Origin of the sequence: Saccharopolyspora sp. NPDC050389 (assembly GCF_040655595.1) — a bacterium.
Classification (GTDB): Bacteria; Actinomycetota; Actinomycetes; order Mycobacteriales; family Pseudonocardiaceae; genus Saccharopolyspora.
This window is the reverse complement of the sequence record NZ_JBFAKG010000068.1, coordinates 1-56206: the sequence shown is the minus strand read 5'-3', so window position 1 is coordinate 56206 and position 56206 is coordinate 1. Positions and strand designations below refer to the sequence as shown.

Sequence of the window (56206 nt, the reverse complement as noted above, 5' to 3'; positions counted from 1 at the left end):
GAGATCACCGAGCGCAGCGCCGTCTCCCCGAGCCGGCGCATCGCGCGCGGCGAAAGCCGCAGGCTGCCATCGGGTGCCCGCTGCAGCAGGCCCTGCTGCCGCAACTGCTGCTCGATCTCCGACAGCCGCTGCGCGTCGACGACCGCCTGCGGGCCGAGCTGCCGCTCCAGCGCCTCCAGGTCGATGTCCTCCAGGCTCGCGCCCGGATACGCCTGCCCGAGCTGCTCCGCCAGCCGGTCCAGCTCGCCGAGCTCGGCCATCGCCGCCGTCGCCTCGGCCAGGCCCATCGGCTGGTCGCCGCGGAACCGCGCCCGGCCCTCCCAGTCCTCGCCGGGCCGCAGTCCCTGCAGCTGCTGGTCAAGCCGCTGCAACGCCTGCGCGATGCGCGGATCGCCGAATGCCTGCTGCGACAACGACATCAGCTCGGCGCGCTGCTGCTCGCTCATGGAGTTCAGCAACCGCTGCGCGGCGGCCGAGCGGGCCGCCAGCGCGTCGATCAGCTCGTCGACGTTGCGCGGGTTCTCCGGGAAGAACTCGCCGTGCTCGGCCATGAACTGCTCGAACTTCTGCTGGATGTCGGCGTCGCCGCGGGCGTGCGCGGCCAGCAGCGCGGACAGGTCGTCGAGCATCTGCCGCACCCGCTCGACGTCCTCGGGCGTGACGTGCTGCATCGCCTGCTTCATGCCCTCGAAGCGCTGTTCGAGGAACTCCGTGCCCAGCATCTGCCGGATTTCCTCGAAGGTCTCCCGCGCATCCGGCGAACGCCAGTCGTAGTTCGCGAGCTCCGCGACCTGACCGGCGACATCCGGCGGCAGCGCGTCGAGCTGCAGCTCGCGGAACCGCGCGTCCTCACCGGTGTCGGCCGCGAGCGACAGCCGCTCCTGTTGCAGCGCGCGGTCCAGCAGCCGGCGAACCTCGGAGATCGTTCCGTCCAACCGGTGCCGCCGCTGCATTTCGCTGCGCCGCTGCCACAGCCGCCGGGTGAGCTCGTCGAGCCCGGCGGTGTCGCGGGTTCCGGTGCGCAGCAGCTCCTCCAGCGCGGAGCGCGGCGACGCGCCTTCCATGACGTCGCGGCCGATCTGGTCCAGCGCCGCGCGCAGATCCACCGGCGGCGCCAGGGGATCCGCCCCGCCGTGCCACGCGTCGTACCGGAACCGGCGGCTCATCAGCTGTACACCGACCGGTCGTCCTCGGCGTCCTTGCCGAGCCGCTTCGCCAGGTACAGCGACTCCAGCGCCAGCTCGACGGCGCTGGCGATCCGCCCCGGCGGGTCGCCGGCCCGCACGCCGAGCCGCTCCGCGACCTGGTGCAGCACCGGCAGTTCCGGCAGCGCGGTGAGCACGTCGTGCCCGGCGACGCGCTCGCCGGTGGCCACCGGGTGGCCGTCGACGACGGCCTGGGCCAGCGACTGCAGGTCCAGGCCGGCGAACAGCCCGCGGGCGGTGTCGGCCACCGAGCGGCGCAGCAGGTAGCCGAGCAGCTCGTCCTCGCGGCCCTCCTCGCCGGCCTCGAACTCGATCTTGCCGCGCAGCACCGCGGGCACCGCCGCCAGGTCGATCGGCCGTGCCACCGCCGGGTGCTCACCGGTCACCGCGGAGCGGTGCAGCGCGGCGGCCGAGACCGTCTCGGCGGCGGCGATGGCGAACCGGGCCGACACCCCGGAGCGCTGGTCGACGGCGTTGGATTCGCGCAGGTGGCCGACGAAGCGCGCGAGCACCTCCAGCAGGTGGTCGCCGACCTCGGCGGGCAGGTCCGCCTCCTGGCGCACCAGCGAAACCTCGTCGTCGACGTCCAGCGGGTAGTGGGTGCGGATCTCCGCGCCGAAGCGGTCCTTCAACGGCGTGATGATCCGGCCGCGGTTGGTGTAGTCCTCGGGGTTCGCGGTGGCGACCAGCAGCACGTCCAGCGGCAGCCGCAGGCTGTAGCCGCGGATCTGGATGTCCCGCTCCTCCATCACGTTCAGCAGCGCCACCTGGATCCGCTCGGCCAGGTCGGGCAGCTCGTTGACGGTGACGATGCCGCGGTGCGCGCGGGGCACGAGTCCGAAGTGGATCGTCTCCGGGTCGCCCAGCGAACGGCCCTCGGCGACCTTCATCGGATCCACGTCGCCGACGAGGTCGCCGACCGAGGTGTCCGGGGTGGCCAGCTTCTCCACGTACCGCTCGCTGCGGTGCCGCCAGGCCACCGGCAGGTCGTCGCCGAGTTCGGCGGCGCGGCGGCGGGAGGCCGGGGTGATCGGCTGCAGCGGGTGCTCGCCGAGCTCCGAGCCCGCGATGACCGGCGTCCACTCGTCCAGCAGTTCGGTGAGGCTGCGCAGCAGCCGCGTCTTGCCCTGCCCGCGTTCCCCGAGCAGCACGACGTCGTGCCCGGCGATCAGGGCGCGTTCCAGCTGCGGCAGCACGGTCTGGTCGAAACCGACGATGCCGGGCCACAGCGAGCGGCCGGAGCGCAGCGCGGTCAGCAGGTTGGCGCGCAGCTCGGCCTTGACGCTGCGCGGGGCGTGGCCGCTGGACCGCAGCTCCCCCGCCGTGCGGGGCAGCCCTTCGGGTGGAGTCGGGGTCGTCACTCCTTCGACGCTACCGGCACGAACCGACACGCGCTGCCATAGCAGAAAGGATTTCGCATGTCGCCGCGCGAGAGTAGAAACACCAGGTAACCCGCGACGGCACGCGCAGGAGGATCAAGTGGCCCTGGAGATCGAGGTGGACCCCGGCGAGGCCGGTTTCGACGCCGCCCGGCTGAACCGAATCGACCAGCACTTCGCCAGGTACGTGGAGGCCGGCAAGCTGCCGGGCTGGCTGGCGCTGGTGTCCCGGCAGGGCAAGATCGCGCACCTGTCTACGCACGGCATGCGCGACGTCGCCGCCGGCGCCCCGGTGCAGACCGACACCCTGTTCCGGATCTACTCCATGACCAAACCGGTCACCTCGGTGGCGATCATGATGCTGCACGAGGAGGGCGCCTTCGAGCTCACCGACCCGGTCAGCGACTTCATCCCGTCATTCGCCGACCTGCGCGTGTACAGCGGCGGCACCGCCCGCGCCCCGCAGACCCGGCCGGCGGGCGAGGACATGCGGATCTGGCACCTGCTGACCCACACCTCCGGCCTCACCTACGCCTTCCACTACCTGAACCCGGTGGACGAGCTCTACCGCCGCGCCGGCTTCGAGTTCGGTATGGCCGACGACCTCGACCTGGCGGGCTGCTGCGACGAGTGGGCGAGCATGCCGCTGCTGTTCGACCCCGGCGCGGCCTGGAACTACTCGGTGGCCACCGACGTGCTGGGCCGGATCGTGGAGGTGGCGTCCGGGCAGACGCTGGACGAGTTCTTCCGCACCCGCATCTTCGAGCCGCTGGGCATGACCGACACCGGCTTCGCGGTGGACCGCGCCGACGCCGACCGGCTCGCCACCCTCTACGCCGCCGACCCGCAGGGCAAGGCCCGGCCGCACCCGAAGCAGGCGGAGCTGGGCGCGGCGGCGTTCGAGCTGCCCAAGGCCCTCTCCGGCGGCGGTGGGCTGTTCTCCTCGGCGCACGACTACCACCGGTTCACGCAGATGCTGCTGCGCGAGGGCGAACTCGACGGGGCCCGCCTGCTCGGCAGCCGCACGGTGCAGTACATGACCCGCAACCACCTGCCCGGCGGCGCGGATCTGGAAACCCTGGCGCTCGGCTCGTTCTCGGAGGTGGCCAACGCGGGCAAGGGCTTCGGGCTGGGCTTCGCGGTGATCGACGACCCGATGGCGGCGAAGGTGATCAGCTCCCCGGGCGAGTTCTCCTGGGGCGGCCTGGCCAGCACCGCGTTCTGGGTGGACCCGGTGGAGGACCTGACGGTGCTGTTCATGACCCAGCTGATGCCGTCGGGCACCCACCCGATCCGCTCCCAGCTGCACCAGCTGGTCTACCAGGCCCTGGTGGACTAGGGACAGCTTCCAAACTCATCCTGCACAGCGGTGCGGGTAGCGGAACCTCAGACGCCGCCTGGCTGTGGGATCCCCGATTTGTGTATGACCAGCGGCATCGGGGCTGTCCTCACCAGGCGACGTCTGAGAACCCGCGGCGGTGCCGGTTGCGAGAGTGGGCCTATACCGGACGAAATCCGGCTCACGACGCGAGCACGCGGGATTCGCCGACCGCCAGGTCCCACAGCTGCTCCGGGTCGCGGCCGGCGTCGCGCCAGGCCTTGCGGATCCGGGTCAGCGGCTCCGTGACCGGCTCGCGGGTCAGCACGAACGTGCCCCAGTGCATGGTCGCCGCGTACGTCGCGCCCAGGTCGGCCACCGCCTGCACGGCCTCCTCCGGGTCCATGTGCACCGGCTTCATGAACCACCGCGGGTCGTACGCGCCGATCGGCACCATCGCCACGTCGATGCCCGGGTAGCGCTGCGCGATCTCGGCGAAGTGCGGCCCGTAGCCGCTGTCCCCGGCGTGGAAGATCCGGTGCTCCGGGCCCGTGATCACCCAGCTGCCCCACAGGCTGCGGCAGGTGTCGCGCGGGCCGCGGCGACTCCAGTGCCGCGCGGGCGCGAAGTCGAACGTCAGCCCGGCGACCTCCACCGACTGCCACCAGTCCAGCTCGACGACGTCGGTGAAGCCGCGGCGCCGGAACCAGCGGCCCAGCCCCGCGGGCACCAGCACCGGAGTGGCGCGCGGCAGCCGCAGCACGGTGGGCGCGTCCAGGTGGTCGTAGTGGTTGTGGCTGATCACGACCGCGTCGATGGGCGGCAGCTCGCCGAAGGCGACGCCCGGCGGCGTCAGCCGTCGCGGCACGCCGGGAATCCGCGACGACCAGACCGGGTCGGTGAGCACCGTGGCACCGGCCGTCCGCACCACGTACGTCGAGTGGCCGACCCAGGTGACCGAGGTGTCCTGCGCCGTCACTGACGGCAATCCGGTGCGCAGCACCGGGATCCGGTCGGCGTCCTCCACCCTGCCGCGGAACCCGCCGGTCCACATCAGCCGCATCACGTCGCGGAAGCTGGGCAGCGGCTCGTGCAGGCGGTCCGCGTAGGAGGACTGGATCATCGGCTGCTGGTACTCGGGTCGCACCCGACCAGATTGCCCTGCCCTGCCGCGGGTCCGCACCCGCGGCGTCAGAACGCGGGCCAGGGGATGGCCGGCCATTCCCCGGACGGCGCGGGGAACACACCGTCGGCCAGCAGCCGCTCGATGCGCGCGTTGACCGCCTGGACTTCCTTCGGCGTGACGTGTTCGGCCAGCTCAGCGGCCAGCTCGCCCTCCATCAGGGCACGCAGCTCGCCCAGCCGGTCGACGACGTCGCCCGGCAACGGCTGCCCGATCCAGCCCCACAGCACGGTGCGCAGCTTGTCGTCGGTGTTGAGGCTCACGCCGTGATCGACGCCCAGCACCCGGCCGTCCGGGGAGTGCAGGATGTGCCCGCCCTTGCGGTCGGCGTTGTTGATCACGATGTCGAGCACCGCCAGCAGCCGCAGCCGCTCGTGGTCGGCGTGCGCCAGCACGACCGGATCGCCGCGGTGGTCCTGGGCGCGCAGCACCGCCAGCCAACCGTCCGGAACCTCGCCCGGGGCGACGATGTCGACCAGCTGCGAGTCCTCCTCGGTGTCCACCCACAGCTGCACCATGCCCGGCCCGAACGGGCCGTCGCGCAGCAACGTCGGCGGGATCAGCCCCCAGCCGGTGGCCTCGGACAGCAGGTAGGACGCGACCTCGCGGCCGGCCAGCGTGCCGTCCGGGAAGTCCCATAACGGCCGCTCGCCGCGCACCGGCTTGTAGACGCACTCGGCGGAAACGCCGTCGGACTCGATCCCGCAGAACAGCGTCGCGTTGGACGCCTCCACCAGCCGGCCTTGCACGTCCAGCCGACCATGCCGGAGCAGCTCCGCGACCGCGGGATCCCCGGCGCGCACGTCGGTCAGACCTCTTCCGAGCGGCGGTAGCCGTTCTGCCGCGGGCAGATGTGCCCGGCGGGATCCAGCGGTTCCGCGCACAGCGGGCACGGCTTGCGGCCCGCGTTGATGACGCGCTCGGCGCGCTCGGCGAACGCCCGCGCGTGCGCGGGGCTGAGGAATACCCGCAGCGCGTCGGGGCCTTCTTCGGTGTCGTCGAGCACCACCGACTCGTCGATCTCCTCCTCGGTGACCGCGAGCAGCTCGACGACCACCGCCTCGGTTTCGGCGTCCCAGCCCAGCCCCATGGTGCCGACCCGGAACTCCTCGTCGACCGGCACCGCCAACGGATCGGTGTCGACCAGGTCGTCGGGGATCTGGCTGGGCAGATCGGTGTTGAACCGGCGCTGCACTTCCTCCAGCAGCGCGCCAATGCGTTCGGCCAGCACCGACACCTGCTGCTTCTCGAGCTGCACGCTCACGGTGCGGACGTCCTCGGACGCCTGAAGGTAGAAGGTGCGATCGCCGGGTTCCCCGACCGTTCCGGCGACGAATCGGTCGGGTTGACGGAAGACGTGGATGACACGAGCCATGACTCCTCCGACCCTAGGCCACCGCGCGCCAGGCGTGCGCGGCTGGCCCCCGTTTCCTTCATCACCGTTTGGAACCGGCCCGGCTGCCACCGGGCCATCCGCCGGTTTACTCGCTGAACGGGCCTCTCGACCACCGGTTTCACCGTTGTTCGCCGATGGCGAACTACGGCGCGCCGCGTCCGGTGCCGATACCCTCACGGACGGTGGTCAAGATCGCGGGATGGAGCACGCCATGAGCATGCGCGAACTACGTCGCCCGCACAGGCTGCGCAGCGGGGACACCGTGGCGCTCGTCGCGCCCGCCGGGCCGGTGCCCGAGGACCTGCTCGAAACCGGGCTGGAGCAGCTGCGTTCCTGGGGCCTGAACACCAGGGTCGGCAAGCACGTCCGAGATCGCCACCCGCGCCTGAACTACCTCGCGGGCGCCGACGCCGACCGCGCCGCCGACCTGCAGGAGGCGTGGTGCGATCCGGACGTCACGGCGGTGTTCTGCGTGCGTGGCGGCTACGGCAGCATGCGGCTCCTCGACCACCTGGACTGGACCGAGATGGCCGCGGCCGGGCCGAAGGTGTTCACCGGCTCCAGCGACATCACGGCCCTGCACGACGCGTTCGCCACCCAGCTCGGCCTGGTCACGGTGTTCGGGCCGATGGCGGCGACCAAGGCGTTCACCGAAGACGCGGCCGCGCGGGAACACCTGCGCCGCACCCTGTTCCAGCCCGAATCGGTCACCATCCTGACGCGCTCCACCGCGGACGCGCTCGTGCCCGGGCGGGCGCGGGGCATCACCTACGGCGGCAACCTGAGCATCGTCGCGGGTTCCTTCGGCGCACCGGACGCACCGACGCCGCCGGAGCGAGGCATCGCCATGCTCGAAGACGTCACCGAGGACCCGTACCAGCTGGACCGGTTCGTCACGCAGCTGCTGCGCGCCGGCTGGTTCGACCACGCCGCCGGGATCGCGCTCGGTTCGTGGACGGAGTGCGGGCCGCTGGAGGAGGTTCGCGCCGTGATGTCGGACCTCCTGGGCGGCCTGGGCGTGCCGGTCCTGTGGGAGCTGGGCTTCGGCCACTGCACGGCCCAGCGCACCATCCCGCTCGGGGTGGCCGCCGAACTCGACACCGACGCGCAGCGCCTCTCGATCCTGCAGCCGGCACTGCTCTAGTTGACGGGCACTCGTCTTTGAAGCGGCGCAGCCGCTTAGCCCACCCTCGCAACTAGCGCCGCCGCGGGTTCTCAGACGTCGTCTGGCGAGGACAGCCCCGAAGCCGCGTATTGGTCGGGGATCCCACAGCCAGGCGGCGTCTGTAACTCCCGCAGGGGGGCCGCAACTTGCACCGCCACGCAAAACGAGTCTGGAAACAGCCTCTCTAGTTGGCCTTCTTCCGGGCGTAGTGCTGGCGGGCCTTCGCCCGGTTCCCGCACCGCGCCATCGAGCACCACTGCCGGTTTCCCGCCGGGGAAACGTCGAGGAAGCGGATCCCGCAGAGGTGGAAGGCGCAGACCGCGACGCGCGGGAACGGTTCGGTGGCGAGGAGGTCGATCGCGTCGACCGCGACCGCCGCCAACGCGGCCCGCACCGGGTCCTCCGGCGGCGGGCGCCGGGCCTCCACCGACCCGTCCGGGTGCACGCGCAGCTGCGCCGTGGCGCGGTTCTCCGCGCGGGCCGCTTCGTTGATCAGGTCCACATCGGACTCCGCGATGCCGAGTTCCCGGATCCGGCCCTGCAGCGCCCGATCGATCGCCTCGCGCAACTCGCGCGCGAACGCGACGTGCGCGTCCGCGGGCTCGCCGTCGGCGCGGAGCCCCGCTTCGCGCAGCCATTCGGCCAACCGATCCGGCGTCACCAGCAGCTCGCGGCCTCCGCGGTAGCGGTCGCGCAGCGTGTTGACCAGATCGAGGCAGGGACGACCGCCGTCCCAGATCCAATCACCCATTCTCGCCCTCTCCACCGGCCTTCGATGTGGCATCGCCTTCGCTGTGGCATTCTAGTTGCTAACCCTCTAAGACGGTTAGAAATGGAGTTCGCCGGATGCCGACCGAAGAAGTCGCCCTGATCAACGACTTGCGCGTGCACTACACGCGGGCGGGCAGCGGCCCGGGCCTGGTGCTGCTGCACGGCTGGCCGCAGACCAGCCACTGCTGGCGGAAGCTGATCCCGGAGCTGGCCCGCACCCACACCGTGATCGCACCGGACCTGCGCGGCTACGGCCGGACCGACAAGCCCCAAGACGGCTACGACAAGCGCACGATGGCGGCTGACATCGCCGCCCTGGTCGAGTCACTGGGCTTCGAGACGGTCAGCGTCGTCGGACACGACCGCGGCGCGCGGGTGGCACACCGCTGGGGCCTGGACCGCCCGGCGCAGATCGACCGGCTGGCGGTACTGGACATCGTGCCGACCCGCGAGATGTGGCGGCGGCTGAACACCGAGTCCGGCATGGCCTACTGGCACTGGCTGTTCCACATGCAGCCGGGCCTGCCGGAACGGCTGGCCGGCGCCGACGTCGCGGGCTACCTCGGGCACTTCTTCGAGCACTGGACGGTCAACCGGCACGGCCTGGACGCGGCGGCGATCGACGAGTACGTGCGCGCCTACTCCGCGCCCGACGCGCTGCGCGCCGGTTTCGACGACTACCGGGCGTCGTTTCCGCACGACAACGAGCACGACGATGCCGACGCGGCGGCGGGCCGGAAGCTGGCCATGCCGGTGCTGGCGCTGTGGGGCTCGGCCGGCCTGCCCTCCCGGCTGCCGATGCGCGACATCTGGCTCGACTACGCCGAGGACCTCACCAGCGCCGAGATCCCGGACTGCGGCCACTTCCTGCCCGAGGAACGCCCGGAAGCGGTGCTGACGCACCTGCGGGAGTTCCTGAAGGCGGCTTGATACCTTCGGGCCCATGCGCGTCCGCCCCATCTCCCCCGACCTGCTGGCCGCGGAGGTGGTGGAGCACATCGACGCGCTGCGGGGGCGCTGGGCGCGGGTGGCGGTGGACGGCGCACCCGCCGCCGACACCGGCGATTTCGCCGACGTTCTAGTGGAACCGCTGCGGGCGCTGGGGCGCGAGGTGGTCCGGGTGCGCACCGCGGACTACCTGCGCCCGGCCTCGCTGCGGCTGGAACACGGCCACCACGACCCGGACTCGTTCTACGAGAGCTGGTTCGACCTGAAAGCCCTGACCCGCGAAGTGCTGACCCCGTTGTCCGCGGGCGGAAACGGCCAAGTGCTACCGGCCTTCTGGGACGCCGAGGCGGACCGCTCGCCCCGCCTCCCCCGCATCACCCTCCCGCCCCGGGGAGTGGCCATTGTGGACGGACCACTGCTGCTCGGCGCGGGCCTGGACTTCGACTTCGCGATCCACCTCTGGCTCCCGGAAGCCGCCCTGCAGCGGCGAACCCGGGAACCGGACCGCTGGACGCTGCCGGCATTCCGGCGCTACGCCGAAGAAGTCGCCCCGGAGCGCCTCGCGGACCACGTGATCCGCGTCGACCGACCAGGCCGCCCCGCCGTCATCGACAGCCTGGACTGAAGCCGACCAAAACACGAAGGCGCGTATCACAAAATGTGTCACACTCGGTGGCATGGGCACGCTGAACGTTCGCACCGATGAAGCCATGGAGACCGCGCTGAAGGCGTTAACCGGCGATTCGCGGAGCCGGTCCGAGGCGGTCCGCTACGCACTCCTGCGCACTTACAAAGAGATCCTGCTTGAGCAGGCAGAGCAGGATGCCGAGCGACTCAAGGAAGATCCGGACGACCAGGCCGAAATGCTGGCCATACAGCGGTTCATGGGAGTCGCCGAGTGATCTTCCGGGGAGCCGTGTACGAGATCAGAGCACTCCCCGGAACGCGCGGACACGGGCAACAAGGCAAGCGGTACGCCGTAATCATCCAATCCGACCGCTTCTCGACCAGCACAGTCGCGGTCGCTCTCACTTCCACCCGGGCAGGCGCAGCTGCCTACCGGCCCGAGATCGAGCTGAACGGCACCAAGAGCCGGATTCTTACCGACCAGATCTACTCGGTGTCGCCGGATCGGCTGGGCGACTTCAAAGGCTCGCTCGACGCCAACGAGCTCGCGGAGCTGGACCGGGCCTTACTGCTGCGATTCGGCCTGATCTGACTCCTACGCCACGCGGCGTTCCACGGACGGGACGGCGGCCAGGAGCGTTTTCGTGTAGTCGTGGCGGGGGTCGAGCAGGACCTGTTCCACCGGGCCGACCTCCACCAGGTCTCCCCGGTACATCACCGCCACCCGGTCCGCGATGTTCCAGGCCAGGCCGAGGTCGTGGGTTATCACCAACGTCGACAGGCCGCGTTCGACCCGCAGGCGCAGCAGCAGCGCCAGGATCTCGCCGCGCACCGTCGCGTCCAGCGACGCCACCGGCTCGTCGGCGATCAGCACCCGCGGTTCCAGCACCAGCGCGCCGGCGATCACCACGCGCTGCCGCTGGCCGCCCGAGAGCTCCTGCGGCAGGCGGCCGAAGAACTTCTCCGCCGGCCGCAGCTCCGCCGCCTCCAGCGCCGCCGCGACCCGGCCCCGCTCGTCGTCGGCGATGCCGTGGATCCGCAGACCTTCCGCCACCGCTTCGTAAACCGTGTGCCGGGGGTTGAGCGCACCGGTCGGGTCCTGCAGCACCAGCTGCACCTGCTTGCGGTACTCGCGCAGCCCCGCGCTGCCGGTCGGCAGCGGCACGCCGTCGAAGCGCACCGCTCCGCCGGTCGGCCGCTGCAGCCCCAGCATCGTCCGGGCCAGCGTCGTCTTGCCGGAGCCGGACTGGCCGACCAGCGCGACGATCTCGTTCTCGCCCACCTCCAGGTCCACCCCGCGCACCGCGCGCACGGCCTGCCCGGAGCGGCTGGTGAAGTCGACCGACACCGCCTCCGCCGACAGCAGCGCAGGCCCGCTCGGCGTCCCTTCGGTAAGCCGGAACCGCGGGTCGCCGACGGTCGGGAAGGCGCTGGCCAGCGCCTGGGTGTGGGCGTGCTGCGGCTCGGTCATGACCTGCCGCGACGGGCCGTGCTCGACGACCTGCCCCTGGTACATCACCGCCAGGCGCTCGCAGCTGGCCGACAGCACCGACAGGTCGTGGCTGATCATCAGCAGCGCGATACCGCGCTCGGCGACCAGCCGGCCCATCAGATCCAGGATCTGGGCCTGCACCACCACGTCCAGCGCGGTGGTCGGCTCATCGGCGATCACCAGCCGCGGCTCGCAGGCCAGCGCCATCGCGATCATCACCCGCTGCTTCTGCCCGCCGGAGAGCTCGTGCGGATAGGCGCCGGCCCGGTCCGCGGGCAGCTCCACCTGCGCGAGCAGCTCCGCGACCCGCTTGCGCAGGTCGCCGTTCGCCCGGCCGTGCAGCTTGATCGGCTCGGCGATCTGATCGCCGATGGTGCGCACCGGGTTCAACGCGTGCATGGCGCCCTGGAACACCACCGACGCGCTCGCCCAGCGCACCGCGCGCAGCTGCCCGAACGTCATCTCGCGCACGTCCTGGCCGTCCAGCAGGATCTCGCCGTCGATTTGCGCCGAACTCGGCAGCAGCCGCAGCACGGACATCGCCAGCGTCGTCTTGCCGCAGCCGGATTCCCCGGCCAGGCCCAGGGTTTCGCCCTCGGCGAGGCTCAGGCTCACGCCGCGCACCGCGGGCTCCTCGGCGCCCCGGTAGGTCACCGAAACGTCCCGGAATTGCAGAATCGGACTCACCGCCGCCCCCGCAGCCTCGGATTGAACACGGTTTCCAGCGCCCGCCCGCACAGCGTGAAGCCGAGCACCACCAACACGATTCCCAGGCCCGGCGGCAGCAGGTACCACCACGCGCCGCCGGTGACCGCGCCGGTGTCCATCGCGGACTTCAGCATCGAGCCCCACGACACCATGCTCGGATCGCCCAGGCCCAGGAACGACAGCGTCGACTCGGCGATGATCGCGCTGGCCACCGACAGCGTCGTGTTGGCGAACACCAGCGGCAGCACGGCGGGCAGCACGTGGCGGCCGATGACGTGGCCGTGCCCGGCGCCCAGCGCCCGCGCCCGCTCGATGTAGGGCCGGGCCTCGACCGTCAGCGTCTGCGCGCGCACCATCCGCGCCGTCGGCGGCCACGCCGTCACCCCGATGGCCAGCACGATCGTCCACAGCCCGCGGGCGAGCACCGTCGACAGCGCGATGGCCAGCACCAGCGACGGCAGGACCAGGAAGAAGTCGGTGAAGCGCAGCAGCACTCGGGAGGTCCAGCCGCCGAAGTGCGCGGCGAGCACTCCCACCACGGTGCCGATCAGCACTGACAGCACAGCCGCCGACAAGCCGACGACCAGCGACACTCGCGCGCCCCACCAGGTCAGCAGCAGCACCGAGCGTCCGGACTCGTCGGTGCCGAGCCAGAACTCACCGCTCGGCGCCTGCAGCGGCCGGCCCGGCGCCCGCGTCACGTCCAGCCCGCCGGCGTCGGTGAGCAGCGGCGCGAACAACGCCAGCGCGCCGACCACGACCAGCACCACGAGGCCCGCCAGCCCGGCCCGGTCCGCGCGGAAGACGCGCCACGCCTCGGCCGCCCGGGCCCGGCGGCGGGCCCGGACGATCTGCCCAGCGGTGGCCGTCATGATTCCCGCACCCTCGGATCGAGCACCCGGTAGAGCACATCGGCCAGCACGTTCATCACCACCACGCTCCCCGCAAGCACGATGAAAATGCCTTGCAGCAACGGAAGATCCGGCACCCGCAGCGCCTCGTAGGTGAGCAGCCCGAGCCCCGGCCAGGAGAACACCGTCTCCACGGTGATCGCGCCCCCGACCACGAGGCCCAGCCGCAGGAAGATCAGCGTGACGGTGGGCAGCAGCGCGTTGGGCACCGCGTGCCGGCTCCGCACCAGGTCCTCGCGCAGGCCCTTGGCGCGGGCGGTGGTCAGGTAGTCCTCGCCCATCTCCTCGAGCAGCGACGAGCGCATCACCATCAGGTACTCGGCGTAGATCACCGCCACCATCGTCAGCGCGGGCAGCACCAGGTGGTGGGCGATGTCGAGGACCTGCGGCAGCAGCTCCGGCGGCGTGTCCGGCGAGGAGATCCCGCCGACCGGGAACATGCCCGGGATCGGCCCGAAGCCGACGCCGAAGGCCATCAGCACGATCAACCCGAGCCAGAACGTCGGCACCGACCACAGCGTCAGCGCGATCGACGTCGACGTCTTGTCGAACGCGCCGCCGTGCCGCCACGCCGCGCGCGAGCCCATCCACAGCCCCAGCAGCACGGCGATCACGGTCGCCGTGCCCACCAGCAGCACGGTCGGGCCGATGCGGCCGAGGATCAGCTCGCCCACCGGGCGGCTGTAGGTGTAGGAGGTGCCGAGGTCACCGCGCAGCAGGTTGCCGAGGAAGTCCAGGAACTGCTTCCACAGCGGCTGGTCCAGGCCGAACCGCTCGCGCAGCGCAGCAATCTGCTGCTCGGTGACCGGCGCGCCGTGGGTCATGGTGCGCACCGGGTCGCCAGGCATCACCCGGAACAGGAAGAAACCCAGCACCGCCACCAGGAACAGGCTCACCAGGCCACCGCCCAGCTTGCCGCCCACGTAGCGGGCCACCCGGCGGCCGCCGCCGGTGGGCGGCGCCGGTTCTGCGACTGTCGCGAGCGCTTGGGACACGGTTCACTCCCGGTTGTCGGCGGTCGCCCGGCGGCGGACCACCACCAGCGCGACCACGACGCCGACCAGCACCACGACCCCGCCGAGCACCCAGGCGACGCCGGTGTAGTCGGTGCCCGAGCCGTTCAGCGCCTTGTCGGTGGGCTGGGCGCCGTAGTAGCCCCAGTAGCCCTGCTGCGCCACGATCACGCCATCTGCCTTCGGTTGCAGGGTGAACCCGCTGTAGCGGTCGGCCCGGTAGGCCTCCAGCGAGTTCTGGTACCACAGGATCAGCCCGGCGGCCTGGTCGTAGAACCGGGCCTGCGCCTGCTTGACCAGATCGACGCGCTTGCCCTGGTCGAACTCGCCGAGCTGCCGGTTGTACAGGTCGTCGTACTGCTGGTCGCACAGGAACGTGTCCGGGTTGCCGCCGCCGCTGGGGCTCGGCCGGGACGCGCAGGTCTGCAGCCGCAGCACGTAGTCCGGGTCCGGGTTGGCCGACCAGCCGCTGATCACCATGTCGTAGTCGGCGCTGGTGGTGCGGTCGTTGAGCTGGTTGTCCGACACCGGCTGCAGTTCGACGTTGATGCCCAGATCGGCCAGCCAGCGCTTGACGAACTCGCCGACCTGCGTGTCCTCCGAGCGGGAGCCGTGCAGCACGAGGTTGAGCTCCAGCGGCTCGCCCTGCGGGGTCCGGCGGATGCCGTCGGCGCCGCGGGCGTAACCCGCCTCGTCGAGCTTGCGGTTGGCCGCGGCCGGGTCGAACGAGCGCGACTGCGGCGGCGTCCACTGGTAGTCGGAGAAGATCGGCGGCAGGTACCCGCCGCCCTCCTGGCCGTAGCCGCCGAGCACCCGGTCCACCAGGACCTTCCGGTCGATCGCCTGGTCGATGGCCTGCCGCACCCGCACGTCCTTCAGCGCCGGGTGACCGGTGCCGATCGGCTGGTTCTCGCTGTTGGACGCGCCCGGGTTGAGCGACAGTTCGAAGAACCGCCGCCCCTGGCCCTTGACCTGCTCGATGTCGGCCTCCCCGGCCAGCGCGTCGAACTGCGCCGGGGTGAGCTTCTGGACGACGTCGACGTCGCCCTTGCGCAGCGCCTGCACCGCGGCGTCGCTGTTCTTGAACTGGACGAACTGCAGCCCGGCGACCTTCGGCGCACCGCGCCAGAACTCGGGGTTGGCGGTCAGCGTGACGTCCTGCTCCGCGCGGTAGCCGGTGAGCGTGAACGGCCCGCTGCCGACCACCGGCATCTGGTCGTTGGCGAAGCTCGCGATGTCGGCGACCTTCGACCACACGTGCTCGGGCACGATCGGCGCGTCGATCGCCAGCATCGTGGCCTGCGGCGTCTTGGTGCGGACGACCAGCGTGGCGTCGTCCGGGGCGGTGACGGTCTCGAAGTTCTCCACGAAGTTGCCGTTGGCGGTGCTCGCGGCCGGATCGGTCATCATCCGGTTGAACGTGTAGGCGGCGTCGCGGGCGGTCACCGGCTGCCCGTCGGACCACTTGACGCCGGGCCGGATCCGGAAGGTCCAGCTCAGCCTGTCCGGTGCCGGCTCCCAGCTCTCGGCGAGTTCCGGCATCACCGAGAAGTCGTCCGGGCTGTAGGTGGTCAGCGTCGGGTAGACGCTGCGGAAGATGTCGGTGGAGGCCAACGTGTAACCCAAGAAGGGGTTAAGCGAGTCGATCTGCTGCTGCAGCCCGATCCGCAACGTCGCGCCCTCCTGACGCGCGCCGTCTTCCTGGGCGGTTGCCGGCATCGGCACCAACAAGGCGACCAGCAGCGCAGCCCAGAGCACGGCGAATCGTCTGCCCACGGTGACCCCTCCTTCGTGGTGAGTGAGAAGAAGGAACCACCTTCAGGCGCTGTTCGTCAATGGTTAACCGTCGGTTGTCTCCGACCAGCGTCACGCACAGGTACCGAACCGTTACCCGATCGGCGAGCCGCGCCTCGAATGTCTGGTCGTGGGGCATAGATTGGGCGGCGTGCGGATCTTGCTCTCAGCGGACATGGAAGGCGTCACCGGCGTCACCTGGACCGACGACGTGGTGCCTGGAACCGAGCAGTGGCAGCGCTTCCGGCGCCTGTTCACCGGGGACGTCAACGCGTGCGTCGAAGGGCTTTGCGCGGCCGGCGCCACCGGCGTGCTGGTGAACGAGGCGCATTCGGCGCAGCGAAACCTGCTGCTGGAAGACCTCGACGAGCGGGCGGTGCTGCTGACCGGGCGGCACAAGCCGCTGTCCATGATGCAGGGCATCGAGTCCGATGTGGACGGTGTGGCGTTCGTCGGCTACCACGCGGGCGCGGGCGAGGAAGGCGTCCTTTCCCACACCTACCTGGAGAACTCCATCACCGGGGTGTGGCTCGACGGCGCGCCCGCCGGGGAGGGCGGCCTCAACGCGGCGCTCGCCGCCGAGTACGGCGTGCCGGTCCTGCTGGTCACCGGCGACGACCGCGCCTGCGCCGAAGCCGCCGGTTACGCGCCCGCGGCGAAGACCGTGGCGGTAAAGGAATGCGTCAGCCGCTACGCGGCGATCTGCCGCCCGCCGGCCCGCACCGCGGCCGACATCCGCGCCGCGGCAACCGAAAGCGTGCGCCTGGCCGGGCGGACCGAAGGCGTGGTCCGGCCGCACCGCATCGAGGTGGAGTTCGACGCCGCGCACCTCGCCGCGGCCGCCGAGGTGATCCCGACCGTCGAGCAGCTGGGCGTGCGGCGGGTCGGGTTCGACGCGCCGAACATGACCGAGGCGATGAAGGCGTTCAAGATCGTGACGACCATCGCCGCGCGCGCCGTCCAGGGCATCTACGGCTGATTACAGATCGCCCCAGCGCGCGGCCTGCCACTGCACGGCCGTCGGCCGCTGCCCGGTTCGGGTGAATTCGTCCAGCGCCGCGCGGAGTTCCCGGAACGGCAGCACCGCGTCGCGCGGGAACTTCAGCGTGCTGCCCGCGTCGAACGGCAGCGCCGGCGCGTCCGCCGAAGGCTCCGGGTTGAGCGTGTGCCAGGAGTCGAGGTCGCCGTCCTCGGACTCCTCGGTGAAGTTCAGGACGCCGACCTCGGTCTCCGCGTCGGTGACGATCCGGATCTGCTGGTAGGGCCCCGCCGCGTCGGGGTCCTCGTGCGGGCGGTCCCAGACGTAGAGGTGGCTGGCGCCGGGCCGCTGCGGCCGCAGCACCCGGTCCACCAGCTCGGCCTTGTCGTCCTCGGTCTGCGCGTAGTACCGCTCGCCATCGGCCACCGCGGTCGCGACCGTGATCCCCAGTTCGGTGTTGCGGGCCCCGATCGCTTCGGCGCGCAGGGCTTCCAGGGAGGTCCGCGCCTCCTTCAGCGCCTTGATCGCCGCGCCCTGGTGGAAAACCAGGTCTCCCCAGTACGGGTGACCGAGGACCTTGTTGAGGTCGGCGTAGACCTCGTGCGTCGCCTCGATCAGCTTGTCCACGGCGTCCACCGGGACGTCGGTGAGGCGGGCGAACACGACCGCAGGCGGTTCGAGCGGGCCGGTCTCGTCCTGTGCTGGATTCGACATGCGTTCCCTGCATCCACTTCGATCATGGGCGACCCCCAGGACGCCCTGCCCAGATCTCGTTCCCCCCAAAGGCTACCGCGCGTCATCCGGCGGTCCCGCAGCGCCATCGCACGGTAGGCCGGCGATCAGCTGGCGTGGTCGCGCAGCACGCTGATCGCCGGTTCGTCCCGGACCGAGGCGAGCGACAATAACGCCCGCGCGAGCCCGTCCGGATCGTCGAATCCGAGCTCCTCGACCAGATCGTCAGGCAGGCTGAGCATCGACAGCGCGACGCCGAGCATGCCCGCGTCCAGCAATCCCGCGCCGCGGCGGCTCATCCGGCGCCCCACCGCGGCCTGCAACTGCACCGCGGTGTCCACATTGGCCTCGGTGATGTCTCCGAGCGCCTCCCGCACCTCGGGATTGCGCACCGCTTCCAGGTGCAGCTCGAACAGAGCCAGGAACTGGGATCGCGCGCTCGTCGACATCCGTCGCAGCATCGCCGCGTACAGCGCGGTGATGTCCTCACCGGTGACGTCGGCGGGGACCTGGCTGCGCAGGCCGCGCAGCGCCTCGGTGTGCTGTGCGGCGAGGTAACGCGCAACGGCCAGGAACACCGCGCTGCGCGTCGGGTAGTAGTTCTTGGTCGTGCCCTCTGGAACCTCGGCCTCGCGATCGATGGCGCGGTGCGTCAGCCCGCGGCCTCCATCGCGTGCCAGCACCTCGATGGCGGCGTCGGCGAGCAGTTCCCGGCGGTTGCCTCGTTGCGGCATGCATCCCCTGGCGGTTCGATCTTGCAGGCTGATCAACAGCGTAGCCCGCACACCACACCAGTGGTGGGCAGGGGCACGCCGCGCGCCTTGACCGGCACCCCCACGATTGGTATAGACCTCATGTCCGCGATCACCTCGCCACGGGAGCGCAAGATGTCGGAAACAGGCCCGGTTCACGCCGAGCAAACGCTGGAACACCTGCGAAAGATCGGCGCGCACAACGCCGAGGCCCTGCGGGCCGCCGCCGACCGCCTCTTCGCCGCCATCCGGGCGGACGGCCTGGTGTTCACCGCAGGCGCGGGCCACTCGCTGGCCGGCGTCATGGAGTCGTACTACCGGGCAGGCGGCCTGGCCGCGGTCCGGCCGCTGTACCACCCGGACCTGCTGCCCCTGCACGGCGCGGTGGCCAGCACCAGGACCGAACGCCGCAGCGGCCTGGCCGAGGAGGTGCTCACCGCGGCCGGTTTCCGGGGCGGCGCGGACGCGCTGGTGGTGTTCTCCAACTCCGGGGTGAACCCGTATCCGGTGGAGCTGGCGAAGCTCGCGCGCGCGGCGGGCTCGACGGTCGTCGCGATCACCTCGCCGATGGCCAGCGCCGAGGCCCCGAAGCGCGCGGGCACGACGCTGGCCGAAGAAGCCGAGATCGTGCTGGACACCCTGGTCCCGGGCGGCGACGCGAGCTACCCGGCGGCGGCGCCGGTGACGGCGCCGCTGTCCTCGATGGCGAACGCGTTCCTGTGGAACATGCTGCTGGTGCAGATGTACGACCTGGCCGGCGCGGCAGGCGTCGACCTGCCGGTCTGGCGCAGCTCGAACACGGTCGGCGGCGACGAAGCCAACGCGGCCAACCTGGCGCACTACGGGGCGCGGGTGCCGGGCCTGAACTAGTCCGAGCCGAACTGCTCGGCCAGTTCCGCGATGCGGCGCAGCTGCGCGGCCCGCTCCGCGGCGAGCTGCTGCTCCGGGTCGACGGCCTCGTCGGCCTGGACCAGCAGCGCCAGAGTCTCGCGGACCGCGCCGGCCGGCGGTTGCGCGACGGCCTCGACGAGCTGGTCCACCGCGTCGTCGAGCCGGTCGGGTTCGACGACGGAGTTGGCCAGGCCGAGCCGCAAGGCCTCTTCCGCCTGAATTTCCCGCCCGGTCAGGCAGATTTCCACGGCTTTCGCGTAACCGACTGTTCTGACCAGGGGCAACGTGCCGCCAAGATCCGGCACAAGCCCCAGCCCGGTCTCCGCCATGCGCAGCCGGGCATCGGTGGTGAGCACGCGCAGGTCGCACGCCAGGGCGAGCTGGAAACCAGCGCCGATGGCGTGCCCCTGCACGGCCGCGATGGTTACCCGATCGGGTTCACGCAGCCAGCTGAACCCCTGTTGGAAGCCGGCGATCTCGGCATCGGCCTGTTCGGTGGGGCGCTGGGCCAGCGCGGCCAGCCCGGGCGCCCCGTCGACGTCGGCGAATCCGAAGAGCCGGCGATCCAGGCCGGCCGAGAACGACCGACCCGCGCCGCGCACCACCACGACCCGGACCTCCGCGCCCAGGGATCGTCCGATCTCCCGCAGCGCTTGCCAGGTGTGCGGTGTCTGCGCGTTGAGCTTGTCCGGGCGGTCCAAGGTGATCGTGGCCCGCCGCCCGTGGATCGTGAACCCCACACCGCCACGATCCAACAGGCCGGCGTCCACTATCGAATCCGCCAAGCGGACCTCCATTGCAGATCTGAGCAGATCGCTGGAGTCGTGCTATGTCGTCGATGCCGACGGCCGGTGGCCGTCGAGCTCACTTCTTCTTCGAGCGCGTCGCGCCCCCGCGGCCCCGCAACTGCACGCCTGATTCGCTCAGGACGCGGTGCACGAACCCGTAGGACCGGCCGGTCGATTCGGCCAGAGCGCGGATGCTCGCCCCCTTCTCGTACTTCTTTCTCAGGTCACTGGCAAGCTTGTCTCGCGCGCTACCCGTGATGCGCGCGCCTTTCTTCAGCTCAGCCACGGTGTCCCCGCCTTCCCTCTGAGCAGGTCGGGCCTCGCGACCCCTGTCAGCGCAATGATCGAACAGGAAACGCGGGAACGCCAGGCGATCATGGAAAAAAGATCGGCCAATGGTCGAGATGATCGCGCGGCGATCACCGGAATGCACTAATCCATCCGTAGTAGCGGACGCTGCGAGCGCAACCGCTCCTAGGCCAACTGGACGAGGTCCAAGTAGTCGTCCGACCAGTGATCTTCGGTCCCATCGGGGAGCAGGATGACCCGTTCCGGTTCGAGTGCCTGTACCGCGCCGGGATCGTGCGTGACCAGCACGACGGCGCCGGCGAAGCTGCGCAGCGCGTCGAGCACCTGCTCGCGGCTGGCCGGGTCGAGGTTGTTGGTCGGCTCGTCCAGCAGCAGCACGTTCGCCGCGCTGGAGACCAGGCCCGCGAGCGCGAGCCGGGTCTTCTCGCCGCCGGAGAGGGTGCCGGCGGGCTGCTGCAACTGCTCGCCCTGGAACAGGAACGCGCCGAGCAGGGTGCGCAGCTGCTGCTCGGGGGTGTCCGGCGCGGCGGTGCGGACGTTCTCCCACACCGTCGCGTCGTGGTCCAGCGTCTCGTGCTCCTGCGCGAAATACCCGATGCGCAGCCCGTGACCAGGCACGACACCGCCCGAATCGGGCTTCTCCATGCCGCCGAGCAGCCGCAGCAGGGTGGTCTTGCCCGCGCCGTTGAGACCGAGGATGACGACCTTGGCGCCGCGGTCCACCGCCAGGTCCACGCCGGTGAAGATCTCCAGCGAACCGTAGGACTTGGACAGCCCGTCGGCGGTCAGCGGGGTGCGTCCGCACGCGGCCGGCTCCGGGAAGCGGATCTTGGCGACCTTCTCCTGGGCCTGCGCCGTCTCGGCCTCGGCCAGCAGCTTCTCCGCCCGGCGGGCCATGTTCTGGGCCGCGACCGCCTTGGTCGCCTTGGCCCGCATCTTGTCGGCCTGCGCCATCAAGGTCGACGCCTTCTTCTCGGCGTTGGCACGCTCGCGGCGGCGGCGCTTCTCGTCGGCGGCGCGGGCGTCCTGGTAGCGGTCCCAGTCCATGTTGTACACGTCCGCTTCGCCGCGGATGGCGTCCAGGAACCACACCTTGTTGACCACGGCGGCCAGCAGATCCACGTCGTGGCTGATGACCACCAGGCCGCCGTCGTGGTTCTTGAGGAAGTCACGCAGCCAGTTGATCGAGTCGGCGTCGAGGTGGTTGGTCGGCTCGTCGAGCAGCAGCGTGCTGGCCGAGCCGCCACCGGGCCCGGCCTCCGACGCGGCGAACAGGATCCGCGCGAGCTCGACGCGGCGGCGCTGACCGCCGGAGAGCGTGCGCAACGGCTGGTTGAGCACCCGGTCGGGCAGCCCGAGGTTGCTGCAGATGCGCCCGGCCTCGCTCTCCGCGGCGTAGCCGCCACGCGCGGCGAAGCGCTCCTCCAGTCGGCCGTAGCGGGCGATCGCCTTGTCCCGTGCCCGGTCGTCGACCAGCTCCGCCATCGCGGTCTGGGCCTTCTCCATGTCGCGGATCAGCTGGTCCAGCCCGCGCGCGGAGAGCACCCGGTCCTTGGCCGTCACGGTGAGGTCGCCTTCGCGCGGGTCCTGCGGCAGGTAGCCGAGCTCGCCGCGGCGGACCACGTCACCCGCGTAGGGCTGGCCCTCGCCGGCGAGCACGCGCAGCGTCGTCGTCTTGCCCGCGCCGTTGCGGCCGACCAGGCCGATCCGGTCGCCGGGCTGAATGCGCAGCGTCGCGTCGGAGAGCAGGATGCGGGAGCCGGCGCGCAGTTCCAGGCCGGTGGCAGAAATCAAGGGGAACTCCGAAAGTTGGTGGTCAAGCGGTTCCATGAGCGCGCCCACCGGCGGGACCGGAGGGCGTAGGCACTGCTGATCGGCTCGGTCGCTAAACGACGACCGGGCGAATCAGCGATGGAGTGGCGCGGGGAACGCGAACCACGTAACGCTTGCTAACCACGAACCCAGTGTATCGGGCGTTGTCCACCGATTTGATCGCAGACCTCATCACGTCGGTCACACCTGGCGGTGCGCCTGCTCACAGCACGAACGTGTCGCTCCACAGCTGCGTGGTCCGGCCCGACAGGGCCTCCAGCAGCGCGGCGGCCTGATCGTCGGTCAGCGAGGCGACGAAGTCGATCACCGCTCGGCCGCGCGCCATCCGCTCCAGGCGCTCGGCGTCGACCGGCTCCGCCGCGTCGGGCGCCAGCAGCAGCTCCGGGTCGTCGCTGCGCAGCTGCGCGAATTCGGCGCGGGCCCGGTCGAACAGGTCGCGCAGCCGGTGCGGCAGCCGGGCGGCCTCGCTGCGGTCGATCAGCCAGTTGTCCAGCGCCTCGACGAGCTTGCTCAGCAGCCGGTCCTGGCCGCGCTGGTGCAGCGCGAGGTCGGGGCGCTGCAGCACGAACCGGCGGTGCACGAACTTCAGCACCTGCACCTCGTGCCACTGCTCGACCGCCAGCGCCACGTGACCGGAGCGCGTGTTCGGGTGCTCGTCAACCTGGATGCCCTCCACCAGGCGCTGAGTCCACTCCCCGGAGAAGGCCGCGATGGACCGCTCGGCGAGCTGGGACCGGTCGAAGGGCACCTCCAGCAGCTTGTTGACGAGGTTGGCGACGACCTTCTTGACCGCGCTGACGAACGCCTCGTCGTCGGCGATCCAGCCGTCCTTGGCGTGCAGCCGGCGGCGCAGCCGCTCCAGCGAGCAGCCGGGGCGCATGCCGTCACCTGCGAGGTCGGCGTCGGAGCGGGCGGCGAACTCGGCGACGTGTCCGAGCCATTCGGTCAGCTCGTGCGAGACGCTGGTGTGCTGCAGGATCCCGACGCGGTGGAAGTCCTCCAGGTCGTGGATCGCGTAGGCGATGTCGTCGGCGGTGTCCATGATCGACGCCTCGACGGTCTGCTGCCAGTCCTCGATCCGGCCGCCGAACGCCGCGCGGGCGTCGATCAGGTCGGCGAGTTCGGTGCTGTAGCAGGAGAACTTGGCCGATCCGGTGCCCGGCTGGTCCTCCGGTTCGGACGCGCCGCGCGGCGGCGAGGCCAGGTGCCGGGGATGCGGTTGCGGGCGGGACAGCCGGGTCCACGGGTACTTCAGCAGCGCGGCCCGCACCGCCGCGGTCAGGTCCAGGCCCTCGCCGCCGATGCCGCGCACGTCGATGCGGGTGACGACGCGGTAGGTCTGGGCGTTGCCCTCGAACCCGTCCGGCAGTGAGAACCGCTGCCGCGCCAACCGGTCCAGCACGCTCTCGCCGAGGTGCCCGAACGGCGGGTGCCCGAGGTCGTGGCCGAGACCGGCGGCCTCGACCACGTCCAGGTCGCAACCGCCGAGGCGGTCCAGCCGCGCCACGTTCTCCCGGTTGGCCATCAGCCGCTCGGCGATCGCCCTGGCGACCTGCGCGACCTTCAGGCTGTGGGTGAGCCGGTTGTGCAGGAGCAGCCCGGAGCCGCTGGGGCTGACGACCTGCGTCACGCCGCCGAGGCGGGCGAAGAACGCGGAGCTGGACACCCGGTCGCGGTCCGCTCGGAACGGGCTCGCGGCGAGATCCCCTGGTCCGTTGGTGAGCCCGGAGCGGCCGCTGCGCCGACCGGTCCGGGTTGGCTGCACATCCTGCATGGGCTCACGTTAGCGGCCCTGGCGGCGCGGTTGGTGGCCGACGTGATCTGATGCTTCGGTGGATGTCGTTGTCGTGGGCGGCGGCCCGGCGGGTCGTGCGGCGGCGGCTGCCTGCAGCGATACCGGCCTGCGGGTGACGCTCGTCGATCCCGCTCCGCGCCGCGTCTGGCCGCACACCTACGGGACCTGGCGCGACGAGCTGCCCCCGTCCGTGCCGACCGCGGCGATGGCGTCGGTGATGCCGCGAATGGCGGTGCACGGCACCGAACGACACGAATGGCAGCGACCGTACGCGGTGCTGGACAACACGACGTTGTGGAAGCACCTCTGGCGCCCGGACGTCGTCGAAGTGACCGGGCGCGCGACGGCCGCCGAGCACGGGCCGACGGGCTCGACGGTGGTGCTCAAGGACGGGCGGCGGATCGCGGCGGCTGTCGTGGTCGACGCGACCGGCGCCTCGCGGGCGCTCTCCGGTGGCCGCCCGGCGCATCCCGCAGCCCAGCAGTCCGCGGTGGGCTGGGTGGTCGACGCCGCAGCCGCGGACGCGTTCTGCGAACCGGACGCCGGCGTGTTCATGGATTGGCAGCCGGCGCCGCAAACCCGCGGCGGCTGGCCCACGTTCCTCTACGCGGTCCGTCTCGGCCCGGACCGGGTGCTGCTCGAGGAGACCTCGCTCGCGCGCCGCCCGGCGCTGCCGCTGGCCCTGCTGCGCAGGCGGCTCGCCGGACGGCTCGCCGCCGCCGGGGTGACCGCGCAGGAGCGGATCGACGAGGAGCGGGTTCGGTTCCCCGTCGACGATCCGCTGCCCAGGCCGGGGCGGGTGATCCCCTTCGGCGCGGCGGCGGGCTTCGTGCACCCGGCGACCGGCTTCAGCGTGGCGGGCTCCCTGCAACGCGCGCCGTGGCTGGCGGCGGCGATCAGCGCCGCGCTCCCCTCCGGCCCGACTTCCGCGGCCAGGGCGAGCTGGTCGATCCTGTGGCCGCCGCGGGCGGTGGCCGCGCACGTGCTGCGGCACCGGGCGCTGCACGCCCTGCTGTCTCTTCCCCCGGACCTGGTGCCGGAGTTCTTCGAGGCGTTCTTCCGGCTGGACGAGCCGCACCGGACGGCGTTCCTGGCCGCCGAAGGCAGCGCCGCCGGGACGACGGCCGCGATGTCGGCGCTGTTCCGCAGCGCGCCGTGGCGGATCCGCCGGCGCCTCGTGCTCGGCGGCCTTTCGGTGGGGCACCCGTCCGCCCGGCACGGACTCGGCGGCAGCTGAACCCCCTGCACCGCCTGTAGCGAAACCGCTCCGTTTCGTTGTGTCGATGGCCACAGCGTCGCCGACTGGCCGATGCTTCACGCTGGCAAAACAGGCTAGGTTGGGCCGCGGGGAGAGGCGGTGTCCTCCGCCGGGGATGAGGAACTGAGATGTCGGTGAACAGGTCGTGAACACCGTCGATGGAGCGGCATGAGTCCGGGCAACATCGACTCCGTGCTTGCGCTGGTTGACGAAGTGCGCTTCGCGTTCCAGCCGTTGATCAACATCAAGACCGGTGCCATCGTCGCGATCGAGGCGTTGGCCCGGCCGGCGGGCGCGCACGTCCAGGACCTCTTCCGGGAGGCCGCCCGGCAGCGGCGGCTGACCGAGCTGGACGTTGAACTCGCGACGGCCGCGTTGATCTCGGCGGCGGAGCACGAATCCCTGCTCCCCCTGCATCTGAACATCTTCGGCGGCACCGTCACCCACGACCTCTCCCGGCTCGACCTGCTGCGCGAGAAGCTCCACGAGGTCGGCCGCCGCGAGCAGGAGGTGACGCTGGAGATCGGCCCGCCATTCGCCCGGCTGGACTCCGCCGAGCTGCTCAGCGGGGTGGAGAAGCTGCGCGCCGACGGCTTCCAGGTCGCCCTGGACGGCGTGGGCGAGGGCGATGTGCCGCTGACCCTGATCGCCGACATCGGGCCCGCCGTGGTGAAGCTGGATCGCGGCGTGGTCGCCGGGCTGCCGGACAGCCCCGCCCGGGTCGCCGTGGTGGAGGCGGTCCGCCACCTGTGCGAGTCGACCGAGAGCCAGCTGGTCGCCGAGGGCGTGGAGAACGAGCGCCAGCTGACCGCGCTGCGCCGCAACGGGATCCGCCTGGTGCAGGGGAACCTGCTCGCCCCGGCGGCCCGGCGGCCCCCGACCGCGAGCACCGTGCCCGGCGTGGCGGCGGAGGTGACCGATCCGCACGGCCCGTCGATCAGCACCCTCGCGAGCGGGCCCCGGGTGACGGAATTCCTGTCGCCCGCGACGATGCTGCCGATCGACGCGACCGCCGACAAGGTGCGCGGCGTGCTGGCCGACCACCCGGAGATCAGCGGCGTGGTGCTGGTCGACGAGCAGAACCGGCCGCGGTGGACCATCGACCGCAACCGGTTCCTGCTCGCGGTGACCGGCCCGTACGGGCACGCGCTGCACGCCAAGCGCGCGGCGTCGCGGCTGGCCGACGAGCCGCGGGTGGTCAACACGGCGACGACGGCGATGGAAGCGCTGAGCCTGGTGACCCGCTCGGACCAGTACCGGATGTACGACGACGCGATCGTGGTCGACGAGTCGGGCCGCTGCCTGGGCGCGGTGCGGGCCGGCGACCTGATCCGCGGCATGGCGGAGCTGAAGGTGGAGGAGGCGGCGGCGCTCAACCCGCTGACCCGGCTGCCGGGCAGCGAGGCGATCGCCCGCGACGTGGCGCGCCGGATCGCCGCCGGCGAGATCTTCGCGGTGAGCTGGCTGGACATCGACAGCTTCAAGACGGTCAACGACACGGCCGGGTTCTCCGCCGGCGACGACCTGATCCGCTCGATCGGCCGCAGTCTCACCGACGCGGCGACGGCGCTGCGGTCGGTGCAGGTCGGCCACGTCGGCGGCGACGACTTCTTACTGGTGGCCGACCTCGACGACCTGGTGCAGCTGGCGAGCCTGGTGCTCGACCCGCCGCGCTCGGCGGGCGATCTCGACGTGACCGTGTCGCTGGCCACGCTGGTGTGCACGCCGACCACGGTCCACGGCTACGACGAGGCCTCCAGCAGGCTCGCGCCGCTGAAGCAGCACGCCAAGTCGCTGGCCGGTTCGAGCTGGGTCATGTCGCGACCCGGTTCGGACCGCATCGAGGTGCTCCGCGGCGCGTAACACGCACGGCGGATTGCCGAACCCTCCGTCCTTTTAGGACGGGGTTGGAGTCTGGCCGCTGGCCTTCAGGCCGGACCTTCCGTGAACCGCACTGCCATACCCCCGCCGCAATGTGATCAGTATGAAGGCGAACACGGCGGCGAGGTTCCGTCTGTACCCCAGCCAGGTACAGGCAGAGCGGCTCACGGCGTGGTCGCATACCTGCCGGGCGGTGTGGAACACCGCGCTCGCGCAACGTATTTGGGCATACAAGTCCGCGCAGCGAGCCACCGTGCGCTCCATGGAGCAGTGCTCCGGACTCACCGAGGCACGCAAGGACCACGCCTGGCTTCGAGACCTTCCCGCGCAGTGCGCCCAGCAAGTTCTCCGGCAGCTCGATACCGCCTATGACAACTTCTGGAACCCCACCCAGCCGGCGGGGTTTCCGCAATTCAAGCGCAAGCATCACCGGCAGGGTGTGACGTTCCCCGGTCAGGCGGTGCAGGTCCGCAAGGTATCGCGCCGCATGGCGCACGTGAAGCTCCCCAAGCTGGGGTGGGTACGGTTCCGGCTGTCTCGCCCACTGGGCGGCGCCGTCCGCAACGCCACGGTGTCCCGCGACGGCCTGGGATGGCACATCTCGTTCGGCATCCACCAGCCCGAACCAGCCCAGCGCCCGGTCAACACCGGCGCTGCGGTCGGGCTGGACGTAGGAATCGCCTGCTCGGTGTTCGTCTCAGACGAAGACGCCGAGCGTCAACGCCCCAACACACTGACTCCCGGCGAACGGGAGCGACTGCGGGGCTTGGAGCAACGCAAAGCCCGGCAGATCAAGTACGCCAAAAAACACAACGGAGGAAAGTACTCCAACAGACTCCGCAAGACCATCGCGGCGATAGCTGCGGTGAAGGCTCGGCAGGCCCGCAGGCGCGCGGACTGGAACCACAAGCTCACCACCGACCTGGCCAAAAACCACGGCCTGATCGCGGTCGAGGACTTGAAGGTCCGCAACATGCTCCGCTCCGCCAAAGGCACTTCCGAGCAGCCCGGCCGAGGTGTACGCCAGAAGGCTGGGTTGAACCGAAGTGTCGCCGATCAAGGATGGTTCGAGATCCGCCGCCAGCTTGGGTACAAGACCAAGCGGTGCGGCGGTGAACTGGTCGCGGTTCCGGCATCGGGTTCGTCGCAGACGTGCTCGAAGTGCCATACCCGCGACCCCGAGTCGCGTGAGGGTTGCGGCCGGTTGTTCATGTGTGTGCATTGCGGGCACACCGACCACGCCGACCGCAACGCCGCCGTGATCATCCTTGCTCGAGCATTCAGCACCGCCGGACGGAAACCCACCACCGTGTGGGAGGCGGGAACTGCCGCGAGCGGTCGCGGCAGTTCACAGAGCACGCGCAGTCCACATGGGCAAGGCACCCGCACGGGTAGCCGGTTGCGTGAACCATCATCGAACGTCACCGCAGCATGACATCGAGGAATCACCCGCCTTCAAGCGGGAGAGGACGTCAAAACCCGAACAACGAACCCGACCTGCACTCGCCGTGGATGTACTCGCTGGTCGGGCAGCCCGCGAAGACCTCCGCGGTGGTGCGGGCGCAGCAAACCCCATTCACCAACGCCGCCGACGGCGTGACCGGCAACGACGACCTGGGCACCATGTCGGCCTGGTACGTCTTCAGCGCCCTGGGCCTGTATCCGACGACGCCGGGCACCGGCCAGTTCGTGCTGAACGCGCCGCGGTTCGCCAGCGCCGTCGTGGAACTGCCAGGCGGTGCGCCGCTGAAGATCGAGGCGCCCGGTGCCGACGGTTCGAAGCTGCAGTACATCGACGAGGTGCGGATCTCCGGCACCCCGCAGGAACGGGTGTCGGTGGACCTGGAGCGGGTGCGGTCGGGCGGCACGATCGAGCACCGCCTCGCCGACCAGCCCACCGACTGGGCCACCGGCCCGGACGCCGCGCCCGCTTCCCCTTGCGCGGCACCGTGATCCGGTTCCGCCACAGCGGTCCTCGAGCCGTGGTTTAGCCGACCCGCGCAGGCTGGGTGCGGTGCCGGAAGGGCCGGCGCGGCCTGCGCACTGGAGGTTGGATCAGTGATCGAGTTCCCGCAGGGCGGGTGGACCGAGGACGCTTTCGCCGGGGTGGCGCGAGCTTTCCGGGAGAACTTCGCGATCGGCGCGGAGGTGGGCGCCGGCGTCTGCGTGTACCACCGCGGCCGGCCGGTGGTGGATCTGTGGGGCGGCTACGCCGATGCGGAGCGCACCGATCCATGGCGGCCGGACACCTTGGGCGTGCTGGCATCGCCGACCAAGGCCATGGTCGCCGCCGCGGCGCTGCTGCTGGTCGAGCGCGGGCTGCTGGAGCTCGACGCGCCGATCGCCGAGCACTGGCCCGAATTCGCCGCCGCGGGCAAGGGCGAGATCACCCTCCGCATGGTGCTCGCCCAGCGCTCCGGCGTGGTGTGCCTCGACCACGCCCCCATCACCGCCGACCACCTGCGCGCGCACTCCCCCATCGCCGAGGCGCTCGCAGCGGCGCGGCCGGAGTGGGAGCCGGACACCGCGCACGGCTACCACGCGACCACCTTCGGGCACCTGGTCAGCGAGCTGGTGCGCCGCCGCACCGGCCGCACCGTCGGCCGGTTCTTCGCCGAGGAGATCGCGGCGCAGCTCGGCCTGGACTGCTACATCGGCCTGCCCGACCCGGCGTCCGCGCACCTGGCGACCATGGTGGAGTCCAAGGCCGAGGAGCTGATGGCGGGCGCCGACCCGGGCGACGAGCTGGCCATGCTGATCGCGCTCGGCGATCCTGAATCGCTGACCTTCCGCGCGGTGATCGGCAGCATGTCGCTGGACGCCGCGCCCGACCCGGTGCTGGAGAACCCGTCCTACGACGGGCTGGCCAGCGCGCAGTCGCTGGCTCGCCTGTACGCCTCGTTCATCGGCGAGGTGGACGGCCACCGCCTGATCGGCCCGGCGACGCTCGCCGAAACCCGCCGGGTGCACTCCACCGGCACCTGCCTGGTCACGCTGCTGCCGAGCGCCTGGGGTCTGGGCTTCCAGCTGGCGAACGGCCCGATCTTCCCGGCGTCGGCCGGGCTCGGCACGGCCTTCGGCCTGGCCGGGGCGAACGGCAACTTCACCTTCGCCGACCCGGAGCACGACCTGGCGTTCGCCTACGTGCAGAACGGCGGGGCCCGCGAGATCGGCGACATGGACGACCGCGCCCGCCGCCTCACCGAGGCCACCTACCGGAGCCTCGGCCCCTGCTGAGCTGTCACCAGGTCACCAGGTCACCGGGGCCGGCGGCGTTCTGTCGTACCAGTGGGAGCGGCGGCGCAGCGGCGAGCCCGGGAGGTGGCTCCTGGGCGGCCGGTCGCCGCCCCACCGGCTCGCCCAGTCCACCGCTTCGCCGCGCAGCCACGCCTGCGCCAGCGTGGATTCCGGGAGCCCGGCGGGTTTTCCGGAGGCCACTTCGGACAGTGCGTCGCGCAGTTCGCCGGGCTCCGCGGCCGTGATCACCGCGCGGGCCTGGTGGTCGCGGCGGTTCGTCTGCAACGTCCAGGCGAGGCTCGGCAGGCCCGGTGCCGTCGGCGCGTCGAGTTCGGCGAGGAGGTTGCTCGCGAACTTCGCCAGGCAGTCCTCGTCCTGGCCGGACAACGGGAACAGGTGCGGCCCGGCCGCCGGATCCCGCTGTTGCGCCGGTGTCGTCGGCTCCTCCAGCAGCACGTGGGAGACGGCGCCGCCGAGGCCGAAGGAGTTGATGCCGGCCAGGCGGGGCTCCGCACCGGCGGGCCACGGTACGTCGTCCACCGCGATCGCCACGTTCGTGCCCTCGATCGGCAGCCGCGGATCCGCCTCGGTCAGGCCCGCGATCCGCGGAATCCGGCCGTGCCGCAGCACGAGTGCGGTCTTGACCACGCCCATCAGGCCCGCCGCCGCTTCGAGGTGGCCGATGCTGGCCTTGATCGAACCGACCCACACCTTTCCGCCCGGCCCCGCTCCCGCGTTCCCGCCGGAATCGGCGAGGGCCCGGGCCAGCGCGGCGACCTCGACCGCGTCCCCGCTGGGCGTTCCCGAGCCGTGCGCTTCGAGGTAGCCCAGCTCGCCGACCGAACAACCGGCCGCCGCCGCGGTCCGGGTCAGCAGCCGCACCTGCGATTCGACATCGGTACCGGTCAGCCCGCCGCCGCGGCCGTTGTGCGCGGTGCCGACCGCGCGGATGACCGCGTGCACCGGGTCGCCGTCGGCCAGCGCCTGGTCCAGGCGCTTGAGCAGGACGCAAGCTCCTCCTTCGCCCCGCACGTAGCCGTCTCGGTCGGGGCCGAAGGGCACCGAGTCGCCGGTAGGCGACAGCGCGCCGCCGCGGTAGGCGGTGTTGGCGTAGAAGCCGTTGCTGATCACGCTCGCCGTGCCGACCAGCGCCATCGGGTACTCGTCCCGCTGGAGTCCCTGCACCGCGATGCCGAGGGCGGAAAGGCTCGACGAGCACGCCGAGTCGATCACCATGCTCGGGCCGGTCCAGCCGAACTGGTAGGAGACCCGGTTGGCGCTGAACGCCGTCATGCCGCCCGGGAACGCCGCACCGTCGGCGAGGCCGCTCGCATTGATCCGCTCCCGGTAGTCGGACAGGAACGTGCCGACGAACACCCCGATCGGCGCCCCGTCGAGCCGGTCCGGGTCGAGCCCCGCGTTCTCCACGGCGTGCCAGGCCAGTTCCAGCATCATCCGGTGCTGCGGATCCATCCAGGCCGCCATCCGCGGCGCGATGCCGAAGAAGCGCGCGTCGAAGGTGTCGATGCGCTCCAGCAGCGACGCGGTCGGCGGGTTCGGCAGCTCCACGCCCGGTTCGAGGCCGTGCCAGCGGTCCTCGGGCACCGGGGCGAAGCGCCGCCGGCCCCGGCGGAGCATGTCCCACAGCTCGGCGAGGGTCTCGACGCCTGCCGCGCGCGCGGACATGCCGATGATCGCGATGGGATCGTTGGTCATCGGGAACAACCTCAGCTCTCGTCCGTGAACCTGGTGCGGCCGCTTCGGGCCGCGAGCCGCTCGCCGTGCAGGCCCTGGATCCGGCGACGGGCCTCGGCGCTGCCGATCGTCGCCTCGTGGTCCGGAACCTCCCGCGCCAGCGCGGTTTCCGCCGCTGCGCGGGCCTGCTCGCGCAGCTGCGCCTTGAGCCGCTCGACGGCATCGCGCGGCGCCTGGGCGATCCGCAGTGCGAGCCGCTGCGCCTCGGCTTCGACCTCTTCGTGCGCCGTCACTCGCACGCCGGCCCCGCGCTCGGCGAGCTCCCCGCCGCGGTAGCTCTGGCCCGCGTACAGCAGCTCCGTGCCCAGCGCCTGGCCCAGCTTGGCCGGCAGCAGGTGGGTTGCGCCGAGCACCGGGGTGAACCCGAAGGTCAGGAAGTTCGCCGCGTACCGGGAACGTCCGCTGAGCACGGTGACATCGCAGTAGAGCGCGAGCAGGAAACCGCCGCCCAGCGCGTGGCCCCGCGCGGCGGCGACCACCGGGACCGGGCAGTCGATCACCGCGCTCAGGAACTCCCACATCGCGACGATCCGCTGTTCGCGCGTGCCGAGCATCTGCTCGGCGGACGCGCCCGCGCAGAAGATGTCGGGCAGGCCGGCCAGCACGACGGCCCGCACCGCCGGATCGGCGGCCACCTCCCGCAGCGCGGCGATGACCTCGGTGCGCAGCTCGACGGAGAGCCGGTTGCGCCCGGCCGAGTCGGCCAGCCGGATCGTCGCCACCGGCGCCGCCACGTCGACGACAACAGCAGTGTTCACGGGATCAACCCCTGGTTCCGCAATCCGGCGATCCGCTGGTGGACCTGGGCATCCGCCAGCCGACGGCCGAGGACTTCCACGACGAGTTCTTCCCGCGGCAGCGGGGGAAAGAGTTCCGCGTAGTACGCCTTGAGCGCGGCCAGCGCTTCCGGGTCGGCCGCGCGCAGCCGCCGCAGGACGCGGCGCAGCTCGTCCTCACCGCCGGTGGCGTCGGCCAGCCCGAGCCTGACCGCTTCCGGGCCGGGCACCTCGCGCGCGGTCAACGCCAGTCCGTAGGCGCGGTGCGCGCCGATCCGCCTGGCCACCACCGGCAGGATGGTCGCGGGAAGCAGTCCCAGCAGCACCTCGGTCATCCTGAACTCGGCTCGCGGCCCGGCGATGACCTGGTCGCAGGTCGCCGCCAAGCCGACGCCGCCGCCCATCGCCGCGCCGTCCACGAGCGCGATCGTCACCAGCGGCGACGCGGTGAGCCGGGCGAGCAGTTCGCCGATCGCCTCGATCCGCTGGCGCCAGGCGCTTTCCAGCCCGTCCAGCGCCATTCCGGCGCAGAACGCGTCCCCGGCGGCATCCAGCACGAGCGCCCGTGCGCCCGGGGTGGCCTCGGCTTCGGTCAGCGCGGCGGAAAGCTCCACGAGCAGCGGATCGTCCAGGCGGTTTCCGGTGCTGGGGCTGGAAAGCGTCACGCGCACTACCGGTGGCCGCGAAGTGTCCACGGACACCGCGTTCACCGCCACTCGTAGCTCCGGTGGTAGTTCTCGATGCCGGTCAGCACCAGCACCGGGCCGTGCACCCGCGACGGTTCCGCGAACTCGTCCCATGTGGACAGGTCGGTGCGCAGGTGCTGTCGCGGCAGCAGGCATTCGCGGGCCCACGGCAGCAGCTTCTCGTACTCCGCGAAGGAGATCTCCCGCCGGCTGCGCACCCGGTCCGCGATGCCCACGGACGCCAGCTCCCGGCCGGCACCGGACTGGACGACGCCGCTGAAGAACTCGCTCGCGCAGCCCGAACCGTACGAGTACAGCCCGACCCTGGTGCCCTCCGCCGAGACGTTGTCGATCAGGCTCGCCAACGCCAGGTAAATCGAACCCGAGCACAGGTTGCCCACCGTGCGCGGGTAGATCAGGGACGGGCCGATGCGGCGGGCGAAGTCCGCTTCGATCGCCTTCGGCGGGCCCGGTGCGGCCTCGCGCATCAGCTTGCGGTGCGCCGCCTTCACCATGCCGGGGAACGGCGTGTGCATCACCAGGTGGTCGAAGGTGGTGGCGAAGCCGGTGCCCGGCGCCAGCCGGCGGTAGTCGGCGTAGCTGCCCGAGAGGCACTCCAGGTAGCTCAGCAGCGAGAGGTCGGCGTCGACGTAGTCGAAGTCCGGCGCGGGCCGTGCGGTGTCCATCGTCTCGAAGCTGTGCAGCCCGTTGCGGCCGGCGTCCAGCGCCAGCACCCGCGGATCGGCCGACAGCAGCACCGCGACGGCGCCGTTGCCCATCGTCGGTTCGGCGTACTTCGCGCGCTCGTCCATCGGGCTGATGTCGGTGGCCACGACCAGCGCCCGGGCCCGCGGATTCGCCTGCCCTGCGAGGTATCCGGCCGCTAGCTGCAGCATTCCCGTCGCGCCGTAGCAGGCCTGCTTGACCTCCATGATCCGGCAGCGCCGGGACAGGCCGAGGTAGCGGTGCGCGTAGGAGGCGATCGACTTGCTGAAGTCCACACCGGACTCGGTGGAGGTGACGAGCAGCTCGATGTCCTCCGCCGCGTCGCCGAGTGCGTCCACCAGCGGCTTGGCCGCGTTGACCGCGTTGGTGACCGGGTCTTCCCACGGCAGCAGTACCGAGCGGTGTTCGAGCCCGAGGTTGCCGATCCGGTCGGTGTCCAGGCCGCGGCCTTCGAACAACGCCCGCACCGGGAGTCGCGCGAACCCGCAGTAGGCGTTGAGGCCGTCGATGCCGACGCCCGCCATCAGCTGCTCCCTCCGCTCAGGTGCTCGATCAGGGCCCCGATGTCCGGGATGTGCGCGAAGTTCGAGATCGGTTCCGCCCGCTCCAGCCGGTGCAGCAGCAGGCTGATGATCTCCACCCGGTCCACCGAATCCGCGCCGAGGTCGCGGAGGCTCTTGTCCCGGGTGATCTCGGCGGCGGGCAGGTCGGGCAGGATCTCGACGATCGCCGCCCGCACGGCCTGCTCGACTTGGTTCATGCTTCCTCCACGAGAAGGCTGATCGCGGACACCGCGAGCAGCCGGCCGGACCCGGCGTCCCTGACCGCGACGTCGGCGACCTCCCGGCCGGAATCGTCCCGCCACAACCGGATCGCGATGCTCAGCCGGGAATCGAGGTCGGCGTTGCCGAAGTAGCCGAGCTTGTGGTCCAGCACCCGCCTGGCGAGGAACTGCCGGTCGCTGCGGCCCAGCCGCCGCCACAGGCGCAGCAGCGCGGTGTCGATGATGGAGAAGTACGACGCGAAGTAGACGAGCCCGACTCCGTTGAAGTCGTGCACGACGTCGAGTTCGTAGGTCGTCTCGAACGTCTCGGCCAGGGTGTGGCCGGGTACGCCCGACGGGTGGAAGGTGCCGTTCTTCCGCGCCCGGGAAGCGATTCCGCGCGGCGAGTACTGCGGCGGCAGCGGGGGCAGGTGCTCGTGCCGGAAGTCCGGCGGCGCGGAGCGCACGAGCTCCTCGTTGCTGCCCGGCCGTGAGCGGGAGATCCAGCGGTTGAAGTTCTGCACGTAGATGCCGTCCGGCCGAGGATTCTCGTAGAACTCGACCGGATCGATCTCATCGTCCGCAGTGGACAGCCGGTGCAGCGTCAGCACCGACTCGCCGCCGAAGTCGAACACCTTCGAGGACACCGTCAGCTCGTCGCCGAAGGTGAGCCCGTGCGGGTGCCGCTCCGCGCTGCCCCGCACGTGGAAGTAGTAGAACGACAAGTAGGCCGGGTCGCCGTCGGCGGTGCGCGCGTCGTAGACGTTGGTCCCGCAGTCGGCCGCGACCGCCTCCCAGGTCCAGTCCCCGAGCTGCGCGAAGATCGACGAGCTGCCGCCGCACATGTGCGGCGTGATCGTCACCTGGCGGATCATGCCGCCTCGGCCGCGCGTTCGCGGACGTAGTCGGCGAGCCGGTCCAGCGTCGGGTGGTCGAAGACCGCGTCGACGACCTCTCTGAGGCCGTACTTGGCGTTGATGACCGAGACGAGCTCGACGCCCAGCACCGAGTCCAGGCCGAGGTCCTGGAACGTCGCGTCGTCCTCGACCTCGGCGACCTCAACGTAGAGGACCTCCGCCAGGTGCGAGCGCAACTCGTCACGGATGGTGGCTGCATCCAACGAAACGGGCACTTCCCTCTCCTTCACTTGCGAATGACGATGGCCGAGTTGTAGCCGCCGTTGCCCCTCGCGAGCACGAGCGCGGTTCGCAGCGGGACGGCCCGCGGCTCGCCGAGCACGAGGTCGAGCCCGTACTCCGGCGGCACGTCCGCGGTGTGCGCGGTGGCCGGGATGACGCCGTCGCGCAACGCCAGCAGGGCGCACGCCAGGTCGAGCGGACCGCCGCCCGCGTAGAGCCTGCCGACCAGCGCCTTGGGCGCGCTGACCGGAACCGCGTGCGGGCCGAACACCTCGGTGATGGCGGCGGCCTCGGCCTGGTCGAGCTCGGGAATCCCGGCGGCGTCGGCGAAGACCACGTCGACCTCGCCGGGTTCCAGACCCGCGTCCGCCAGGGCGCGTCGAATGGCCCGCGCCAGGCTCGGCGGCCGCCCGGACTCCGGCTTAGGGTCGAACGTCGCCGCGTGGCCGGCCAGTTCCCCGTACACCTGGGGCGCCCCGCGTTCGCGGGCCGACCGCTCGTCCTCCAGGACCAGGTACGCCCCGCCCTCGCCCGGCACGTAGCCGGACGCCGCGGCGTCGAACGGCAGGAAGGCCCGGCGCGGGTCGGGCGTGGTGCTGATCCGGCCGGTGGCCAGGTGGGACACCCAGCCCCAAGGGTCGTAGGAGGATTCGACGCCTCCCGTCACCGAAAGTCGGACGCCGTCGCGGACGACCCGTCGCGCGTGCGCCACCGCGTCCAGCCCGCCGGCCTGCTCCGCGACCACCACGCTGCCCGGGCCGCGCATCTCGTGCCGGATGGAGATCTGCCCGGTGTTGGCCGCGTTGAACCAGGCGAAGGACTCGTACACGCTGACGTGCTCCGGCCCCTTGGTCCACAACTTCTGGATCTCCCGGTGGGTGAACTCGAAGCCGCCCGTGGCGTTGGAGCTGATCACGCTCAGCTCGGTGTCCACGAAGGACTTCGTGTCCACCTCGGCGTCGGCCAGCGCCTGGTCCGCCGCGACCAGCGCGAGCCGGGTGACCCGGTCGGTCTGCGGCAGCAGCCGGCTGGACAGGAACTGCTCGGGCTTGAAGTCCCGGACCTGCCCGGCGAGCCCGGCCGGGTAGCGCGTCGCGTCGAACCGCTCCAGCTCGGCGATGCCGCTGCGCTGCTCCAGCGTCGCCGACCAGAACTCCTCCGCGCTCATCCCGTTGGGCGCCACCACGCCCAGTCCGGTGAAAACCGCTGTCATGACTGGACTCCTCGCCACTTCCGCAGCACCATCGCGCTCTGGTAGCCACCGAAGCCGCTGCCCACCGTGAGCGCGGCACCGACCTCGTGATCACGGGCGACCAGCGGCACGTAGTCGAGGTCGCACTCCGGGTCCTTCTCGTGCAGGTTCGCCGTCGGCGGCACCACGCCGTGCTCGATCGCCAACGCGCAGGCCGCGATCTCGATCGAGCCGATCGCACCGAGCGAGTGCCCGATCATCGACTTGATGGAGCTGACCGGTGTCCGGTAGGCGTGTTCGCCGAGCGCGCGCTTGAAGGCGGCCGTCTCGTGCCTGTCGTTCTGCTTCGTGCCCGAGCCGTGCGCGTTGACGTAGTCGATGTCCGTGGTGGGCATCCGCGCCTCGTCCAGCGCCGCGCCGATCGCCTCGGCCATCTCCCGGCCGTCCACCCGCAGCCCGGTCATGTGGTAGGCGTTGCAGCGCGTCGCGTATCCGCCGATCTCGGCGTAGATCCGCGCGCCGCGCTTGCGCGCGTGCTCGTACTCCTCGACGACGAACATGGCCGCGCCTTCGGCGAGCACGAACCCGTTGCGGGTGCGGTCGAACGGCCGCGCGGCGTGCTCCGGGTCGTCGTTGCGCGGCGTCGTCGCCTTGATCGCGTCGAAGCAGGCCGCGGCCAGCGGGGACACCGCGGCCTCGGTCGCCCCGGCCAGCATCACGTCCACGCCGCCCTCGGCGATGAGCTGATGGGCGTAGCCGACCGCGTCGATCCCCGACGTGCAGCCGGTGGACAGCAACCCGACCGGGCCCTCCGCGCCGACCTCCCAGGCGAGCTCGGTCGCGATGGTCGTCGGCGTGAGGTGGTTGAACAGGTGCGGTGACGCGTATTCGTGGTCCACCAACCAGTTCCGCCCGGTGTCGGAGAGCACCAGGTACTCCTGCTCCAGGCTGGTGGCCGCGCCGACCGCGCTGCCGACGCTCACCCCGAGGCCTCCCGGATCGACCGCGTCGAGCTCCAGCCCGCTGTCGCCGATGGCCTCGCGCGCGCACACGATCGCGAACTGGGTGACGCGGTCCATCCGGCGCAGCTGCCGGTGCGTCAGGCCGTGCTCGGCCGGGTCGAAGTCGCATTCGCCCGCGACCTGGGAGCGGAAGGAACTCGCGTCGAATGCGGTGATTCGCCGGGTCGCGGTGCGGCCGGCGGTGAGCAGATCCCAGAACTCCTTGGTGTTGCCCCCGCCCGGGGCCACCACCCCGATCCCGGTGATCACCGCGCGTCGTTCGCCTTGTGCGCTCATGCCGACTTGGCAAGCAGATCGAGCAGTAGCCGGGGCGTCTCGATGACCGCGATCTCCTCGTCGGAGATCTCGATGCCGAACTCCTGCTTGATCCGGCTCGCGGTCTCCATCAGGGCCAGCGAGTCGTAGCCGAGGTCGGCGAACGGCGTGTCACGAATGTCGCCGTGCAGATCGACGTTCTCGTCCGCACCGGCGCATTCCGTGAGAATTCTCCGGAGATCGTCGATGGTCATGTGGCTCAGCCCTCCAGTTCCGTGCGCTGTGCACAGTCGACTTTGCGATCCCGCGCTACAGACGCGCTCGAGCTCCGGTGGTGCTCCTGCGGTCGCCATTGCGGCGCTTCGACGATCTCCAGCACCGCCGCCGACCAGGTGAACCCGCCACCCACGCCGAGCAGCGCCACCAACTGCCCCGGCCGCGCCCGGCCGCTTTCCACCAGGTGCGCGACACCGGCGAACTGGTCGCCCGCACCGAGATGCCCCACGCCGCGGCTCCACGACCACAGCGACCGGTCCGGGTCGATGCCGAAGCGGCGGAAGTAGTTGACGTCCAGCCGCCGCCGCCCGAAGTGCGGCAGCACGAACCAGTCGACCTCGGCCAGCGTCGCTCCGGCCTCGTCGAGCGCGCGCCGAACCGATTCGGTGTGCCGCTCGGCCATCAGCACGACCGACCGCTGCCCGGCCGGGCTGCGCAGGAACGCCCGGGTGGTCTCGTCGATGCTGATCGGGGTTCGGGCCGACAGCGGCGCCGGGCCGAACGGGTCGTCGCCGCGGTGCATGCGCTCCAGTTCCGGTTCTCCCACCGACACCAGCGAACGCAGCCGGGCGAAGCCGGAACCCCGCGCCAGCACCGCCGCGGTCGCGCCGTCGGCGAACACCGTGCCCGGATCCGACCGCCACCTGTCGATGCCCGGCGCGCAGAACCGGTCCGCCGTGGTCAGCAGCGCCGCGCGGCCGCCCGTCGCGGTGAGGTGCGCGGCGGCGAGTTCGAGCGCGGCCATGGCGCCGTTGGAGGTCTGCCGCAGCTCGATCGCCGGGCACTGGTTGCCGACCGCGTTGTGCTGCACATAAGACGCGGGCGCCCACATGTCGTGGCCCTGGTGGTACGAGCAGGCGTGCAGGACCAAAGAGATCTCGCCGGGAGTGCAACCGGAGCGCGCCAACGCCTCCGTCGCGGCGGCCACCGCCATGTCCGGCGGGGATTCCTCGGCCACGGTGACCCCGGTTACCTGCGCCCGCCGCACCGCCTCCGCCTCGACCAGCCCGCGCGAGACCGCCTCCGCCGCGGGCATCGCGGGCGGCAGCCAGCTCGCACAGGCCCGCAAAAAGATTTCGTCCCAACGCATCCGCGAAGCCTGACCGCGCACTGTGGACCCCGGCTGGAGCCCCGCTCTAGCAGATCTCGAACCGTGCGCGCCAGCCTCGCCCAGGCAAGCGGAGCCCACATTGGAGGATCGTGTTGAGCGAGGAACGAGTCGCGCTGGTAACCGGATCGTCGTCCGGCATCGGCGCCGAGGTGGCCAGGAAGCTCGCGGCCGACGGCATGCGGGTCGTGATCAACTCGGCGCGGTCGGTCGAGGCCGGCGAGGAACTGGCCGCCACCCTGCCCGGTGCGGTGTACCTGCGCGCCGACATCGCGCAGCAGGACGAGGCCCGGCAGCTGGTGGACGCGACCGTCGAGCGCTTCGGGCGGCTGGACGTCCTGGTCAACAACGCCGGAACGTCGCGGCCGATCCCGCACCACGACCTGGAGGCCGCGGATCTCGCGGTGTGGCGGGAGATCTTCGGGGTCAACGTGTTCGGCACCTGGCAGACCACGGTCGCCGCGATGCCGGCGTTGCGGGACAGCGGGAACGGCGTGGTCGTCAACATCTCCTCGATCGCCGGCAGCCGCCCCGCGGGCAGCTCGATCCCCTACGCGGTCAGCAAGGCCGCGATCGAGCACATGACCCGGTTGCTGGCCAAGGCGGTCGGCCCGGACGTCCGGGTCAACGCGGTCGCCCCCGGGCTGATCGAGACGCCGTGGATCCAGGGCAAGGACTTCTTCAAGCCCATCGTCGAACAGGTCCGGGACACGACGCCGCTGCGCCGCGTCGGCAGGCCCGACGACGTCGCCGAGGCCCTGCACTCCCTCATCAACTCGACCTACACCACCGGTCAGGTGCTGCTCGTCGACGGCGGCGCACACCTGCTCTGAACTACCGACGACGGAAGGGAAACGCCATGCGCCTCGGCGCGAATCTCGTCTACCAGGGTGCCGGGAAACTGGCGCGGGAAGCCGAACAGCTCGGCTACGACCTCGTGCTCGCCGCCGAGGGCTACCGCGCCGACGCGCCCAGCGTGCTCGGGCTGGTCGCCGGCCAGACCGAACGCATCGGCCTGGCCTCCGGGATCATGCAGATCCCGGCGCGGCCGCCGGGAACCGCCGCGCTCACCGCGGCCACGCTCGATTCGCTCAGCGGCGGCCGGTTCCGGCTCGGGCTCGGCGTGTCCAACCCGCACGTCTCGGACGGCTGGTACGGCGTCCGGTTCGACAACCCGCTCGCCCGGACCCGCGAGTACGTGGAGATCGTGCGCAAGGCCATGCAGGGCGGGCCGGTGCGCTACGCGGGCGAGCACTTCGCGCTGCCCGCGTGGGGCAAGGAAGACGCGCCGCTGCACCTGTTCACCGAGCGGCCGAGCACCCAGATCCCGCTGTACCTGGCCGGTGTCGGCCCGAAGAGCCTGCAGCTGGCCGGGGAGCTCGCCGACGGCTGGTTGAGCGGGTTCACCACGCCGGAGCACGTCGCGAAGTCGATCGGCGAGATCCGCATCGGGCGCGACCGGGCCGGGCTGGACATGACCGGCTTCGAGGTCGTGCCGTTCGTGGCGATGCAGGTGGCCGAGGACGGCACCGACATCGCAGCGGCGGCCGACGCGCTGCGCGGGCACTACCTGTTCCTGCTCGGCGTCGGCGACCCGGCGGACAACTTCTACTGCGGACTCGCGCGGACCATGGGATTCGAGCGGGAGATCACCGAATTCCGGGAGCGCCTGATGAGCGGCGACCGGCGGGGCGCCGCGGCGGCGATCCCGCTGGAGTTCATCGACCGCACCGCGCTGATCGGCCCGCTCGGCCGCATCGCCGAACGGATGCAGGCCTTCGCCGAAGCCGGGGTGACGGTGCTCAGCATCATGGTGTCGGCCAACGACACCACGCTCGACGGGCGGCTGCACATCCTCCGGAAGGCCGCGGAAGCGCTCGAACTGTCCGGTGCGGCGGGATGATTCGACGGCACCTTGAGGTCCGCTCGAGCGGGCTGCGGAAGTCTCGGTGACCATGACCGACACCGAGATCTCCGTCAACCACGTCGAGCACGAAACCCCGATCGACGCCCTGCCTTCCCGGGTGTACGACCTGATCGCGGACGTGACGCGCTGGCCGCTGATGTTCGCGCCCTGCGTGCACGCCGAGGTCCTCGACCACGGACCCGACTTCGACCGCATCCGGTTGTGGGCCCGGACCGGGGACTCGGTGCGCAGCTGGACTTCCCGCCGCGAGCTGGATCCGGCCGCGCCGCGGATCGACTTCGAGCAGGAGAACAGCAAGCCGCCGCTGGCGTCGATGGGCGGCAGCTGGCGGGTGGACGGCGGCCGGCTGGTGCTCGCCCACCACTGGTCGCTCAGCGATCCCACGCCGGAAGCCGAGCGGTGGGCCGCCGACGCGCTGGACCAGAACAGCAACGCCGAGACCGCCGCGGTGCGGACCTGGGCGGAGTACGGCGCGGACTTCGACGGCCTGGTATTCGCGTTCAGCGATGAGGTCGCCATCCCCGCGTCGGCGTCGGCGGTCTACGACTTCCTGCACCGATCCGACCTGTGGCCGAGCCGGCTGCCGCACGTCACCGAACTCGATCTGGAGACCGTCGAGGCCTCCGAGCTCACCGGCGGCGCGGAGGTGCAGACGATGGCGATGACCACCAAGGGGCATGACGGCAGCACCCACACCACGCGCTCGATCCGGCTGTGCTTCCCGCACGAACGCATCCTGTACAAGCAGACCGCCGTACCGCGTCCGCTTCAGGCGCACTGCGGGGAGTGGCTGCTCAGCCCGATCGAAGGCGGGGTCCGCGTGGTGGCCCGCCACCGGGTCGCGCTCGCCCCGGCCGAGATCGAGGACTACTTCGGCGCGGGCACCACGATCCTGCAGGCCCGCACGAAGGTCCGCGAGCTGCTGCGGCGCAACAGCCTGGCGACGCTGGAGCGGGCCCGGGAGTCACTCGCCTGATTTCGCGGCGACTGCGAGGTTTTCACACACATCAGGAGTAGGAAAATGACCGCTGAATCCCCGCCGATACGGCAGCTGCCGTCGCTGACCGGTTATCGCGCGATCCTCTTCGTCGCCGTGTTCCTGACCCACGCGCTGGGGGCGGGATACTTCTTCGCCGACCAGACGATCAACGAACTGGGCACCATCCTCCCCTACGGCACCGCGGCGCTGGCGACGTTCTTCGTGCTCAGCGGTTTCGTGCTGACCTGGGGCGAGCCGTGGCGCACGTCGATCGGCAGGTTCTGGCGCCGGCGGGTGGTGAAGATCTACCCGGGGCACGTCATCATCTGGGCCGCCACGCTGCTGATGCTGCTGGTGATCGGGCCGATGTCGATGATGGGCACCCTGGAGGGCGTGGGGCCGGGTCCGATCCTGGCGAACCTCTTCCTCGTGCAGACCTGGATCCCGGACGAGCAGTACCTGTTCAGCGTGTACGGGGTGAACTGGTCGGTCTCGTGCGAGATCCTGTTCTATTTGGCGCTGCCGCTGCTGATCCGGCCGATCCTGCGGATCCGGGACGACCGGCTGTGGGCGTGGTTCGCCGGGGTGGCGGCGCTGATCGTCGCGATTCCCACCGTGACGCACTTCTTCGTCGGCGGGGAGCTGTGGGGCGGCGGCGAGATGTCCTTCGCGCAGGTGTACCTGACCAACTTCTTCCCGCTGAGCCGGATGACGGAGTTCCTGCTCGGAGTGTTCCTGGCCCGCATCGTGCAGACCGGGAGGTGGCCGCGGCTCAACGCGTGGTGGGTGGCGCTGATCTCGATCCCGCTGTGCGCGGTGATGTACGTGCTGCCGCCGACGTACCGGATCAGCGGGATCCTGACGATCGGGATCTGCCTGTTCGTGCCGGTGATCGCGATGCGGGACCTGCAGAACAAGCCGAGCTGGCTGAACAACAAGCCGATGGTGCTGCTCGGCAACGCGTCTTACGCCGCGTACCTGGTGCACTTCCCGGCACTCGGCCTGACCCGCTACCTGGTGGGCGAGAACGAGATGTTCGGCGTCGGGACCGGCCTGCTGATCGTGCTCGCGCTGTTCGTCGTCACGCAGCTGCTCGGCATCGCGATGTTCCTGTACATCGAACGCCCGCTGATGCGGAAGTTCGGGTCGCCGCGCAAACCCAGGCAGGTTCCGCCGCAGAACTCGAAGATCCAGGAGCCAGCGTGACCACGCCCGAGGACCAGCCGATGAAGTACCCGTTCGAGGACGATCACCGCCTGACGGTCCCGGCCGAGTTCACCGAACTGCGCGCCAAATGCCCGGTGCAGCGCATCACGCTGCCCTACGGCGGTGACGGCTGGCTGATGACCAAGCACGCGGACGTCAAGACAGTGCTCGGCGACCCGCGGTTCTCCCGCGCGGCCACCGTCGACGCCGACATTCCCCGCACCACGCCGTGGAAGACCGAAGGCGGCGGCGATCTGCTGGCGATGGATCCACCCGAGCACGCCCGGCTCAGGAGGCTGGTCGCAGCGGCGTTCTCCCGCAAGAACGTGGAACGCTGGCGGCCCCGCACCGAGCAGATCGTCGACGGCCTGATCGGCGACGTGCGCGCGGCCGGGGCGCCGGCCGATCTGGTCGAGCTGTTCTCGATGCCGTTGCCGATCACGGTGATCTGCGAACTGCTCGGGGTTCCGGTGGCGGACCGGCACTTCTTCCAGCGCTTCTCCGGGCTGGTGTTCGGCGGCGCCGGTGTGTCCGCCGAGGACATCGAGAACGCCTCCACCAGCCTGGCGACGTACCTGGCGGAGCACGTCGCCCGTCATCGGGCCGAACCCCAGGACGACCTGCTGTCCCAGCTGATCGCCGCCCGGGACGAGGACGACGACCGGCTCACCGAGGAGGAGCTGGTCACCCTCGGCGTGACGATCCTGGTGGCCGGGCACGAGACCACCGCGAACGAGATCGCCAACATCATCCACACCCTGCTCGTCAACGACCTGTGGGCCGGCCTGGTGGCTAACCCGCAGCGCGTCGACACCGCCCTGGACGAGCTGCTGCGGTTCGTTCCCCTCGGCGGTAGCGAGGCGATGCCCCGGGTGGCGACCGAGGACATCGACGTCGGTGGCACCCTGATCCGCAAGGGCGACACCTGCTTTCCCGCGATGATCTCGGCCAACTTCGACGAGGACGTCTTCTCCGCTCCTGACGTCCTCGATCTGGATCGGCCCCACAACCCTCATCTGGCCTTCGGATTCGGGCCGCACTACTGCCTTGGCGCTCAGCTCGCTCGGATGGAGCTCCGTGTTGCTCTCACGGCTCTTCTTCGCGCTTTCCCCGCTTTGCGCCTTGCTTTGCCCGCATCCGAGATTCCTTGGCGTGGTAAGGACACTCTGATCCGGGGGCCTCGGGAGCTTCTCGTCTCCTGGTGACCTGTTCTTGTTTCCTCTCTTGAGTTTTCAAGGTGCTGGGACACGTGCGGTGGTTTAGTTGCTCGCGGGCGGCGCGGTCGGGTCGTGCCGCCTGCGAGTGGGCATCAGAGGGTGCCCTCCGGGACCCGTGGTGTTGGGATCAGGTCTCGGAGGTTTTCCCGGTACGCAGCAGGCAGGGCTTTGCCTCCTGATCTGGGTGTTCTGCTTCTGTCCACGCTTGTTGGTGGGATGAAGACAGGCCTGCCTTCTTTCATTTTTATCTTCCAGTGTTGGTTGTGGATCGTCCTGTGGTGATGGGGGCACGTCATGACCATGTTGTTGATCTCGGTAGGGCCGCCGTCCACCCAGTGCACGATTTGATGCGCTTGGGGCGTTCCCGGCGGCCGGTCGCAGTCCGGGAAGGCGCACGCCCCGTCTCGATGCAGTAGGGCGGCTCGGATGTGGGTCGGTGCCGTTCGCTGGGACATTCCCACGTCCAAGGGGAGGCTGCCACCTCCGAGGTCAGTGGGCAGCACCTCGCAGTCGCAGGCGATGCGGCGGATGTTCTCCGCCGTGATGGACTGCTCCGTGGCTCCCAGCGTGCCGGGCATGCCTTCCTTCGCCGCCTGCCGCAGGTTGCGCTTGAGGTCGTCGAAGTCGATCGTGACGTTCAGGTGGGGTCGCTGGCCTCCCGTGCGGGGCATCTGGTCTGAGTCGAGCACGATGTCGACCATCGCCGCGAATCCGTCCGCGTTTCGCTGTCCCGTAGTGCGCGGGTCCTTCTGCCCGTCCACCTCCGGGCGGGGCGCGGAGAGCGGGCGAATGGCCTCGACGAACTTCGCTCCCGCTTCCCTGTCCAGGCGCGCCTTGATCACCAGCATTCCGTCGCGGGCGGTGGCGTAGTGCAGCTCCCGCGCCTCGTATTGGGCTTCTTCGTCTCGGTGGGCACCGTCGTTGTCGAGCATGTAGCGGATGCGGTCGGCGAGCTTGGCGAGGTCGCGCGGGCACATTCGCGTGGCGTGGTCGGCGAGGATGGCGTCGACCTTCGCCAGGTCGTGACCGCGCGAGCTTTCGAGCAGGTTTCGCTTGCACTGCGAGATGACCTTGGCATGTTCCAGGCCAATGGCCCCCTCGGTGAGGGCCGCCGCAGTTGCAGGCAGGTCCGGAAGTTGCGGCCCGTCCTCCGCACTCGTCTCCTGCACGTCGCCAGCGACCCTGATTCGGGTCTTGGCATCGTGGGAATCGACGTTGAGCAGGCTTTGCAACCACACGCTCATCGACCGCGCGCCCTGCTCGACGAACAAGCGACGACGCTCGACCTCGGCGATCAACCGCAGCTGTTCCATCCGGGCCGCGCGAATCGCCTGCTCGATTTCGGCAATGCCGCCAACAAGTTCGGCATCGGTGTAAGACTCCGCCGAACGAGCACCCATCTCGGACTCCCCGACCACAGCCACCGACACAGCCGGAGCAACGGCGACAGCCGAGCTCACGGCCGCATCGACGCTGGGGCCGAGAGCCAAGCTAGAGGTGTTCATCAGCGGTGTCATGCTTCGAGTATCCCAAGCGTCGAACGAGTTTTCGAGCAAATATAGGTCGCTCAATCAGGTGATCATTTCGACCAAACTTCCTTACACACAAGCATTTTTCGCAAAAGCCAAGCCCAACCAAGCGCCGCTCCTCCCCCCGCCAACCCCAACGACACGAAGATCCCCTTGCCGCCAGGCGACCCCACCAAGACCAAACGATCAGCGCAAGCCATCGCAAAAACCGGAAGCCCGCACCCCACCGAAGCCCACGCAAGACGGCCCGGCAAACACCAAACAAGGCGTCACACAACCAGAAGAAGAACCAGCCACAACAAGATCAGCAGCCCGTGGTCGTGACGTACGGCTGTCCCACACCGGGCCATCCCCGCGATATGAAGCCGAACGGGGCTGCGGTTCGGATGTCAAGCCGTTCACCCCCGAAGGGGCGGCCGCAAGGCCGGGCTTGACCTCCGGACCGCAGCCCCCACAATCCACCAAACCGCGGGGATGTCCCCACCCAGAACCGAACCTCTAAAAGTCCCGGCCCTCTCGAAACCGCAAGCCGAAGCCCCACAACCCGAACCAAGACCCCCAGAAGCCCCAACAGAAGCCCCAAAAAGCAAAACACCCCGACGGCACCAAGAGCGCCGCCGGGGTGAGAAGCCAAGAGATCAGTAGTTCCCAAGCCCCCCGCAAACGTTCAAGGCCTGAGCGGTAACGGAGTTGGCCCCGGGCCCAACCAGGTACTCGACCATGGCGGCAACCTCCTCGGGAACGACGTACCGACCGATGGGCACCCGGGCGTTGACCCGCTCCCGAACCTCCTCGACGGGCACGTCCCACATCCCGGAGTAGACCTCGCGAACCCGCTCGGCCATCGGCGTCTCGACGAACCCGGGACAGACGGCGTTCACGGTGACGCCGGTCTTGGCCAACTCCAGGCCGAGCGCCTTGGTGAAGCCCACCACCCCGTGCTTCGAGGCCGAGTACGGCGCCCCGTGGATCACGCCCTGCTTGCCGCCGGTGGAGGCGATGTTGATGATGCGCCCCCAGCCCTTCTCCAGCATCCCGCCGTTGTTCAGGATTTCCTTGGTCATCAGGAAGACGCTGTTCAGGTTCGTGTTGATCACGTCGAACCACAGCTCGTCCGGCACGTCCTTGGTGACACCGCCGCCGGATCGGCCGGCGTTGTTGACCAGGATGTCGACCGGTCCGAAGCGCTCGGTGCCGGCCTTCACGAACGCCTTGATGTCCGCCTGCGATGTGACGTCGCAGGTCTGCCCGTCCACCTCGAACCCCTCGTCCTGGAAGGACTTGATGGTGCTCGCGAGCGTGTCCGCGTTGCGCGCGCAGATGTAGACGCGCCGGCCGCTGCTCGCCAGCCGCCTGGTGATCTCCAGTCCGATCCCGCTGGTGGCTCCGGTTACGAGCGCCACCTGGTCGACCTCAGCCATGTTTCCTCCGCTGTCCGTCCACTTCAGACCGGAATGCCCGGTCGATTCGCCAGAAGGTTTCAAGCCGCGCCGACCCGGTCGAGCATCGCTCGCGGGGTTTCCAGGTCGGCAAGTTCGTCGTCCGGGATCACCACTCCGAACTCGCGCCCGATGACCGCGGCGGTCTCCATCAGGGCCAGCGAGTCGTAGCCGAGGTCGGCGAAGGTCAGATCCAGGATGTTGCCGTCGAGGTCGACGTCTTCGGCGGCCCCGGCGCAGCCGGCCAGGATCCGGCGAAGGTCGTCGAGCGTAATCGGGTTGCTCATCGTGCTTCTCCCTCTCAGTGCGCCGCGGCGCGAACGACGATCGCCGCGTTGTAACCCCATTTGCCCCTGGCAAGCACGAGCGCGTTGGTCACCTGCTGGTAGCGCGGCTGCCCGCAGACCAGGTCGATCCGGCGGTCCGCCGGAACCTCGTCGACGCCCGCCGTGGCCGGGATGACTCCGTCCCGCATGGACAGCAGCGCCGCGACCACGTCCAGCGGCCCGCCGCCGGAGAACAGCCGCCCGGTCAGCACCTTCGGCGCGGTCACCGGCACGCCGCCCGGCCCGAACACGCCGGCGATCGCCTCGGCTTCCCGCCGGTCCAGTTCCGGCACGCCGACCGCGTCGGCGAAGACCACGTCGATCTCGTCCGGTGCGAGCCCGGCATCGGCCAGTGCCAGCTCGGCGGCGCGGCGCAGCCCAGGTGGGCGCGGCGATCCGGGCGGCGGATCGAAGGTGGACGCGTACCCGGCGATCTCGCCGTACGCTCCGGCCGCTCCCCGCTCCCGGGCCGCGTCGGCGTTCTCCAGAACCAGGATCGCCCCGCCTTCGCCGGGCAGGTAGCCGTTCGCGTCCGCGGCGAAAGGCCGGTAGGCGGTCGGGCTCACCCGGCCGCTGGACAGGTGGGACACCCAGCCCCACGGGTCGAAGGCCGAGTCCACTCCCCCGGTGAGCACCAGGCGGGTGCCGCCCCGGATGGTGCGGCGGGCGTGGCCGATCGCGTCCAGCCCGCCGGCCTGCTCGGCCACCAGCGCCTTGCTGGGGCCGCGCATGCCGTGCCGGATGGAGATCTGGCCGGTGTTGACCGCGTAGAACCAGGCGAACGATTCGTACACGCTCACGTACTGCGGCCCCTGGGACCACAGCTTGCGGAACTCCTTGTGGGTGAACTCGAAGCCGCCCAGGGCGTTCGAGGTCACCACTCCCATGTCGAAGTCGGTCAGCGCGGCCGGGTCGGCGGCGGCGTCGGTCAGCGCCCAGTCGGCGGCGGCCAGGGCCATCTGCGTGGAGACGTCGGTCTGCGGCAGCAGCCGGGCGGGAAGGTGCTCCTTGGCCACGAAGTCCTGCACCTGCCCGGCCAGCCGCGCCGGGTACCTGGCGGCGTCGAAGCGGGTGATCTCGCCGATCCCGCTGCCACCATCCACTGTGGCCTTCCAGAACTCCTCGACGCCGAGCCCGTTGGGCGCCACCACCCCGAGACCCGTCACCACCGTCGCGGTCATCGCGCTCCTCCCGGCCGCTTGAGCACCATCGCGCTCTGGAATCCGCCGAACCCGCTGCCCACGCTCAGCACCGCGTCCACCCGCTGCTCGCGGGCGGTCAGCGGCACGTAGTCGAGGTCGCACTCGGGGTCGGCTTCGTGCAGGTTCGCCGTCGGCGGCACCACGCCGTGCTCGATCGCCAACGCGCAGGCCGCGATCTCGATCGAGCCGATCGCACCGAGCGAATGCCCGACCATCGACTTGATCGAGCTGACGGCCGTCCGGTGGGCGTGCTCGCCGAGCGAGTCCTTGAAGGCGGCCGTCTCGTGCCTGTCGTTCTGCTTGGTGCCCGAGCCGTGCGCGTTGACGTAGTCCACCGCGTCGGGATTCAGCCGCGACTGGTCGAGCGCGTCGCGGATCGCGTCGGCCATCTCTCGGCCGTCCTTCTTCAGCCCGGTCATGTGGTAGGCGTTGGCGCGGTTGGCATATCCGCTCACCTCGGCGTAGATGTGGGCGCCCCGGGCGCGCGCCCGCTCGTAGCTCTCCAGCACGAACATCGCGGCGCCCTCGGCGAGCACGAACCCGTTGCGGGTCAGGTCGAACGGGCGCGAGGCGTGCTCCGGGTCGTCGTTGCGCGGCGAGGTGGCCTTGATCGCGTCGAAGCAGGCCACCACGATCGGCGTGACCGGGGCGTCGGTGGCCCCGGTGACCATGACGTCGACGGTGCCCTCGCGGATGAGCTGGACGGCGTTGCCGACCGCGTCCAGGCCGGACGTGCAGCCGTTGGACACCATCGTCACCGGCCCCTCGGCGCCGACCGTCCAGGCGATCTCCGCGGGCATCACGCCCGGGGTCAGGTAGTCGAACATGTGCGGCGACAGGTAGCGGTGGTCCACCTCCCAGTCGCGGCCGGAGTCGGAGAGCACGCGGTACTCGTTCTCCAGGCTGGTGGAGGCGGCGATCGCGCTGCCGAGGCTCACCCCGACCCGGTGCGGGTCGAGTCCTGGCACCTCGAGCCCGCTGTCCGAGACCGCGTCCCGGGCGCACACCGCCGCGAGCTGCGTGGCCCGGTCCATCCGCCGGATCTGTTGCGCGCTCAGGCCTTCGGCTCCGGCGTCGAAGTCGCATTCGCCGGCGATCTGCGAGCGAAACGGCGCCGGGTCGAAGAAGCTGATGCGGCGGGTCGCGGTGCGCCCCGAGGTCAGCAGGTCCCAGAACCCCTCGGTGCCCGCTCCGCCGGGTGCGCGCACCCCCATCCCGGTTATCACCACACGACGGGACATCGGATATCCGTTCCTCCCTTGACGCAGCGCCTTCGCTGGCCCACGTTGCCAACGCCCGCTCGAGGACAGCTCGACACCTGCTATTGAGGCGGTTTGGGAGGTTGTGGCGTGGTGGTACGGGCATTGTTTTGAAGCGGCGCAGCCGCTTAGCCCACCTACGCAACTCGCACCGCCGCGGGTTCTCAAACAGCGCCACCCCGCCGGGATTCTTGGCGAGAACAGCCCCGAAGCCGCGTATTGGACATACACAAATCGGGGATCCCACAGTCCAGACGGCGACCGTAATTCCCGCAGGGGGCCGCCACCCGCACCGTCACGCAAAACGAGCCTGGAAAACAGGCTCTATTGGCGGTGGACGCTCCACAGCGGATCCAGCGGTCCTCGAGGCGCGGCAACCACTCTCGGCGCGGTGAAGTTCCTCTTCCTCACCGGCGGCAGCCCTGCGACCGTCTTCGCCTTGTCCCCGTTGGCAACCGCTGCCCGGTTGGCCGGTCACACGGTCATCGTGGCTTCGCCCGAGGACATGACGTTGTTCGTCGCGGCGGCGGGCCTGCCAGCGGTTCCGGTCACGGACCGGAAGATGCTGGAGTTCATGTTCACCGACCGCGACGGCGCCAAGCTCTCGTTGCCCGAAGACCCGGATGAGCGCCTCTTCTTCAACGGGCGCGGTTTCGGCCGGTTGGCGGCCGCCAGCCTGCCCGCGCTCCGCGAGCTCGTCACGGACTGGCGTCCGGACCTGGTGGTCGGCGGCTCGCTCTGCTACGCCGCGGGGCTGCTCGCCGCGCAGCTCGGTGTGCCGTTCGTGCGCCACACGTGGGATCTCGGCGAACCGCCGGGGATCGACGCCGGGGCGGCCGCGGAACTCGCCGCGGAGCTCTCCGAGCTGGGGCTGAGCGAGTTGCCGGAAGCCGATCTGTGGGTGGACATCTGCCCGCCCAGCCTGCGCGCACCGGGGCTGGGCCAGCGCCAGGACATGCGCTTCGTGCCGTACAACCAGCAGCGCGCGCTGCAACCGTGGATGTACCGCCGCGGCGACCGGCCGCGCGTCTGCGTGACCGCGGGCAGCCGGGTCGCCCACGAGGCCGACCTGAAGTTCCTGCGGGAGCTCGTCGGCAGCCTCGGCGCGCTCGACGTCGAGATCGCCATCGCCGCGCCGGAGGCGGTCGCCACCGAACTGCGCGCCGGCGAGCACGTGCGGGTCGGGTGGTTCCCGCTGGACACCCTGCTCACCACGTGCGATCTGATCCTGCACCACGGCGGCGGGCAGACCTCGCTCAACGCGCTGCATGCCGGGGTTCCGCAGCTGCTGATCCCGAACATCCCCAAGATGGTTCCGCCGTGCGCCCGCATGTCGGAGCGCGGGGCGGCGATCACGTTGCTGGGCGACGACCAGGCCCCGGAGCGGCTCGGTGCCGCGGCGGCGGAGATCCTGACCACGCCGTCCTACCGGGAACGAGCGGGGTCGGTGCGCGACGAGATCGCCGCGCAACCGACCCCGGCCGAAGTGGTTGCAGTGCTGGAGAAGCTCTGAGCTCAGCCGCCTGCCAGCGCGGCCGCGGTCTGCTCGATCGCGGCCGCCAGCGGGGTCTCGCACTGCCATCCGGTCGCCGCCACGAACGCGGACGGGTCGACGTCGACGCTGCGGAAGTCGGTGCCGTCCGCGTGCGACGGAGGAGGCACGGAGACCACCGGCACCGGATCTGCTCCGGTGTGTCGCGCGACGGCGCCGGCGATCATCCGGAAGACGTCGCCGAGCGGTTCGGACTTGCCCGTGCCGATCAGGTAGTGCCGCCCGGCCAGCGCGTCGGCGTGGTCCATGGCGGCGACGAAGGCGCGGGCCGCGTCGGAGACGTTCAGCAGGTCGCGCCGGATTGTTCCGTCGTGCCACATGGTCAGCGGCTCACCGGCCAGCGCCCGGCGGATCATGGTGGACACCACTCCCCGGTCATCCGCGGTGTCCGCCGCCGGCGGCCCGAACACCGGCGGCAGCCGCAGGCTGATGCCGCGGAGCCTGCTGGACGCCGTGGCCTCCTTGAGGATCCACTCCGCGGCGAGCTTCTGCCGGTCATACGTCCCTTCGGGACGGTCTTCCTCGGTGCCGTCCAGGCGGCCTTCGGCGTGCTTGCCGACCTGGGTGTTGCTACCGGGGAAGACCACGACCGGCGCGGGATGGCCGTGCAGGACTTCGGCCAGTTCCCGGATCACACCGACGTTGGTGCGCTCGGCCACCACGTCGTCCTCGGCGATCCGCCAACCCGACGCCCCGCGGATCTGCGCGGCGAAGGGGAACACCGCGGCAGCGCCCTCGACCACTTCGGCGAGCGCTCCCGGTTCGGTCAGATCCACCTGGCAGGACTCGAAATCTGCCGTGCAACCGGCAGGTGCGGCGATCTCGCGGCGGGCGACGGCCCGCAACCGCACCGGCCGCCCGGCCAACGCCGCCGTCACGGCCGAGCCGAGGAAGCCCGACGCGCCGAGCACGACGACGAGCGGCTTGTCGCGTTCAGGCATCGGTGTTCTCCATCGCGAGCTCGGCCGCCCGGCAGGCGGCGTAGTCCGGGAGCAGGCCTTCGGCCGCGGCGGCGGCGAGCGTGGGCGCGCTCCGGTCCCGTTCGGACATCAGCAGGTCGAGGCCGTCCGGGATCGCCAGGCCCAGTTGCGGATCCAGCGGGTGCACGGCGCGTTCCTTCTCGGCGACGTATCCGGCCGACAGCAGGTAGACCATCACCGTGTCGTCCTCCAGCGCGACGAACAGGTGGCCCACTCCGATCGGCAGGTACAGCGCGGTGAACTCGGTCGCGGAGAGTTCCACGGCCTCCGCGCGCCCGAAGGTGGGCGAGCCGACCCGGACGTCGACGACGAAGTCCAGCGCTCGCCCGCTGGCGCAGTAGACGTACTTGGCCATCGACCTGGGCAGCGCGGTGAAGTGCACTCCGCGCACCACGCCGCGCCGGGAGCGGCTGCTGCTGGCCTGCGCCACCGGGAACAGCGGCCTGCCCAGCGCCTCCCCGAACGCCTGCTCCTGGAACGGTGAGGAGAACGCGCCTCGGTCGTCGCCGAAGACCTGCGGGGTGAACTCGTACGCGCCGGTGATGCCGAGCTCACGCACCTTCATGCCCGGCCGCCTTCCGCGGTGCCCACGAAGATGCCGGGCGCGACGAGCTCGTGCTTGACGTACTCGGGCGTCAGCCCGGCCCGGCGGAACGCGGCCTCGTAGGTATCCTGGTCGAACAGGGTCATCACGTGCGTGTCGGTGAAGTGCTCGATGCCGGTGTCCCGCTCCGCGACGGTGTAGTGCACCTCCATCCGGCTCGCGTCGCCTTGGCGCACCGAATGCGAGACCCGGGCGATCGTGCGTCCGTCCACTGTGACCACGTCCGCGCCGACCCAGCCGGAGATGAAGTTCCCGGGGAACCACCAGGGTTCCAGCAGCAGCACGCCGCCGGGCGCCAGGTGGTCGGCGAGGTTCTGCACCGCGCGGTCCAGGTCCGCGGCGGTGGGCAGGTAGCCGGCCGAGCTGAACATGCAGGTCACCGCGTCGAACCGGCGGTCGAGCCGGAAGTCGCGCATGTCGCCCTGGTGCAGCTGGAGCTCCGGGTTGTGCCGCTCGGCCACGACGAGCATCTCCGGGGCGAGGTCGACGCCGACCACCTCGCCGAACGAGCCGGCCAGCTCCCGCAGGTGCGCGCCGGTGCCGCAGGCGACGTCCAGCAGGGTCGCCGCGTCCGGGGTGCGCTCGCGGACGAGGTCGCGCACCAGCGCGGCCTCGGCCCGGTAGTCCTTGCCGCGGCCGTGGTAGAAGTCGTGGTAGATGTCGGCGCGCTGGTAGATTCCGGTGTCGGTTGCCATCTCGGGCCCTTTCCTCACAGTTCGCGCAGCACTTCGCGCAGCGCGCTGATCACCTTGTCCTGCAAGCCTTCCGGCATGGCCGGGTACATCGGCAGCGAGAAGATCTGCTCGGCGAGCGCCTCGGTGACCGGCAGCGATCCCCTGGCGACGCCGAGGTGGGCGAATCCGGTCATGGTGTGCACCGGCCACGGGTAGCTGATGTTCAGCGAGATGTCGTGCCAGTCCTTGAGCCGCTGGATGATCTCGTCGCGCCGCGGGTGCCGGACCACGTAGACGTAGTAGACGTGCTCGTTGCCCTCGGTCACCGAAGGCAGCTCCAGGCCGCCGGGCCCGCACAGGTCGCCGAGCTCCTCGGCGTAGCGGCGGGCGATCCTGCGGCGCCCCTCGACGTAGTCGTCCAGGCGGGTCAGCTTGCGGCGCAGGATCTCGGCCTGCACCTCGTCGAGCCGGCTGTTGTGCCCAGGAGTGGCCACGACGTAGTAGGTCTCTTCCATGCCGTAGTAGCGCAGCCTGCGCAGCACCCGGTTCACCTCGGCCTCGGCGGTGATGACCGCGCCGCCGTCGCCATAGGCTCCCAGCACTTTGGTCGGGTAGAAGGAGAAGGCTGCGGCGTCGCTCATCGTGCCCGCGAGCGCGCCGTTGTGGCGCGCGCCGTGCGCCTGCGCGCAGTCCTCCACGATCTTCAGGCCGTGCTGATCGGCGAGGCGCCGCAGCGGCGCCATGTCCACGCACTGCCCGTACAGGTGCACCGGCACGATCGTCTTGGTGCGCGGGGTGATGGCCGCCTCGACGAGGCCGGTGTCCATCAGGTAGTCCTCGGCGCGCACGTCGACGAACACCGGTGTCGCGCCGGTTTCGTCGATGGCGACGACCGTGGGCGCGGCGGTGTTGGAGACCGTGATCACCTCGTCGCCGCGGCCGACGCCCACCGCCTCCAGCGCGAGCTTCACCGCGTTGGTGCCGTTGTCGACGCCGACGCAGTGCGCGACGCCGTGGTGGGCGGCGTACTCGGCCTCGAAGCCTTGGACGCTCTCGCCGAGCACGAGGCGGCCGCTGGCGAACACCTTCTGCACCGCGTCCAGGATGTCGGCTCGTTCCGCCTCGTATTCGGGCAGGTAGTCCCAGACATAGGTGGTCACTAGTGCACCCTCTTTCGTGCAGGCGCCTGGATGGCGTTTGTGGTAAGTACTAGGCGGAAGCCGGGGTGACGGCCCGGAGTGGTCGCCCC

Annotated in this window: 54 protein-coding genes and 1 pseudogene (1 of these 55 cut by a window edge); 19 read left to right on the top strand and 36 right to left on the bottom strand. The window is 70.7% G+C overall.

Translation table 11 applies throughout. The annotated features are described in order from the left end of the window. Positions 1 to 1166, bottom strand: partial view of a VWA domain-containing protein gene (locus AB0I53_RS34400; RefSeq protein WP_358612559.1) — the 5' portion only. The gene continues 787 nt to the left of window position 1, outside the view; the window shows 1166 of its 1953 coding nt (coding positions 1–1166); its start codon is at positions 1164 to 1166; its stop codon lies beyond the left edge, outside the window. Continuing rightward, positions 1166 to 2566, bottom strand: coding sequence for an ATP-binding protein (locus AB0I53_RS34395; RefSeq protein ID WP_358612557.1), 1401 nt, complete (start codon positions 2564 to 2566; stop codon positions 1166 to 1168). Before AB0I53_RS34395 ends, AB0I53_RS34400 begins: the two co-directional genes overlap by 1 nt. A gap of 118 nt (positions 2567 to 2684) precedes the next feature. Between AB0I53_RS34395 and AB0I53_RS34390 the strand changes: the two genes are divergently transcribed. Further along, on the top strand, positions 2685 to 3923 hold the full coding sequence (locus tag AB0I53_RS34390) for a serine hydrolase domain-containing protein (RefSeq protein ID WP_358612555.1): 1239 nt from the start codon (positions 2685 to 2687) through the stop codon (positions 3921 to 3923). A gap of 181 nt (positions 3924 to 4104) precedes the next feature. Here AB0I53_RS34390 and AB0I53_RS34385 read toward each other — a convergent pair whose 3' ends face one another. Genes AB0I53_RS34385 through AB0I53_RS34375 form a run of 3 tightly spaced genes read right to left on the bottom strand, consistent with a single transcriptional unit; the run spans position 4105 to position 6460 of the window. Beyond that, positions 4105 to 5049 carry an MBL fold metallo-hydrolase gene (locus AB0I53_RS34385; protein ID WP_358612553.1) on the bottom strand — a complete coding sequence of 315 codons (945 nt, stop codon included), beginning with the start codon at positions 5047 to 5049 and terminating at the stop codon, positions 4105 to 4107. 44 nt (positions 5050 to 5093) lie between these two features. Beyond that, the gene (locus tag AB0I53_RS34380; RefSeq protein ID WP_358612551.1) at positions 5094 to 5888 is read right to left on the bottom strand and encodes an SCO1664 family protein; all 795 of its coding nucleotides are present in this window, start codon (positions 5886 to 5888) and stop codon (positions 5094 to 5096) included. 5 nt (positions 5889 to 5893) lie between these two features. Then, a complete protein-coding gene (locus AB0I53_RS34375) occupies positions 5894 to 6460 on the bottom strand; it encodes a DUF3090 domain-containing protein (RefSeq protein WP_093260234.1) in 567 nt (188 codons plus the stop codon). Between the two features lie 232 nt (positions 6461 to 6692). Here AB0I53_RS34375 and AB0I53_RS34370 point away from each other — a divergent pair, with 232 nt between their 5' ends. Further along, positions 6693 to 7625 carry an LD-carboxypeptidase gene (locus tag AB0I53_RS34370; RefSeq protein WP_358612549.1) on the top strand — a complete coding sequence of 311 codons (933 nt, stop codon included), beginning with the start codon at positions 6693 to 6695 and terminating at the stop codon, positions 7623 to 7625. Positions 7626 to 7830: 205 nt separating this feature from the next. On the opposite strand, the gene AB0I53_RS34365 is transcribed toward AB0I53_RS34370, so the two are convergent. Further along, a complete protein-coding gene (locus AB0I53_RS34365) occupies positions 7831 to 8397 on the bottom strand; it encodes an ABATE domain-containing protein (protein ID WP_358612547.1) in 567 nt (188 codons plus the stop codon). 95 nt (positions 8398 to 8492) lie between these two features. Between AB0I53_RS34365 and AB0I53_RS34360 the strand changes: the two genes are divergently transcribed. From AB0I53_RS34360 to AB0I53_RS34345, 4 genes are read left to right on the top strand one after another with little or no spacing between them, the layout of a single operon-like run. After that, on the top strand, positions 8493 to 9347 hold the full coding sequence (locus tag AB0I53_RS34360) for an alpha/beta hydrolase (RefSeq protein ID WP_358612545.1): 855 nt from the start codon (positions 8493 to 8495) through the stop codon (positions 9345 to 9347). 13 nt (positions 9348 to 9360) lie between these two features. Next, complete coding sequence (locus tag AB0I53_RS34355; protein ID WP_358612544.1) at positions 9361 to 9990, top strand: uridine kinase; 630 nt, start codon at positions 9361 to 9363, stop codon at positions 9988 to 9990. A gap of 52 nt (positions 9991 to 10042) precedes the next feature. Next, entirely contained in the window at positions 10043 to 10267 is a 225-nt protein-coding gene (locus tag AB0I53_RS34350) for a hypothetical protein (protein WP_358612542.1), read from the top strand. After that, positions 10264 to 10584, top strand: coding sequence for a type II toxin-antitoxin system PemK/MazF family toxin (locus tag AB0I53_RS34345; RefSeq protein WP_358612540.1), 321 nt, complete (start codon positions 10264 to 10266; stop codon positions 10582 to 10584). Before AB0I53_RS34350 ends, AB0I53_RS34345 begins: the two co-directional genes overlap by 4 nt. 3 nt (positions 10585 to 10587) lie before the next feature. Here the strand turns inward: AB0I53_RS34345 and AB0I53_RS34340 are convergent, their stop codons facing one another. The 4 genes from AB0I53_RS34340 to AB0I53_RS34325 all read right to left on the bottom strand — a co-directional run bounded on the left by AB0I53_RS34340 (position 10588) and on the right by AB0I53_RS34325 (position 15892). Continuing rightward, on the bottom strand, positions 10588 to 12171 hold the full coding sequence (locus AB0I53_RS34340) for an ABC transporter ATP-binding protein (RefSeq protein WP_358612538.1): 1584 nt from the start codon (positions 12169 to 12171) through the stop codon (positions 10588 to 10590). Then, positions 12168 to 13064 (bottom strand): ABC transporter permease, encoded by an 897-nt coding sequence (locus AB0I53_RS34335; protein WP_358612536.1) that lies wholly within the window; start codon positions 13062 to 13064, stop codon positions 12168 to 12170. Before AB0I53_RS34335 ends, AB0I53_RS34340 begins: the two co-directional genes overlap by 4 nt. Beyond that, complete coding sequence (locus tag AB0I53_RS34330; protein WP_358612563.1) at positions 13061 to 14038, bottom strand: ABC transporter permease; 978 nt, start codon at positions 14036 to 14038, stop codon at positions 13061 to 13063. The genes AB0I53_RS34335 and AB0I53_RS34330 overlap by 4 nt, the downstream gene beginning before the upstream one ends. Before the next feature lie 63 nt (positions 14039 to 14101). After that, the gene (locus AB0I53_RS34325; RefSeq protein ID WP_358612534.1) at positions 14102 to 15892 is read right to left on the bottom strand and encodes an ABC transporter substrate-binding protein; all 1791 of its coding nucleotides are present in this window, start codon (positions 15890 to 15892) and stop codon (positions 14102 to 14104) included. 169 nt (positions 15893 to 16061) lie between these two features. Between AB0I53_RS34325 and AB0I53_RS34320 the strand changes: the two genes are divergently transcribed. Further along, positions 16062 to 16889, top strand: coding sequence for a M55 family metallopeptidase (locus AB0I53_RS34320; RefSeq protein ID WP_358612532.1), 828 nt, complete (start codon positions 16062 to 16064; stop codon positions 16887 to 16889). On the opposite strand, the gene AB0I53_RS34315 is transcribed toward AB0I53_RS34320, so the two are convergent. After that, on the bottom strand, positions 16890 to 17603 hold the full coding sequence (locus AB0I53_RS34315) for an Imm1 family immunity protein (protein WP_358612530.1): 714 nt from the start codon (positions 17601 to 17603) through the stop codon (positions 16890 to 16892). Positions 17604 to 17728: 125 nt separating this feature from the next. Next, positions 17729 to 18355, bottom strand: coding sequence for a TetR/AcrR family transcriptional regulator (locus AB0I53_RS34310; RefSeq protein ID WP_358612528.1), 627 nt, complete (start codon positions 18353 to 18355; stop codon positions 17729 to 17731). A gap of 153 nt (positions 18356 to 18508) precedes the next feature. Between AB0I53_RS34310 and AB0I53_RS34305 the strand changes: the two genes are divergently transcribed. After that, a complete protein-coding gene (locus tag AB0I53_RS34305; protein ID WP_358612526.1) occupies positions 18509 to 19243 on the top strand; it encodes an SIS domain-containing protein in 735 nt (244 codons plus the stop codon). On the opposite strand, the gene AB0I53_RS34300 is transcribed toward AB0I53_RS34305, so the two are convergent. From AB0I53_RS34300 to dgt, 4 genes are all read right to left on the bottom strand, one after another. After that, positions 19240 to 20061 (bottom strand): enoyl-CoA hydratase/isomerase family protein, encoded by an 822-nt coding sequence (locus AB0I53_RS34300; RefSeq protein WP_358612524.1) that lies wholly within the window; start codon positions 20059 to 20061, stop codon positions 19240 to 19242. The two genes, AB0I53_RS34305 and AB0I53_RS34300, sit on opposite strands and share 4 nt — an antisense overlap. 67 nt (positions 20062 to 20128) lie before the next feature. Beyond that, the gene (locus AB0I53_RS34295) at positions 20129 to 20338 is read right to left on the bottom strand and encodes a helix-turn-helix domain-containing protein (protein ID WP_093260265.1); all 210 of its coding nucleotides are present in this window, start codon (positions 20336 to 20338) and stop codon (positions 20129 to 20131) included. A 188-nt stretch (positions 20339 to 20526) separates the two neighbouring features. Then, positions 20527 to 22155: an ABC-F family ATP-binding cassette domain-containing protein gene (locus tag AB0I53_RS34290; RefSeq protein WP_358612522.1), complete on the bottom strand. Its 1629-nt coding sequence runs from the start codon at positions 22153 to 22155 to the stop codon at positions 20527 to 20529. Positions 22156 to 22396: 241 nt separating this feature from the next. Beyond that, positions 22397 to 23968 carry a dGTP triphosphohydrolase gene (dgt, locus tag AB0I53_RS34285; protein WP_358612520.1) on the bottom strand — a complete coding sequence of 524 codons (1572 nt, stop codon included), beginning with the start codon at positions 23966 to 23968 and terminating at the stop codon, positions 22397 to 22399. 58 nt (positions 23969 to 24026) lie between these two features. On the opposite strand from dgt, the gene AB0I53_RS34280 reads away from it, so the two are divergent. From AB0I53_RS34280 to AB0I53_RS34260, 5 genes and pseudogenes are all read left to right on the top strand, one after another. Further along, positions 24027 to 25226 (top strand): lycopene cyclase family protein, encoded by a 1200-nt coding sequence (locus tag AB0I53_RS34280; protein ID WP_358612518.1) that lies wholly within the window; start codon positions 24027 to 24029, stop codon positions 25224 to 25226. 189 nt (positions 25227 to 25415) lie between these two features. Beyond that, the gene (locus tag AB0I53_RS34275; RefSeq protein ID WP_358612516.1) at positions 25416 to 27110 is read left to right on the top strand and encodes a GGDEF domain-containing protein; all 1695 of its coding nucleotides are present in this window, start codon (positions 25416 to 25418) and stop codon (positions 27108 to 27110) included. Between the two features lie 121 nt (positions 27111 to 27231). Then, positions 27232 to 28563, top strand: coding sequence for a transposase (locus AB0I53_RS34270; RefSeq protein ID WP_358612514.1), 1332 nt, complete (start codon positions 27232 to 27234; stop codon positions 28561 to 28563). Between the two features lie 29 nt (positions 28564 to 28592). Further along, positions 28593 to 29081, top strand: a pseudogene (locus tag AB0I53_RS34265) (glycoside hydrolase domain-containing protein); the annotation flags it as partial. Between the two features lie 105 nt (positions 29082 to 29186). Then, positions 29187 to 30365, top strand: a complete 1179-nt coding sequence (locus tag AB0I53_RS34260; protein ID WP_358612512.1) for a serine hydrolase domain-containing protein — start codon at positions 29187 to 29189, stop codon at positions 30363 to 30365. 12 nt (positions 30366 to 30377) lie between these two features. Here AB0I53_RS34260 and AB0I53_RS34255 read toward each other — a convergent pair whose 3' ends face one another. From AB0I53_RS34255 to AB0I53_RS34205, 11 genes are read right to left on the bottom strand one after another with little or no spacing between them, the layout of a single operon-like run. After that, positions 30378 to 32081 (bottom strand): beta-ketoacyl synthase N-terminal-like domain-containing protein, encoded by a 1704-nt coding sequence (locus tag AB0I53_RS34255; RefSeq protein ID WP_358612510.1) that lies wholly within the window; start codon positions 32079 to 32081, stop codon positions 30378 to 30380. Positions 32082 to 32092: 11 nt separating this feature from the next. Next, on the bottom strand, positions 32093 to 32878 hold the full coding sequence (locus AB0I53_RS34250) for a polyketide synthase (RefSeq protein ID WP_358612508.1): 786 nt from the start codon (positions 32876 to 32878) through the stop codon (positions 32093 to 32095). After that, positions 32875 to 33561 carry an enoyl-CoA hydratase/isomerase family protein gene (locus AB0I53_RS34245; RefSeq protein ID WP_358612506.1) on the bottom strand — a complete coding sequence of 229 codons (687 nt, stop codon included), beginning with the start codon at positions 33559 to 33561 and terminating at the stop codon, positions 32875 to 32877. The genes AB0I53_RS34250 and AB0I53_RS34245 overlap by 4 nt, the downstream gene beginning before the upstream one ends. Before the next feature lie 41 nt (positions 33562 to 33602). Next, complete coding sequence (locus AB0I53_RS34240) at positions 33603 to 34832, bottom strand: hydroxymethylglutaryl-CoA synthase (protein ID WP_358612504.1); 1230 nt, start codon at positions 34830 to 34832, stop codon at positions 33603 to 33605. Beyond that, positions 34832 to 35068, bottom strand: a complete 237-nt coding sequence (locus AB0I53_RS34235) for a phosphopantetheine-binding protein (protein WP_358499215.1) — start codon at positions 35066 to 35068, stop codon at positions 34832 to 34834. The genes AB0I53_RS34240 and AB0I53_RS34235 overlap by 1 nt, the downstream gene beginning before the upstream one ends. Beyond that, positions 35065 to 35934, bottom strand: coding sequence for an LnmK family bifunctional acyltransferase/decarboxylase (locus AB0I53_RS34230; protein ID WP_358612502.1), 870 nt, complete (start codon positions 35932 to 35934; stop codon positions 35065 to 35067). Before AB0I53_RS34230 ends, AB0I53_RS34235 begins: the two co-directional genes overlap by 4 nt. An 8-nt stretch (positions 35935 to 35942) precedes the next feature. Continuing rightward, positions 35943 to 36203, bottom strand: a complete 261-nt coding sequence (locus AB0I53_RS34225; RefSeq protein WP_358612500.1) for an acyl carrier protein — start codon at positions 36201 to 36203, stop codon at positions 35943 to 35945. An 11-nt stretch (positions 36204 to 36214) separates the two neighbouring features. Further along, entirely contained in the window at positions 36215 to 37423 is a 1209-nt protein-coding gene (locus AB0I53_RS34220; protein WP_358612498.1) for a ketosynthase chain-length factor, read from the bottom strand. Beyond that, complete coding sequence (locus tag AB0I53_RS34215; RefSeq protein WP_358612496.1) at positions 37420 to 38700, bottom strand: beta-ketoacyl-[acyl-carrier-protein] synthase family protein; 1281 nt, start codon at positions 38698 to 38700, stop codon at positions 37420 to 37422. The genes AB0I53_RS34220 and AB0I53_RS34215 overlap by 4 nt, the downstream gene beginning before the upstream one ends. Continuing rightward, a complete protein-coding gene (locus tag AB0I53_RS34210; RefSeq protein WP_358612494.1) occupies positions 38697 to 38933 on the bottom strand; it encodes an acyl carrier protein in 237 nt (78 codons plus the stop codon). The genes AB0I53_RS34215 and AB0I53_RS34210 overlap by 4 nt, the downstream gene beginning before the upstream one ends. A gap of 5 nt (positions 38934 to 38938) precedes the next feature. Then, the gene (locus AB0I53_RS34205) at positions 38939 to 40045 is read right to left on the bottom strand and encodes a ketoacyl-ACP synthase III family protein (protein WP_358612492.1); all 1107 of its coding nucleotides are present in this window, start codon (positions 40043 to 40045) and stop codon (positions 38939 to 38941) included. Between the two features lie 113 nt (positions 40046 to 40158). Between AB0I53_RS34205 and AB0I53_RS34200 the strand changes: the two genes are divergently transcribed. From AB0I53_RS34200 to AB0I53_RS34180, 5 genes are read left to right on the top strand one after another with little or no spacing between them, the layout of a single operon-like run. Further along, entirely contained in the window at positions 40159 to 40896 is a 738-nt protein-coding gene (locus AB0I53_RS34200; protein WP_358612490.1) for an SDR family oxidoreductase, read from the top strand. A 26-nt stretch (positions 40897 to 40922) separates the two neighbouring features. Beyond that, complete coding sequence (locus AB0I53_RS34195; RefSeq protein WP_358612488.1) at positions 40923 to 41966, top strand: LLM class flavin-dependent oxidoreductase; 1044 nt, start codon at positions 40923 to 40925, stop codon at positions 41964 to 41966. 52 nt (positions 41967 to 42018) lie between these two features. Beyond that, positions 42019 to 42966, top strand: a complete 948-nt coding sequence (locus AB0I53_RS34190) for an aromatase/cyclase (RefSeq protein ID WP_358612561.1) — start codon at positions 42019 to 42021, stop codon at positions 42964 to 42966. Positions 42967 to 43011: 45 nt separating this feature from the next. After that, positions 43012 to 44175 (top strand): acyltransferase, encoded by a 1164-nt coding sequence (locus tag AB0I53_RS34185; RefSeq protein ID WP_358612486.1) that lies wholly within the window; start codon positions 43012 to 43014, stop codon positions 44173 to 44175. Next, the gene (locus tag AB0I53_RS34180; RefSeq protein WP_358612484.1) at positions 44172 to 45380 is read left to right on the top strand and encodes a cytochrome P450; all 1209 of its coding nucleotides are present in this window, start codon (positions 44172 to 44174) and stop codon (positions 45378 to 45380) included. The genes AB0I53_RS34185 and AB0I53_RS34180 overlap by 4 nt, the downstream gene beginning before the upstream one ends. Before the next feature lie 104 nt (positions 45381 to 45484). Here the strand turns inward: AB0I53_RS34180 and AB0I53_RS34175 are convergent, their stop codons facing one another. The 5 genes from AB0I53_RS34175 to AB0I53_RS34155 all read right to left on the bottom strand — a co-directional run bounded on the left by AB0I53_RS34175 (position 45485) and on the right by AB0I53_RS34155 (position 51129). Then, positions 45485 to 46792 carry a DUF222 domain-containing protein gene (locus AB0I53_RS34175; RefSeq protein WP_358612483.1) on the bottom strand — a complete coding sequence of 436 codons (1308 nt, stop codon included), beginning with the start codon at positions 46790 to 46792 and terminating at the stop codon, positions 45485 to 45487. 767 nt (positions 46793 to 47559) lie between these two features. Further along, complete coding sequence (locus tag AB0I53_RS34170; protein WP_358612481.1) at positions 47560 to 48342, bottom strand: 3-oxoacyl-ACP reductase; 783 nt, start codon at positions 48340 to 48342, stop codon at positions 47560 to 47562. A gap of 59 nt (positions 48343 to 48401) precedes the next feature. Continuing rightward, complete coding sequence (locus tag AB0I53_RS34165; RefSeq protein WP_358612479.1) at positions 48402 to 48647, bottom strand: acyl carrier protein; 246 nt, start codon at positions 48645 to 48647, stop codon at positions 48402 to 48404. 14 nt (positions 48648 to 48661) lie between these two features. Continuing rightward, entirely contained in the window at positions 48662 to 49867 is a 1206-nt protein-coding gene (locus tag AB0I53_RS34160) for a ketosynthase chain-length factor (protein WP_358612477.1), read from the bottom strand. Then, positions 49864 to 51129 (bottom strand): beta-ketoacyl-[acyl-carrier-protein] synthase family protein, encoded by a 1266-nt coding sequence (locus AB0I53_RS34155; protein ID WP_358612475.1) that lies wholly within the window; start codon positions 51127 to 51129, stop codon positions 49864 to 49866. The genes AB0I53_RS34160 and AB0I53_RS34155 overlap by 4 nt, the downstream gene beginning before the upstream one ends. A 409-nt stretch (positions 51130 to 51538) precedes the next feature. Here AB0I53_RS34155 and AB0I53_RS34150 point away from each other — a divergent pair, with 409 nt between their 5' ends. Continuing rightward, positions 51539 to 52660, top strand: a complete 1122-nt coding sequence (locus AB0I53_RS34150; protein WP_358612473.1) for a nucleotide disphospho-sugar-binding domain-containing protein — start codon at positions 51539 to 51541, stop codon at positions 52658 to 52660. Between the two features lie 2 nt (positions 52661 to 52662). Here the strand turns inward: AB0I53_RS34150 and AB0I53_RS34145 are convergent, their stop codons facing one another. Genes AB0I53_RS34145 through AB0I53_RS34130 form a run of 4 tightly spaced genes read right to left on the bottom strand, consistent with a single transcriptional unit; the run spans position 52663 to position 56117 of the window. Next, entirely contained in the window at positions 52663 to 53640 is a 978-nt protein-coding gene (locus tag AB0I53_RS34145; RefSeq protein ID WP_358612471.1) for an NAD-dependent epimerase/dehydratase family protein, read from the bottom strand. Then, entirely contained in the window at positions 53633 to 54244 is a 612-nt protein-coding gene (locus AB0I53_RS34140) for a dTDP-4-dehydrorhamnose 3,5-epimerase family protein (protein ID WP_358612469.1), read from the bottom strand. Before AB0I53_RS34140 ends, AB0I53_RS34145 begins: the two co-directional genes overlap by 8 nt. Beyond that, entirely contained in the window at positions 54241 to 54978 is a 738-nt protein-coding gene (locus tag AB0I53_RS34135) for a class I SAM-dependent methyltransferase (protein WP_358612467.1), read from the bottom strand. The genes AB0I53_RS34140 and AB0I53_RS34135 overlap by 4 nt, the downstream gene beginning before the upstream one ends. Positions 54979 to 54992: 14 nt before the next feature. Next, positions 54993 to 56117, bottom strand: coding sequence for a DegT/DnrJ/EryC1/StrS family aminotransferase (locus AB0I53_RS34130; RefSeq protein ID WP_358612465.1), 1125 nt, complete (start codon positions 56115 to 56117; stop codon positions 54993 to 54995). Positions 56118 to 56206 lie beyond the last annotated feature (89 nt).

What these genes read in the sequence shown, in the direction of transcription:
- AB0I53_RS34175 (WP_358612483.1), bottom strand. Translation starts at nt 46,792, where the DNA reads ATGGGTGCTCGTTCGGCGGAGTCTTACACCGATGCCGAACTTGTTGGC.
- AB0I53_RS34140 (WP_358612469.1), bottom strand. Translation starts at nt 54,244, where the DNA reads ATGAAGGTGCGTGAGCTCGGCATCACCGGCGCGTACGAGTTCACCCCG.
- AB0I53_RS34165 (WP_358612479.1), bottom strand. Translation starts at nt 48,647, where the DNA reads ATGAGCAACCCGATTACGCTCGACGACCTTCGCCGGATCCTGGCCGGC.
- AB0I53_RS34235 (WP_358499215.1), bottom strand. Translation starts at nt 35,068, where the DNA reads ATGAACCAAGTCGAGCAGGCCGTGCGGGCGGCGATCGTCGAGATCCTG.
- AB0I53_RS34145 (WP_358612471.1), bottom strand. Translation starts at nt 53,640, where the DNA reads ATGCCTGAACGCGACAAGCCGCTCGTCGTCGTGCTCGGCGCGTCGGGC.
- AB0I53_RS34375 (WP_093260234.1), bottom strand. Translation starts at nt 6,460, where the DNA reads ATGGCTCGTGTCATCCACGTCTTCCGTCAACCCGACCGATTCGTCGCC.
- AB0I53_RS34270 (WP_358612514.1), top strand. Translation starts at nt 27,232, where the DNA reads ATGAAGGCGAACACGGCGGCGAGGTTCCGTCTGTACCCCAGCCAGGTA.
- AB0I53_RS34160 (WP_358612477.1), bottom strand. Translation starts at nt 49,867, where the DNA reads ATGACCGCGACGGTGGTGACGGGTCTCGGGGTGGTGGCGCCCAACGGG.
- AB0I53_RS34185 (WP_358612486.1), top strand. Translation starts at nt 43,012, where the DNA reads ATGACCGCTGAATCCCCGCCGATACGGCAGCTGCCGTCGCTGACCGGT.
- AB0I53_RS34195 (WP_358612488.1), top strand. Translation starts at nt 40,923, where the DNA reads ATGCGCCTCGGCGCGAATCTCGTCTACCAGGGTGCCGGGAAACTGGCG.
- dgt (WP_358612520.1), bottom strand. Translation starts at nt 23,968, where the DNA reads ATGCAGGATGTGCAGCCAACCCGGACCGGTCGGCGCAGCGGCCGCTCC.
- AB0I53_RS34255 (WP_358612510.1), bottom strand. Translation starts at nt 32,081, where the DNA reads ATGACCAACGATCCCATCGCGATCATCGGCATGTCCGCGCGCGCGGCA.
- AB0I53_RS34240 (WP_358612504.1), bottom strand. Translation starts at nt 34,832, where the DNA reads ATGGCGGGCGTCGGCATCGACGGCCTCAACGCCTACTGCGGGTTCGCG.
- AB0I53_RS34360 (WP_358612545.1), top strand. Translation starts at nt 8,493, where the DNA reads ATGCCGACCGAAGAAGTCGCCCTGATCAACGACTTGCGCGTGCACTAC.
- AB0I53_RS34210 (WP_358612494.1), bottom strand. Translation starts at nt 38,933, where the DNA reads ATGACCATCGACGATCTCCGGAGAATTCTCACGGAATGCGCCGGTGCG.
- AB0I53_RS34275 (WP_358612516.1), top strand. Translation starts at nt 25,416, where the DNA reads ATGAGTCCGGGCAACATCGACTCCGTGCTTGCGCTGGTTGACGAAGTG.
- AB0I53_RS34355 (WP_358612544.1), top strand. Translation starts at nt 9,361, where the DNA reads ATGCGCGTCCGCCCCATCTCCCCCGACCTGCTGGCCGCGGAGGTGGTG.
- AB0I53_RS34350 (WP_358612542.1), top strand. Translation starts at nt 10,043, where the DNA reads ATGGGCACGCTGAACGTTCGCACCGATGAAGCCATGGAGACCGCGCTG.
- AB0I53_RS34190 (WP_358612561.1), top strand. Translation starts at nt 42,019, where the DNA reads ATGACCGACACCGAGATCTCCGTCAACCACGTCGAGCACGAAACCCCG.
- AB0I53_RS34310 (WP_358612528.1), bottom strand. Translation starts at nt 18,355, where the DNA reads ATGCCGCAACGAGGCAACCGCCGGGAACTGCTCGCCGACGCCGCCATC.
- AB0I53_RS34335 (WP_358612536.1), bottom strand. Translation starts at nt 13,064, where the DNA reads ATGACGGCCACCGCTGGGCAGATCGTCCGGGCCCGCCGCCGGGCCCGG.
- AB0I53_RS34370 (WP_358612549.1), top strand. Translation starts at nt 6,693, where the DNA reads ATGAGCATGCGCGAACTACGTCGCCCGCACAGGCTGCGCAGCGGGGAC.
- AB0I53_RS34365 (WP_358612547.1), bottom strand. Translation starts at nt 8,397, where the DNA reads ATGGGTGATTGGATCTGGGACGGCGGTCGTCCCTGCCTCGATCTGGTC.
- AB0I53_RS34215 (WP_358612496.1), bottom strand. Translation starts at nt 38,700, where the DNA reads ATGAGCGCACAAGGCGAACGACGCGCGGTGATCACCGGGATCGGGGTG.
- AB0I53_RS34305 (WP_358612526.1), top strand. Translation starts at nt 18,509, where the DNA reads ATGTCGGAAACAGGCCCGGTTCACGCCGAGCAAACGCTGGAACACCTG.
- AB0I53_RS34315 (WP_358612530.1), bottom strand. Translation starts at nt 17,603, where the DNA reads ATGTCGAATCCAGCACAGGACGAGACCGGCCCGCTCGAACCGCCTGCG.
- AB0I53_RS34155 (WP_358612475.1), bottom strand. Translation starts at nt 51,129, where the DNA reads ATGTCCCGTCGTGTGGTGATAACCGGGATGGGGGTGCGCGCACCCGGC.
- AB0I53_RS34135 (WP_358612467.1), bottom strand. Translation starts at nt 54,978, where the DNA reads ATGGCAACCGACACCGGAATCTACCAGCGCGCCGACATCTACCACGAC.
- AB0I53_RS34300 (WP_358612524.1), bottom strand. Translation starts at nt 20,061, where the DNA reads ATGGAGGTCCGCTTGGCGGATTCGATAGTGGACGCCGGCCTGTTGGAT.
- AB0I53_RS34170 (WP_358612481.1), bottom strand. Translation starts at nt 48,342, where the DNA reads ATGGCTGAGGTCGACCAGGTGGCGCTCGTAACCGGAGCCACCAGCGGG.
- AB0I53_RS34205 (WP_358612492.1), bottom strand. Translation starts at nt 40,045, where the DNA reads ATGCGTTGGGACGAAATCTTTTTGCGGGCCTGTGCGAGCTGGCTGCCG.
- AB0I53_RS34220 (WP_358612498.1), bottom strand. Translation starts at nt 37,423, where the DNA reads ATGACAGCGGTTTTCACCGGACTGGGCGTGGTGGCGCCCAACGGGATG.